This is a genomic window from Sulfuricella sp., assembly GCF_035531155.1.
Lineage (GTDB): Bacteria > Pseudomonadota > Gammaproteobacteria > Burkholderiales > Sulfuricellaceae > Sulfuricella.
Genome location: NZ_DATKTK010000007.1, coordinates 1 through 55,857, shown reverse-complemented (window position 1 = coordinate 55,857; position 55,857 = coordinate 1). Strand labels below are relative to the sequence as shown.

Annotated in this window: 54 protein-coding genes and 2 riboswitches (1 of these 56 only partly in view); of the genes, 23 read left to right on the top strand and 31 right to left on the bottom strand. The window is 59.9% G+C overall.

Annotation, left to right across the window (positions count from 1 at the left end):
• On the top strand, positions 1-1,372 hold the 3' portion of the coding sequence (gene leuA / locus VMV64_RS02850) for a 2-isopropylmalate synthase (protein ID WP_414718819.1). It extends 326 nt beyond the left edge of the window; only the last 1,372 of its 1,698 coding nucleotides appear in the window; its start codon lies off the left edge, out of view; it ends in the stop codon at positions 1,370-1,372.
• A 198-nt stretch (positions 1,373-1,570) separates the two neighbouring features.
• Here the strand turns inward: leuA and gcvPB are convergent, their stop codons facing one another.
• The 13 genes from gcvPB to cutA form a co-directional block, all read right to left on the bottom strand.
• Complete coding sequence (gcvPB, locus tag VMV64_RS02845) at positions 1,571-3,016, bottom strand: aminomethyl-transferring glycine dehydrogenase subunit GcvPB (RefSeq protein WP_325328441.1); 1,446 nt, start codon at positions 3,014-3,016, stop codon at positions 1,571-1,573.
• A gap of 249 nt (positions 3,017-3,265) precedes the next feature.
• Positions 3,266-3,769, bottom strand: coding sequence for a thiol peroxidase (tpx, locus tag VMV64_RS02840; RefSeq protein WP_325328440.1), 504 nt, complete (start codon positions 3,767-3,769; stop codon positions 3,266-3,268).
• 29 nt (positions 3,770-3,798) lie between these two features.
• Positions 3,799-5,208, bottom strand: a complete 1,410-nt coding sequence (gene gcvPA / locus VMV64_RS02835) for an aminomethyl-transferring glycine dehydrogenase subunit GcvPA (protein WP_325328439.1) — start codon at positions 5,206-5,208, stop codon at positions 3,799-3,801.
• Between the two features lie 94 nt (positions 5,209-5,302).
• Positions 5,303-5,692, bottom strand: a complete 390-nt coding sequence (gene gcvH / locus VMV64_RS02830) for a glycine cleavage system protein GcvH (RefSeq protein WP_325328438.1) — start codon at positions 5,690-5,692, stop codon at positions 5,303-5,305.
• A gap of 10 nt (positions 5,693-5,702) precedes the next feature.
• Complete coding sequence (gene gcvT, locus VMV64_RS02825; protein WP_325328437.1) at positions 5,703-6,788, bottom strand: glycine cleavage system aminomethyltransferase GcvT; 1,086 nt, start codon at positions 6,786-6,788, stop codon at positions 5,703-5,705.
• A 56-nt stretch (positions 6,789-6,844) separates the two neighbouring features.
• Positions 6,845-6,946: riboswitch (glycine riboswitch) on the bottom strand.
• A gap of 163 nt (positions 6,947-7,109) precedes the next feature.
• A complete protein-coding gene (locus VMV64_RS02820; protein ID WP_325328436.1) occupies positions 7,110-8,072 on the bottom strand; it encodes a DUF3426 domain-containing protein in 963 nt (320 codons plus the stop codon).
• 4 nt (positions 8,073-8,076) lie between these two features.
• A complete protein-coding gene (prmA, locus tag VMV64_RS02815) occupies positions 8,077-8,967 on the bottom strand; it encodes a 50S ribosomal protein L11 methyltransferase (protein ID WP_325328435.1) in 891 nt (296 codons plus the stop codon).
• 56 nt (positions 8,968-9,023) lie between these two features.
• Positions 9,024-10,382: an acetyl-CoA carboxylase biotin carboxylase subunit gene (accC, locus tag VMV64_RS02810; RefSeq protein ID WP_325328434.1), complete on the bottom strand. Its 1,359-nt coding sequence runs from the start codon at positions 10,380-10,382 to the stop codon at positions 9,024-9,026.
• 89 nt (positions 10,383-10,471) lie between these two features.
• Complete coding sequence (gene accB / locus VMV64_RS02805) at positions 10,472-10,927, bottom strand: acetyl-CoA carboxylase biotin carboxyl carrier protein (protein WP_325328433.1); 456 nt, start codon at positions 10,925-10,927, stop codon at positions 10,472-10,474.
• Between the two features lie 10 nt (positions 10,928-10,937).
• Entirely contained in the window at positions 10,938-11,390 is a 453-nt protein-coding gene (aroQ, locus tag VMV64_RS02800; protein WP_325328432.1) for a type II 3-dehydroquinate dehydratase, read from the bottom strand.
• Between the two features lie 165 nt (positions 11,391-11,555).
• The gene (locus VMV64_RS02795; protein WP_325328431.1) at positions 11,556-12,092 is read right to left on the bottom strand and encodes a TlpA disulfide reductase family protein; all 537 of its coding nucleotides are present in this window, start codon (positions 12,090-12,092) and stop codon (positions 11,556-11,558) included.
• A gap of 23 nt (positions 12,093-12,115) precedes the next feature.
• Complete coding sequence (dsbD, locus tag VMV64_RS02790) at positions 12,116-14,347, bottom strand: protein-disulfide reductase DsbD (protein ID WP_325328430.1); 2,232 nt, start codon at positions 14,345-14,347, stop codon at positions 12,116-12,118.
• A 2-nt stretch (positions 14,348-14,349) separates the two neighbouring features.
• Positions 14,350-14,682, bottom strand: a complete 333-nt coding sequence (gene cutA, locus VMV64_RS02785; RefSeq protein ID WP_325328429.1) for a divalent-cation tolerance protein CutA — start codon at positions 14,680-14,682, stop codon at positions 14,350-14,352.
• 14 nt (positions 14,683-14,696) lie between these two features.
• Here cutA and VMV64_RS02780 point away from each other — a divergent pair, with 14 nt between their 5' ends.
• Positions 14,697-15,095 (top strand): FxsA family protein, encoded by a 399-nt coding sequence (locus VMV64_RS02780; protein WP_325328428.1) that lies wholly within the window; start codon positions 14,697-14,699, stop codon positions 15,093-15,095.
• On the opposite strand, the gene VMV64_RS02775 is transcribed toward VMV64_RS02780, so the two are convergent.
• On the bottom strand, positions 15,092-15,961 hold the full coding sequence (locus VMV64_RS02775) for an SDR family oxidoreductase (protein ID WP_325328427.1): 870 nt from the start codon (positions 15,959-15,961) through the stop codon (positions 15,092-15,094). The two genes, VMV64_RS02780 and VMV64_RS02775, sit on opposite strands and share 4 nt — an antisense overlap.
• Before the next feature lie 263 nt (positions 15,962-16,224).
• On the opposite strand from VMV64_RS02775, the gene VMV64_RS02770 reads away from it, so the two are divergent.
• Positions 16,225-17,250 carry a CDP-6-deoxy-delta-3,4-glucoseen reductase gene (locus tag VMV64_RS02770; RefSeq protein ID WP_325328426.1) on the top strand — a complete coding sequence of 342 codons (1,026 nt, stop codon included), beginning with the start codon at positions 16,225-16,227 and terminating at the stop codon, positions 17,248-17,250.
• 51 nt (positions 17,251-17,301) lie between these two features.
• Here VMV64_RS02770 and VMV64_RS02765 read toward each other — a convergent pair whose 3' ends face one another.
• A complete protein-coding gene (locus VMV64_RS02765; protein WP_325328425.1) occupies positions 17,302-19,674 on the bottom strand; it encodes a bifunctional diguanylate cyclase/phosphodiesterase in 2,373 nt (790 codons plus the stop codon).
• 23 nt (positions 19,675-19,697) lie between these two features.
• On the opposite strand from VMV64_RS02765, the gene VMV64_RS02760 reads away from it, so the two are divergent.
• Positions 19,698-19,865: a hypothetical protein gene (locus VMV64_RS02760; RefSeq protein ID WP_325328424.1), complete on the top strand. Its 168-nt coding sequence runs from the start codon at positions 19,698-19,700 to the stop codon at positions 19,863-19,865.
• Between the two features lie 84 nt (positions 19,866-19,949).
• Here the strand turns inward: VMV64_RS02760 and VMV64_RS02755 are convergent, their stop codons facing one another.
• From VMV64_RS02755 to hemC, 4 genes are read right to left on the bottom strand one after another with little or no spacing between them, the layout of a single operon-like run.
• Positions 19,950-21,170 (bottom strand): heme biosynthesis protein HemY, encoded by a 1,221-nt coding sequence (locus VMV64_RS02755; RefSeq protein ID WP_325328423.1) that lies wholly within the window; start codon positions 21,168-21,170, stop codon positions 19,950-19,952.
• Entirely contained in the window at positions 21,167-22,228 is a 1,062-nt protein-coding gene (locus VMV64_RS02750) for a uroporphyrinogen-III C-methyltransferase (protein WP_325328422.1), read from the bottom strand. The genes VMV64_RS02755 and VMV64_RS02750 overlap by 4 nt, the downstream gene beginning before the upstream one ends.
• A 9-nt stretch (positions 22,229-22,237) precedes the next feature.
• On the bottom strand, positions 22,238-23,005 hold the full coding sequence (locus VMV64_RS02745; protein ID WP_325328421.1) for a uroporphyrinogen-III synthase: 768 nt from the start codon (positions 23,003-23,005) through the stop codon (positions 22,238-22,240).
• Positions 23,002-23,886 carry a hydroxymethylbilane synthase gene (gene hemC / locus VMV64_RS02740; RefSeq protein ID WP_414718820.1) on the bottom strand — a complete coding sequence of 295 codons (885 nt, stop codon included), beginning with the start codon at positions 23,884-23,886 and terminating at the stop codon, positions 23,002-23,004. Before hemC ends, VMV64_RS02745 begins: the two co-directional genes overlap by 4 nt.
• Positions 23,887-23,988: 102 nt before the next feature.
• On the opposite strand from hemC, the gene VMV64_RS02735 reads away from it, so the two are divergent.
• Positions 23,989-24,480: a thioredoxin family protein gene (locus tag VMV64_RS02735; protein WP_325328419.1), complete on the top strand. Its 492-nt coding sequence runs from the start codon at positions 23,989-23,991 to the stop codon at positions 24,478-24,480.
• Here the strand turns inward: VMV64_RS02735 and VMV64_RS02730 are convergent, their stop codons facing one another.
• Together VMV64_RS02730 and VMV64_RS02725 are read right to left on the bottom strand one after the other, a co-directional pair.
• On the bottom strand, positions 24,481-25,248 hold the full coding sequence (locus tag VMV64_RS02730; RefSeq protein WP_325328418.1) for a LytTR family DNA-binding domain-containing protein: 768 nt from the start codon (positions 25,246-25,248) through the stop codon (positions 24,481-24,483).
• A complete protein-coding gene (locus tag VMV64_RS02725) occupies positions 25,241-26,296 on the bottom strand; it encodes a sensor histidine kinase (protein WP_325328417.1) in 1,056 nt (351 codons plus the stop codon). Before VMV64_RS02725 ends, VMV64_RS02730 begins: the two co-directional genes overlap by 8 nt.
• A 29-nt stretch (positions 26,297-26,325) precedes the next feature.
• Here VMV64_RS02725 and argH point away from each other — a divergent pair, with 29 nt between their 5' ends.
• Together argH and VMV64_RS02715 are read left to right on the top strand one after the other, a co-directional pair.
• Complete coding sequence (gene argH, locus VMV64_RS02720) at positions 26,326-27,726, top strand: argininosuccinate lyase (RefSeq protein WP_325328416.1); 1,401 nt, start codon at positions 26,326-26,328, stop codon at positions 27,724-27,726.
• Between the two features lie 14 nt (positions 27,727-27,740).
• Positions 27,741-28,112, top strand: a complete 372-nt coding sequence (locus VMV64_RS02715) for a LexA family protein (protein WP_325328415.1) — start codon at positions 27,741-27,743, stop codon at positions 28,110-28,112.
• A gap of 310 nt (positions 28,113-28,422) precedes the next feature.
• Here the strand turns inward: VMV64_RS02715 and VMV64_RS02710 are convergent, their stop codons facing one another.
• Both VMV64_RS02710 and VMV64_RS02705 read right to left on the bottom strand, forming a co-directional pair.
• The gene (locus tag VMV64_RS02710; RefSeq protein WP_325328414.1) at positions 28,423-29,757 is read right to left on the bottom strand and encodes an IS4 family transposase; all 1,335 of its coding nucleotides are present in this window, start codon (positions 29,755-29,757) and stop codon (positions 28,423-28,425) included.
• 532 nt (positions 29,758-30,289) lie between these two features.
• Positions 30,290-31,321 (bottom strand): P63C domain-containing protein, encoded by a 1,032-nt coding sequence (locus VMV64_RS02705; protein WP_325328413.1) that lies wholly within the window; start codon positions 31,319-31,321, stop codon positions 30,290-30,292.
• 297 nt (positions 31,322-31,618) lie between these two features.
• Here VMV64_RS02705 and VMV64_RS02700 point away from each other — a divergent pair, with 297 nt between their 5' ends.
• From VMV64_RS02700 to metF, 5 genes are all read left to right on the top strand, one after another.
• Positions 31,619-31,921, top strand: a complete 303-nt coding sequence (locus tag VMV64_RS02700) for a type II toxin-antitoxin system RelE/ParE family toxin (protein ID WP_325328412.1) — start codon at positions 31,619-31,621, stop codon at positions 31,919-31,921.
• Complete coding sequence (locus VMV64_RS02695; RefSeq protein ID WP_325328411.1) at positions 31,918-32,205, top strand: addiction module antidote protein; 288 nt, start codon at positions 31,918-31,920, stop codon at positions 32,203-32,205. The genes VMV64_RS02700 and VMV64_RS02695 overlap by 4 nt, the downstream gene beginning before the upstream one ends.
• Before the next feature lie 91 nt (positions 32,206-32,296).
• Positions 32,297-32,644 (top strand): DUF3024 domain-containing protein, encoded by a 348-nt coding sequence (locus tag VMV64_RS02690; RefSeq protein ID WP_325328410.1) that lies wholly within the window; start codon positions 32,297-32,299, stop codon positions 32,642-32,644.
• Between the two features lie 50 nt (positions 32,645-32,694).
• A riboswitch (S-adenosyl-L-homocysteine riboswitch) is annotated at positions 32,695-32,762 on the top strand.
• A 71-nt stretch (positions 32,763-32,833) separates the two neighbouring features.
• Positions 32,834-34,252: an adenosylhomocysteinase gene (ahcY, locus tag VMV64_RS02685; RefSeq protein ID WP_325328409.1), complete on the top strand. Its 1,419-nt coding sequence runs from the start codon at positions 32,834-32,836 to the stop codon at positions 34,250-34,252.
• 89 nt (positions 34,253-34,341) lie between these two features.
• Entirely contained in the window at positions 34,342-35,172 is an 831-nt protein-coding gene (gene metF / locus VMV64_RS02680) for a methylenetetrahydrofolate reductase [NAD(P)H] (protein ID WP_325328408.1), read from the top strand.
• Between the two features lie 30 nt (positions 35,173-35,202).
• Here the strand turns inward: metF and VMV64_RS02675 are convergent, their stop codons facing one another.
• Both VMV64_RS02675 and VMV64_RS02670 read right to left on the bottom strand, forming a co-directional pair.
• Positions 35,203-35,940 (bottom strand): ATP-binding protein, encoded by a 738-nt coding sequence (locus tag VMV64_RS02675; protein WP_325328407.1) that lies wholly within the window; start codon positions 35,938-35,940, stop codon positions 35,203-35,205.
• Positions 35,941-36,061: 121 nt separating this feature from the next.
• Positions 36,062-36,802 (bottom strand): pteridine reductase, encoded by a 741-nt coding sequence (locus VMV64_RS02670; RefSeq protein ID WP_325328406.1) that lies wholly within the window; start codon positions 36,800-36,802, stop codon positions 36,062-36,064.
• Between the two features lie 48 nt (positions 36,803-36,850).
• Between VMV64_RS02670 and VMV64_RS02665 the strand changes: the two genes are divergently transcribed.
• The 4 genes from VMV64_RS02665 (at position 36,851) to VMV64_RS02650 (ending at position 42,417) form a co-directional block, all read left to right on the top strand.
• The gene (locus VMV64_RS02665; RefSeq protein ID WP_325328405.1) at positions 36,851-38,020 is read left to right on the top strand and encodes a class I SAM-dependent methyltransferase; all 1,170 of its coding nucleotides are present in this window, start codon (positions 36,851-36,853) and stop codon (positions 38,018-38,020) included.
• A gap of 166 nt (positions 38,021-38,186) precedes the next feature.
• Positions 38,187-38,837, top strand: coding sequence for an ABC transporter ATP-binding protein (locus VMV64_RS02660; RefSeq protein ID WP_325328404.1), 651 nt, complete (start codon positions 38,187-38,189; stop codon positions 38,835-38,837).
• Positions 38,838-38,839: 2 nt separating this feature from the next.
• Positions 38,840-41,353, top strand: coding sequence for an FtsX-like permease family protein (locus VMV64_RS02655; RefSeq protein WP_325328403.1), 2,514 nt, complete (start codon positions 38,840-38,842; stop codon positions 41,351-41,353).
• Positions 41,353-42,417, top strand: a complete 1,065-nt coding sequence (locus VMV64_RS02650; RefSeq protein WP_325328402.1) for a carotenoid 1,2-hydratase — start codon at positions 41,353-41,355, stop codon at positions 42,415-42,417. Before VMV64_RS02655 ends, VMV64_RS02650 begins: the two co-directional genes overlap by 1 nt.
• Before the next feature lie 79 nt (positions 42,418-42,496).
• On the opposite strand, the gene VMV64_RS02645 is transcribed toward VMV64_RS02650, so the two are convergent.
• Genes VMV64_RS02645 through VMV64_RS02635 form a run of 3 tightly spaced genes read right to left on the bottom strand, consistent with a single transcriptional unit; the run spans position 42,497 to position 44,738 of the window.
• On the bottom strand, positions 42,497-42,706 hold the full coding sequence (locus VMV64_RS02645; RefSeq protein ID WP_325328401.1) for a hypothetical protein: 210 nt from the start codon (positions 42,704-42,706) through the stop codon (positions 42,497-42,499).
• A gap of 26 nt (positions 42,707-42,732) precedes the next feature.
• Positions 42,733-44,031, bottom strand: a complete 1,299-nt coding sequence (locus VMV64_RS02640; protein WP_325328400.1) for an ATP-binding protein — start codon at positions 44,029-44,031, stop codon at positions 42,733-42,735.
• On the bottom strand, positions 44,028-44,738 hold the full coding sequence (locus VMV64_RS02635) for a response regulator (protein ID WP_325328399.1): 711 nt from the start codon (positions 44,736-44,738) through the stop codon (positions 44,028-44,030). The genes VMV64_RS02640 and VMV64_RS02635 overlap by 4 nt, the downstream gene beginning before the upstream one ends.
• Positions 44,739-45,199: 461 nt before the next feature.
• Between VMV64_RS02635 and VMV64_RS02630 the strand changes: the two genes are divergently transcribed.
• The 7 genes from VMV64_RS02630 to VMV64_RS02600 all read left to right on the top strand — a co-directional run bounded on the left by VMV64_RS02630 (position 45,200) and on the right by VMV64_RS02600 (position 51,793).
• On the top strand, positions 45,200-45,604 hold the full coding sequence (locus VMV64_RS02630; RefSeq protein WP_325328398.1) for a hypothetical protein: 405 nt from the start codon (positions 45,200-45,202) through the stop codon (positions 45,602-45,604).
• A gap of 59 nt (positions 45,605-45,663) precedes the next feature.
• Complete coding sequence (locus VMV64_RS02625; protein ID WP_325328397.1) at positions 45,664-46,164, top strand: glycine zipper 2TM domain-containing protein; 501 nt, start codon at positions 45,664-45,666, stop codon at positions 46,162-46,164.
• 30 nt (positions 46,165-46,194) lie between these two features.
• Positions 46,195-46,488 (top strand): hypothetical protein, encoded by a 294-nt coding sequence (locus tag VMV64_RS02620; RefSeq protein WP_325328396.1) that lies wholly within the window; start codon positions 46,195-46,197, stop codon positions 46,486-46,488.
• A 175-nt stretch (positions 46,489-46,663) separates the two neighbouring features.
• Entirely contained in the window at positions 46,664-47,536 is an 873-nt protein-coding gene (locus VMV64_RS02615; RefSeq protein WP_325328395.1) for an alpha/beta fold hydrolase, read from the top strand.
• Positions 47,537-47,539: 3 nt separating this feature from the next.
• A complete protein-coding gene (locus VMV64_RS02610; protein WP_325328394.1) occupies positions 47,540-49,813 on the top strand; it encodes a bifunctional diguanylate cyclase/phosphodiesterase in 2,274 nt (757 codons plus the stop codon).
• Between the two features lie 7 nt (positions 49,814-49,820).
• Positions 49,821-51,173: a TrpB-like pyridoxal phosphate-dependent enzyme gene (locus VMV64_RS02605; protein ID WP_325328393.1), complete on the top strand. Its 1,353-nt coding sequence runs from the start codon at positions 49,821-49,823 to the stop codon at positions 51,171-51,173.
• Between the two features lie 110 nt (positions 51,174-51,283).
• Positions 51,284-51,793, top strand: a complete 510-nt coding sequence (locus VMV64_RS02600; protein WP_325328392.1) for a Slp/YeaY family lipoprotein — start codon at positions 51,284-51,286, stop codon at positions 51,791-51,793.
• A gap of 42 nt (positions 51,794-51,835) precedes the next feature.
• On the opposite strand, the gene VMV64_RS02595 is transcribed toward VMV64_RS02600, so the two are convergent.
• From VMV64_RS02595 to VMV64_RS02585, 3 genes are all read right to left on the bottom strand, one after another.
• Positions 51,836-53,056, bottom strand: a complete 1,221-nt coding sequence (locus tag VMV64_RS02595; protein WP_325328391.1) for a multifunctional CCA addition/repair protein — start codon at positions 53,054-53,056, stop codon at positions 51,836-51,838.
• A complete protein-coding gene (locus VMV64_RS02590; protein WP_325328390.1) occupies positions 53,053-54,000 on the bottom strand; it encodes a complex I NDUFA9 subunit family protein in 948 nt (315 codons plus the stop codon). Before VMV64_RS02590 ends, VMV64_RS02595 begins: the two co-directional genes overlap by 4 nt.
• An 11-nt stretch (positions 54,001-54,011) precedes the next feature.
• Positions 54,012-55,857 (bottom strand): lytic transglycosylase domain-containing protein (locus tag VMV64_RS02585; protein WP_325328389.1); only part of this gene is annotated, 1,846 nt, incomplete at its 5' end.

Below are 55,857 nucleotides of genomic sequence, written 5' to 3'. Positions count from 1 at the left end.
CATCCGCCGCACCATGGAATCCCTTAAGGGCGCGCGCCGGGTCATCGTTCATGTTTATAATGCCACGTCGAAACCCTTCCGCGAGATCGTGTTCGGAATGAGCAAGGCGGAAGTCCTGAATATGGCCGTCTCCGCCGTGCGACTGGTCAAGAATTTAACTGCAGAACGGCCAGAAACCGAATGGGTGCTCGAATACAGCCCCGAAACCTTCTCCGCCACGGAGCTCGATTTTGCGCTTGAAGTCTGCGATGCGATAACTGCCACCTGGAGGGCGATGCCGGATAACCGAGTCATCCTCAATTTGCCGACGACAGTAGAGGTGACGACGCCGAACGTCTACGCCGACCAGATCGAATGGATGCATCGCCATCTCGCCCGCCGCGACAGCGTCATCCTCAGCGTCCATCCTCACAATGACCGGGGCACGGCTGTGGCCGCTGCAGAAATGGCAATAATGGCGGGGGCTGACCGCGTCGAGGGCTGCCTCTTCGGCAACGGGGAGCGCACCGGGAACGTAGATATCGTCACCCTCGCGCTTAACCTCTACACTCAGGGCATCTCTCCGGGCCTCGATTTCTCGGACATCAATTCCGTGGCGCGTACCGCAGAGTACTGCAACCAGTTGCCCATCCACCCGCGCCACCCCTATGTCGGCGACCTCGTCTTCACGGCCTTTTCCGGTTCGCACCAAGATGCGATTAAAAAAGGTTTTACCGCGCAGACGCCCTATGCCCCGTGGAACGTTCCCTATCTTCCAATTGATCCAGTCGATGTCGGGCGCAGCTACGATTCCGTGATTCGAGTAAACAGCCAGTCTGGCAAAGGTGGCATCGCATATTTGCTGGAAACCGAATTCGATGTGATATTGCCCCGCCGCTTGCAGGTCGAGTTTTCCGGCGAGGTGCAGCGTCATACGGATACCCATGGTGGAGAAATGAGCGCCTCCGATATCTGGCAATTGTTCTCCCGGAGCTATCTCACCACCAGTGAACCAGTGTGCTATGTCGAGCATCATCTTTTCGAACTCGGCAGCGTCCAAGGTGTCCGCCTGACCGTAAAGATGAACGGGAACCCCCATTTTCTTGTCGGCGAGGGAAATGGCCCTATTGATGCAGCCGTACATGCACTGCGCACCCTCGGCATCATCGTCCAGGTGCGCAGCTATGAAGAACGTTCCATGGGGAGCAGCGTCGACGGCGGAAATGCCAAGGCTTGTGCCTTCGTGGAGGTAACACGCCCCGGCTGCGGGTGCGAATGCTATGGAGTGGGCGTGGAGGCCAACATTGTTACCGCTTCGATTAAGGCCTTGGTGAGCGGAGTCAATCGACTGGGGGAAAATGCTTTCGTCGAAAGCCAAATTGGGGCCGCTTAATCTAGCCTGAACATTGTACAAACCCTCACCGGCTAATTTCACCGCCCTGCTGGAAAGTTTTTCGATTCAGGCGATACACCCGGCGCGTTCAAAAACCAAGTGCAACATTTTTGGGAGAAAATGTTGCATGGGAAAGCGACGAAACATGGACCGCTCAGGCGGATTTGCAGCCGATTTCCTTTAAGTCCGACAGGACTGCTAAGCCTTCCACACCAGATCCAGCTCGCGCGCCGCCTTGACGTCGTCCAGACGCCGCACCGGCATGGTGTGGGGCGCAGTCTTGACCAGCTCCGGATTAGTATGAGCCTCGTCCAGAATTTCCTTCAATGCCGCGACGAAGGCATCCAGCGTCTGCTTGGATTCGGTTTCGGTCGGCTCGATCAGCAGGCATTCCGGCACCAGCATCGGGAAATAGGTGGTGGGCGCGTGGAAGCCCTTGTCGAGCAGGCGCTTGGCCACATCCATCGCGCACACCCCGGTTTGCTCCTTGAGGCCTTTCAGGGTGACGATGAACTCATGGCTGGCGCGGCGTTGCGGGAAGGCGATATCGAAGCCGGCCTTGCTCAGTTCAGCCATCAGGTAGTTGGCGTTGAGGGTGGCAAAATCCGCCACGCGGCGCATCCCTTCCGCGCCCAGCATGCGCGCGTAGGAATAGGCGCGCAGCAGGATGCCGGTGTTGCCCATGAAGCCGGAAAGGCGCCCGATGCTTTGCGGCAGATCTTTTTCCGTCACCAGGCGGTAGCGCCCGGACTCGAAGGCGATCACCGGTATCGGCAGGAACGGCAGCAGGCGCTCGCTGACGCCCACCGGGCCGGAGCCGGGCCCGCCGCCGCCGTGCGGGGTGGAAAAGGTTTTGTGCAGGTTGACGTGGATCACGTCGAAGCCCATGTCGCCCGGCTTGACGCGGCCCAGGATGGCGTTGAGGTTGGCGCCGTCGTAGTAGGTCAGGCCGCCGGCCTGATGCACGATCTGCTGCATCTCGCCGATATTCTTTTCGAACACCCCGAGGGTGGAGGGGTTGGTCAGCATCAGCCCGGCCGTCTGTGGCCCGACGGCGGCCCTGAGCGCTTCCAGGTCGACGTTGCCGTCGCGGTCGGTGGGGATTTCCCGCACCGTGTAGCCGCACATCACCGCCGAGGCCGGATTGGTGCCGTGCGCTGCGTCCGGCACCAGCATTTCGGTGCGGGCTGCATCATTGCGGGATACGTGATAGGCGCGGATCATCGCCACCCCGGCGAACTCGCCCTGGGCCCCCGCCATCGGCGTGAGCGAAACCCCGGCCATCCCGGTCACATCCTTGAGCATTTCCTGCAGTTCGTGCAGGCAGGCCAGCACGCCCTGCCCGGTAGCCTCCGACGCCAGTGGGTGGCGCGCCAGAAACTGCGGCAACATGGCCTGCTGGTGGGCGCCGCGCGGATTGTATTTCATGGTGCAGGAGCCGAGCGGATAAAAGTGGGTATCGATCGAGAAATTCTTCTGCGACAGCCGGGTGTAATGGCGCACCGCGTCCATCTCGGAAACTTCCGGCAGCAGCGGTTTGTCGCCGCGGCGCAAATGGGCCGGAATATCGTTCGCTTCAGGCTGGGCCACGGGGGCCTGGGCCAGATTTTTGCGTCCCGGACGGGAGAGTTCGAAAATCAGCATACGGCGGATTATCCTAGAAACGGTAGTTGGACGGGGTAGAGTGTGCGGTTTTTGGGGTGCAGGGCAAGGCGCAACGACGCGGAATGGCTGTTCCATTCCAAGGAGTTGCAACGCCGCCATGTGCCCCAAAAACTGTGCAATCTGCCACGTAGCGAACTCACCAAACGGGTGAGCCTATAATTTGCGAAGAAATTTATTTGTAACATAGCGTTAAACATCCAAAGAAGCGGTCAACTGCCGTTTCTAGGATTATCCTTTCACTGCAGCCAGCGCCGCATCGTAATCCGGTTCATCGGTTACCTCCGGCACCAGCTGCGAATAAATGACCCGGTCGCTCTCATCGAGCACGATCACCGCCCGGGCGCACAGGCCGGCAAGCGGGTAGGTCTTGATCAGCACGCCGTAGTCCTTGGAAAAATCGCGTCCGCGCAGGGTGGAGAGCATGATCACGTTGTCCAGCCCCTCCTCGCCGCAGAAGCGCGCCTGGGCAAACGGCAGGTCGGCGGAAATCACCAGCACCACGACATTGTCGAGCCGGCTCGCTTCCTGGTTGAACTGGCGCGTTGAAGTCGCACAAACCGGGGTATCGATGCTCGGCACGATACTCAGGATCTTGCGCTTGCCCTCAAACTGGCTCAGGGAAACATCGTTCAGGTTCTTGTTCACCAGCATGAAGCTATGCACCGATTCCCCCGGCTGCGGGAAATGGCCGAGAACTTCGAGAGGGTTACCTTCCAGCGTTACAGTTGCCATGATCGCGCTCCTTTTTCAGGGTTACACAGTTACCACTTGCTAGTGGCAGTAGGCTTAAGCCTAGTACAGGCAGGGCCGGAACTGCGTCGGGAAACAATGCGTTCCAGGTTTTCCAGGAATTTCCGGATGTCCTCCTGGGTTTTGGTTTCCGTGGCGCAAACCAGCAGGGCGTTGCCCAACTCCGGATACCAGGGCGTCAGGTCCAGCCCGCCCATTATGCCCTGAGCCTCCATGGCACGTAACACGTCAGCGACGGGGAGATCGAAGGTGATCACCACCTCGTGGAAGAAGGGCTCGGAAAACACCCGCTCCACCCCCGCAATCAGGCACGCCTGCTCGGCCAGCTTCCGGGTGTTGGCGTGGCAGGCTGCTGCGACGCGCTCCAGACCCTCCTGGCCGAGCAGCGCGAGATGAACCGTCGCCGCCGTCGCCATCAGCCCCTGATTGGTACAGATGTTGGAGGTCGCCTTGGCGCGGCGGATATGCTGCTCGCGCGCCTGCAGCGTCAGGCAGAAGCCGGGCTTGCCGTCCATGTCCACCGTGCGGCCGACGATGCGCCCCGGCATCTGCCGCGCCAGCGCCTGCTTGCAGCACAGGAAACCGAAATAGGGGCCGCCCGAAGATAGCGGCGCGCCCAGCGGCTGCCCCTCGCCCACGGCGATGTCTGCACCCCTGCTTCCCCATTGGCCAGGCGCCTTGAGCATGCCGAGGGAAATCGGATTGACCGCGCCGATCACCAGCATGCCCTGAGCATGGGCCCAATCGGTCAGTTCGTCCACTTCCTCCAGCACGCCGAAGAAATTCGGCTGCTGAATCACCAGCGCGGCAAAATCCTCGCCTTCGAAGCGCTTCAGCGCTTCGGCCACGGTGTCGCCGCCGCCGGTACTGTAGGGTACTGGAACCAGCTCGATGCCCTGATTCTTCACCAGGGCATCGGTCACCTGGCGCCAGATCGGATGCACCGCTGCCGGCACCAGAACGCGGCGCGCCGACTTGTGTGCGCGCACCGCCATCAGCACTGCTTCGGCCAGCCCGGAAGCGCCGTCGTACAGGCTGGCATTGGAAATGTCCATGCCGGTCAACGAGGCCATCATGGTCTGGAATTCGTACAACAGCTGCAGCGTGCCCTGGCTCGCCTCGGCCTGGTAAGGCGTGTAGGCGGAATAGAATTCGCCGCGGCCGGCGATCTGCCAGACTGCCGCCGGTATGTGGTGCTCGTAGGCACCGGCGCCGATAAAATTCAGGTAGCGCCCATCCTGTTCCGCCCGTTCCTGCATCAAGCGGCCGACGGCCATCTCGTTCAGGGCCGGCGGCACGTTTTCGAGACGGTCGGCGCGCAGCGCAGCCGGGATTTCGTCGAACAAATCTTCGACCGAGGCCGCGCCTATGCTGGCGAGCATGGCCCGGATGTCTTCTTCGGTATGGGGAATGAAGGGCATGGTTATTCTCGGTTAGGCATAAGGGGTGAGCGGTGGGGAGCCAAGACATGAGAGAGCCCTATCGGCACCTCTCCTCACTCCTCACGCACAATAATTAATGTGCTTCGCTCTCCACCAGCGCCTGATAGGCGGCAGCAGCGAGCAGCCCGTCCAGGTCGGCGGGATTGCTCGGCTTGATCTTGAACATCCAGGCCGCATAGGCATCCTGATTGATTTTTTCGGGCGCCTCCACCGCGGCGTCGTTAACGGCAACCACCTCGCCCGCCACCGGTGCATAGACATCGGAGGCGGCCTTGACCGATTCCACCACGGCGCATTCTTCGCCGGCAGCAAGCTGGCGGCCGACAGCGGGGTTTTCCACATACACCATGTCGCCCAGCAATTCCTGGGCATGATGGGTGATGCCGACCGTGACCGTGCCATCGGCCTCGAGCCTGGCCCATTCGTGGGATTTGGTGTATTTCAGATCGCCGGGAATGCTCATGTGTTTCTCCTTAAATGTTTATCAGGCTCTTGCCGTTGCGTGCAAAGGGCAGCTTCACCACTTTTGCGTTGAGTAATTTGTCGCGGATCTCCACCTGCACCACGTCGCCGAGCGCGACTTCCAGCGGCAGGCGGGCGAAGGCGATGGACTGGTTCAGTGTAGGAGAAAAGCTGCCGCTGGTGATCTCGCCTGCGCCATGGGGGGTGACCGCTTTCTGGTGGCCGCGCAGCACGCCCTTGTCGAGCAGCACCAGTCCCAGCATCTGCATCTTCACCGGCTTCGCCAGCAGCGCTTGCTTGCCGATGAAGTCGCGCGGGCTGGCCAGCTCCACTGTCCAGGCCAGTCCGGCTTCGAGCGGGTTAACGTCCTCGTCCATGTCCTGGCCGTAGAGGTTCATCCCGGCTTCCAGGCGCAGCGTGTCGCGCGCACCCAGACCGATCGGCGCGACACCCAGGGCATTCAGGGCCTTCCACAAGCCCGCCGCTTCCGCCACCGGCAGCATGATCTCGAAGCCATCCTCGCCGGTGTAGCCGGTGCGCCCGATGAAATACTGGTCGAACTCGGCTGCCTGGAACGGCTTGAGGGATTCGGTCGCGGCACGGGCGGCGGGGATTGCCTGCCACACCTTCTCCCGTGCCTGCGGACCCTGCACCGCGATCATCGCCAGGTCGCGGCGCGGCCGGAGGGTCAGTTGCGGCGCACGGGCGGCGCGTTGCTGCTCCATCCATGCCACGTCCTTGTCCGCCGTGCCGGCGTTGACCACAATCCGGAACCAGTCCTCGCGCATGAAATACACGATCAGATCGTCGATCACCCCGCCGGCCGGATTCAGCATGCAGGAATAGAGTGCCTTGCCGGGCTCCTTCAGCTTGTCGACGTTGTTGGCGAGCAGATATTGGAGAAATTCGCGGATGCCGCTACCGGTGACGTCCACCACCAGCATGTGACAGACGTCGAACATGCCGGCTGCGCGGCGCACCTGATGGTGTTCCTCGATCTGGGAGCCGTAGTTCACCGGCATGTCCCAGCCGCCGAAATCGACCATGCGGGCACCCATGTCGCGGTGGGTTTGATTGAGTGGCGTTTGTTTCAGCATTATTGTTATGCGCTCCCGGGCCAAAAATGAAAAAAGGGGTGAAGCCGGCTCTCCGGCTTCACCCCTCTGTCCTGTGTACCTGAGAGATTACGATGGTCTTGACCATCGCGTGCCCCTTCGGTGGGCGGTACTAACCGCCTCTCTCCAGAGTTGCCGTATTCTATGCGGTTCCTGATACCTGAGCGGTTACGGGTGATTGCGCCTTCGGCGGTGCGAAAATAATCGCACGCTCTCCCGCATGGGTTTTTGGCAGCGTGAACTATACCTTATCCGCGCTTCCCGTGACAAGGCGACAAATCAACTTGTTGAATAGCCGGTGTTTTATTGCGGATAAAACAGAAAAACCCGATAACCCGCCGCTTTCAGGTCTCCCAGGTCGAGATACAGCTTCACCGTCACCTCCTCATTCGGCGCCATACCGCGGTTGAGGTCGGCGCCCTTCGCGTATTCCCGAGGAGCGAATATCCGCCGTGCAATCATCCGGTCCTGGGTGTCGGTCAGGGTCAGTTCGAGTTGCGGGTATTCCTGGGCAAGCTTGGCGCGATTGCGCAGAATGGCGTTGAGCGCAACCAGATTGGCCTGCTGCGGGTTGGCCTCGAGATTGGAAGTCTCGATGCTGAGCAAATCCGGATTGGCGGGCAGGCGGATGCTGCACTGCAGCACGCCGCAGAACTGCTGCAAAAATGGCTTGAATTCGGGATGCCGGGCAGCCAGGTCGGAGCGGAAAAAATAGAGTCCCTGAGCACCCAGACTCGCCAAAAGCAGGAGGGCGCCGATCAGCCACAGCCACAGCCAGGAAAAACTGCGCTTCTCCTTCGGGGCTTCGACTTCCCCCTCCTCGACTGGGGAAATCGCTTCGACCGGCCTAGCCGGGGCGGGCTCCAATTCGACAGCGGACTCACCGGGTTCGGTGGTAACAGGATCCACCACGGCCGGAAGCGGTTCTTCCGTTTCAGGCAGGGGTTCAGGCTCGACCGCGTCGATCAGCGCCTCATTGATGGGCTCGGCAAGAGACGGCTCAGGCTCCTCGTCGGCCGGAGGCTCCTCTTCCGTGCGAGGGGGTATTATTTCTTCCGCAGTAAAATCTTCGACTTGGGCATCCAGCTCATCTTCCGGCTCGAACGCTTCAGGCTCAAGCGCCTCCGGTTCATGCTCCAGATAGGCGTGCGCATTGAATACCTTGGCACAGCGCCCGCAACGCACGTCCCCGCCATGCGCGTCCATCTGCTCCGAAGTCACCCTGAAACGGGTATGGCAGGCCGGACAGGTGGTGACCATCGCCATGACGTTACCTCTTCATTCCCGCCAGGCACACCCAGCCCTCAACCTCTCCGTCGATGTCGATGTCGAACCATTGCCGGTAGACGGCCATAGTCTCTTCGGCCTGGGGAGCCAGCACCCCCGACAGCACGATCCGCCCGCCCGGACGGACAGCCTGGGCCAGCATCGGCGCCAGTACCTTGAGCGGGTTGGCGAGGATATTGGCGACGACCACGTCGGCCTGGATTTTCGGGGCTTCATCAGGCAGATAGAACTCGGCCGCCGCCTGGTTCTGCTCGGCATTCTGCCTGCTGGCGAGCACCGCCTGAGGGTCGATGTCGACACCCAGCGCTCGCCCGGCGCCCAACTTCAGCGCCGCAATCGCCAGGATGCCCGAGCCGCAGCCGTAATCCAGCACGCACTCGCCGCCGCGGATATTCTGCGCAAGCCACAGCAGGCAGAGGTGGGTAGTGGGGTGGCTGCCGGTACCGAAGGCCAGGCCGGGGTCGAGAATGAGGTTGATCGCAGCGGGGTCGGGCGGGGTATGCCAGGTGGGAATGATCCACAGCCGTGGCGAAATCCGGATCGGGTCGAACTGGGATTGGGTCAGCCTGACCCAGTCCTGCTCGGCGACGGCATCCACACGGTAACGCGGAGTCCCGGCCAGGTGCGCGGCTTCGGTGGCGGCGGCAACGATGGCCGGAATATCGGCATCCTCCGCGAACAATCCGCTGACGATGCTGTTTTGCCACAGGCTGTCGACCGGCTCGCCCGGCTCACCGAAAATCGGCTGCTCCCGGTCGGTTTCGGCGTTGGCGTCCTCGATATCCGCCGCCAGCGCGCCCAGTTCGAGCAGGGCATCGCTCAGCACGCCGGCGGTTTGTTCGTCCGCCTCGATTTTCAGCGACAGCCAGGCCATGCAGATTCCTTAAGAAGTGATTGCTCTTTTTTCGTTACGACATAGCCTGAAGGTCTTTACTGAGGCTTAGCTTTCGCGGCGGCCAGTTTGTGCTCCAGGTAATGAATGCTGGTGCCCCCCTGGACGAAGGCGGCATCGCGCATCAGGTCCTGGTGCAAAGGCACGTTGGTCTTGATGCCCTCGATGACTATTTCGGAAAGGGCGGTTTTCATCCGGGCGATGGCCTGCTCGCGGGTGGCGCCGTAGGCGATCAGCTTGCCGACCATGGAATCATAGTATTGCGGCACCACATAATTCTGGTACACATGGGAATCGACCCGGATACCGGGACCGCCCGGCATGTGGTAGACCGTGATGCGCCCGGGCGAAGGCACGAAGGTGTAAGGATCCTCGGCGTTAATGCGGCACTCGATCGAATGCCCCTTGAGCTGGATGTCTTTCTGCTTGAAGCTCAACTTCAGGCCGGCGGCAATGCGAATCTGCTCCTGCACTATGTCGATGCCGGTGATCATTTCCGTCACCGGGTGCTCGACCTGGACGCGGGTGTTCATTTCAATGAAGAAGAACTCATTGTTCTCATACAGGAACTCGAAGGTGCCGGCCCCGCGGTAACCAATCTTGCGGCAGGCTTCGGCGCAGCGTTCGCCGATTTTGTCGCGCAGCTTGGGGTCGAGGCCCGGTGCCGGGGCTTCCTCGATAATCTTCTGGTGGCGGCGTTGCATCGAGCAGTCGCGCTCGCCCAGGAACGCCGCATTGCCATGCTCGTCGGCCAGAACCTGGATCTCGATGTGGCGCGGATTTTCGAGAAATTTCTCCATGTACACCACGGGATTGCCGAATGCCGTCTGCGCTTCGTTCTTGGTCATGCTGACCGCATTCAGCAGCGCCGCTTCGGTGTGCACCACGCGCATGCCGCGTCCGCCGCCGCCGCCGGCCGCCTTGATGATCACCGGATAACCAACGTCCTTGGCGGCACGGATAATCTCGTCCGAGTCATCCGACAGCGCCCCCTCCGACCCGGGCACGCAGGGCACGCCGGAAGCCTTCATCGCATCCTTGGCGCTGACCTTGTCGCCCATCAGGCGGATCGTCTCCGGGCGCGGGCCGATGAAGACGAAGCCGCTTTGCTCCACGCGCTCGGCGAAATCGGCATTTTCGGACAGAAATCCGTAGCCGGGATGGATTGCCTCTGCATCGGTCACTTCCGCCGCGCTGATAATGGCAGGGATATTGAGGTAGCTCAGGGTGGACTGGGCCGGTCCGATGCACACCGATTCGTCGGCGAGCTTGACATACTTGGCCTCGGCATCGGCCTCGGAATGCACCGCCACGGTCTTGATGCCCATTTCGCGGCAGGCACGCTGGATGCGCAGGGCGATTTCGCCGCGGTTGGCAATGAGAATTTTTTCAAACATTGGAAAACCTTTAGCTAACCGCAGAGGCGCGGAGGCGCAAAGAAAATAATGTGTTTTCTCTGCGCCTCCGCGCCTCTGCGGTGAAGAATTTAACCGATAATAAACAGAGGTTCGCCGTATTCGACGGGCTGGCCATTCTCGACCAGAATCGCCTTGATGACGCCACTCTGATCCGCTTCGATTTCGTTGAGCAGTTTCATCGCTTCGATAATGCAGAGGGTTTCGCCAGCGCTCACGGATTGGCCGACCTCGACAAAGTTTTTCGAGCCCGGCGAGGAAGCACGGTAGAACGTGCCCACCATCGGCGACTTGACGGTATGTCCGTCAGGCTGGGCAGCAACGGCGGGCGCAGCCTCGATGGCTGCGGCGGCAGGTGCGGCAGGAGCAGGCATGAAGGATTGATACGGGGAATACATCATCGCCTGCGGCTGGGCCTGGCCATAGCGGCTGATGCGCACGGTTTCCTCGCCTTCGGTAATTTCCAGTTCGGCAATCCCGGATTCACTGACCAGGTCGATCAGCTTCTTTACTTTTCGCAAATCCATAATTTTGTCCTTAAACTGGGTGTTGCAGAGCGAATTCCAGCGCCAGTTCATAACCTTTCGCACCCAGGCCGCTGATAACGCCAACGGCCAGATCGGAAAAGTAAGAATGGTGGCGGAATGCCTCGCGCGCAAACACGTTGGAAAGATGCACTTCAACAAAGGGGATGGCCACGGCCGCGAGCGCGTCGCGCAATGCAACGCTGGTATGCGTATAGGCCGCGGGATTGATGATGATGAAACCCACGGCCTCGGCTTTTGCCTGCTGCACCCGGTTGATCAGTTCGGTTTCGCTGTTGCTCTGAAAGTCTTCCAGCATCGCGCCGGCATCCTGCGCCATATGCTGCAGACGATCATTGATCTGTGCCAGAGTTGCATGCCCATAGTGGCCCGGCTCACGCATACCCAGCAGATTCAGGTTGGGGCCATGGAGGACGAGAATTCTGGTACTGGCGGCTTGCGTCATGCCTCCGCCCTTTCCCTGATTTTCCGTTTTCATAACGTCAAGTTTGCCGCAAAATAGGTGAACTTGTCCAGTTTTTCCCCGAAGTTGCCAACCCGGATGGCTCATGAACTCGCGTGACAATCGCGCCGGATTTTGATTAATCTAGACAAAACCCACTACTTTCCCCTACAGCAGGGGCAATACGATTTTTTCCAGCCGGGCCAGGGTTAACCCGCCCACTTCGCTGGCAACTATTCTGCCGCTACGGTCAATGACCACGGTAAACGGCAATCCTCCCAAACGATTGCCGATTTTCCTCGCCAGATCCACCGCCTCCATTTCTCCCAGCAGGATCGGGTAATTGATGCCCATCTCGTCGGCAAAGGCCTGCACCTTGATCTTTTCATCCAGCGCCACGCCGACGAACACCAGGCCGCGTTCGCGATGTTTGTCCTGCAAACTGATGAAATCCGGAATTTCCTCGCGGCAAGGCGGGCACCACGGCGCCCAGAAATTCAGCACCACCACCTTGCCGCGCCACTGCTTGAGCGGCTGGAGCTTGTCGTCAAGGTCCCTGAAGCTGGCGGCAAACACCGGTTCGGCAGAAATCTCCTGGGTGGCGACGGCCTGTTCCGGCTGTCGAGGAAGGGCGAAATAGGCTGCGGCTGCGATCAGGGCAACAATGCTCCCTGCGGCAACCAGCCATAATTTGGTTTTGGACATGAGATCAAGTCTTGGGAAATGGGCTAGGGGATTATAGCATCCAGTGAAGCGATAAACTTCTCCGGTGGTTCATAGCCGATCACGCGCACGTCGCTCAATTCCTTGCCGCTTTTATCGAAGAAAACGATGCCCGGAGGCCCGAACAATCCGAATTTCTTGAGCAGCGCCTTGTCATCCTCGCTATTCGCCGTGACATCAGCCTGCAGCAGCACCACGTCGCGCAGCTTTGCCTGCACTTTGGCATCGCCGAAGGTGAAGCGCTCGAACTCCTTGCAGGAAACACACCAGTCGGCGAAGAAATCCAGCATCACGACTTTGCCGTTGGCCTGCTTCATACGGCTCTCCAGTTCCGCCACGCTTTTCACCCGCTCGAACTTGAGCGCCTCCACGCCCGCCGCTTTCGCTTCGGCGCCTTCGGCACGTAGCCCCGACAAGGGCTGCAGCATGTCGCGGTTGCCGGAAAGGACGCCGATCAGCAGTGCCGCGCCGACAATCAGCGCAACGACCCCCACCCCTTTCCAGAACTTGGCGAAGCCGCTGGCCGGGTGCGGCAGAGGGTCGATGGCGCGCAAATACATGGCGGAAACAATCAGCAATCCCGCCCACAACAGCATGTGAACCGCCGGGGAGATCACCGGCGAAACCAGCCAGATTGCCATGCCCAGCAGCAGCACGCCGAAGAAGCTCTTCACCGCCTCCATCCAGGCTCCGGCTCTGGGCAACAACGCGCCGGCGGAAACCCCCACCAGCAAGAGCGGGGCGCCCATGCCCAGCGCCAGGGAGAACAGCGCCGAGCCGCCCAGCACCATATCGCGAGTCTGACTGATATACAGCAATGCCCCAGCCAAAGGTGCCGCCACGCAGGGACCCACGATCACCGCCGAGAGTGCCCCCATGGTGAACACCCCGGCCGTGCTGCCGCCTTTGACGCGGTTGCTGGCCTCGTTGAAGCGGCTCTGGATGAAACTGGGCATCTGCAGTTCGTAGAAACCGAACATCGAGAAGGCCAGCACCACGAAAACCAGGGCAAACCCGCCCAGCACCCAGGGGTTCTGCAGGGCGGAGGAGAGCAGGGTGCCGGACATGCCCGCCGCCACGCCGACCGCCGCATAGGTGAGCGCCATGCCGAGTACATAGGCCAGCGACAGACCAAGGGCACGGGATTTGGTCAGCGCATGCCCCTGCCCGACAATGATGCCGGAAAGAATCGGGATCATGGGAAACACGCAAGGGGTTAGCGCCAGCAGCAGGCCGAAACCGAAGAAGCTCGCCATGATCAGCCAGAAGCTGCCGCCCTTGAGCAAAGCACCGACACGAGAAGACTCATTGCCCTGCGCCTCCACCGGCGTGGAGGACACGGCCATTTCAGCGTCCGGGGCCGCAACGGACTGCCGCGCCGCCTCAACCGGCGCGGCGGCAGCCGTTGGCAAAGCCAGCGCGATGGTCTTCTGCACCGGCGGATAGCAAACTCCTTTTTCGCTGCATCCCTGGTAGGCGGCGACCAGACTGACAGCCTGTTCGCCGCTGCCCTCACGCTTCAGCTTGATGGTTGCCTGGAACGATTGATGGTACACCTCGGTATTGCCGAAATTGGGATCAGTCTTGATCTCGCCCTTGGGCAGGGTCACCGCGTCGATGCTGGCACCGCCGCCCTTCAGGGAGAACTTGATCTTGTCGCGATACAAATAATAGTTATCGGCGATCGTGAAACTGGCCTGCAGGGTATCCTTGTCGACGGCCTTGACCGCCAGCTTGAACGCCTGCTCAGCCGGCAAAAACTCATTCTGACCGCCACCCAGCATCTTGAGGAAAAAAGGTTTCTTTTCAGCCTCCGCCGGAACACCGGGAAGATCGATTTTAACCACCTGGGTTTGCGGCGGGTAGCACACCCCCACATCCGCACACCCCTGCGAGACCGCCTTCAGGGTGATCCGGGATGTGGTGCCGCGGGTATAGGGCAGACGAATCACCAGGTCGTGGCGGTAGGTTTCCACCTTGCCGAAATACTCGTCCTGCTTGACCTTGCCGGCGGGCAGTTGCGGTGTTCCGAGGATAACATCCGAGGGTTCCGCCTGGAATTTGAGTTTTTCCTTGTACAGGTAATACCCTTCGGCGATCTGGTAGCGCACTTCGAGGGTCTGGCCGTCCACGGCACGGGCGGAAAACTTGAATGCCTGCTCGGGTTCTAGCAGATCGCCCTCGCCGGCACTCACCATCGAGGAACACAACAGAAAAAAAGCTATCAAATAACGCATATTCAACCTTGTTGTTCGGGGTTAATCGTTTCAGCCGCCAGCCATTCGAGATAGGCAGGCAAGCCGGCGGTAATTGGGACTGCGATAATTTCGGGAAGTTCGTAAGGGTGACACTGACGTATAGTTTTTTCAACCTTGCCGTAATGCGCCCTCAGTGTTTTAATCAACAGTGTGATCTCCTGCGCGGTTTCGATTTGGCCTTGCCAGCGATAGACCGACTCGCACGGCGCGAGAATGTTGACGCAGGCCGCAAGCCGTTCCTCCACCAGCCGCCCGGCCAGCCGCCGGGCGGCTTCCCGGTCCGGCAAGCTGGTGATCACCAATATTGCTTCCATTTGGGACCCCATACATGCGTACCTTGCTAATTTTGCTTATTCTACTCGGTTTCCCGGCCCTGGAGATTTATGTCCTGGCCAAGCTGGCCGGAACTGTCGGCTGGTGGCTGTTACCCTGGTTGCTGTCGAGCGCGATGGTCGGCGGCTGGCTGGTACGGGAGGCCGGCGCCATGCTGCCGTTGCGCCTGTTCGCCGCCCTGCAGTCGGGCCATTCTCTCAGTTTCTCGCTGTTGATCGGTTTCCGCACCGTGCTGGCAGGACTCCTGCTGATTTTTCCCGGCGTCATCAGCGATTTTCTTGCCCTGATCCTGCTGCTCCTGCCCCACCCCAAAGTAACCATGCCTTCCGCGGCCAACGACGATGCGATCGATGGAGAATGGACGCGGGTCAACGAACACGACAAGCTGCGTTAGGCCGCCCCCAGTCCATCGCGCACGCTCGGGTAGACCAGCCTCACCCCCAGTTCCCGCTTGATGCGCTGGTTGACCAGTCGGCGCGACTCGCCCATGAATGACAACAATCCCGGCGGGATGATCTCCTGCGCCTCTTGCCACGACACGCGCGGTGGCCTGGGCAGGGGAAAAAGGTCCGCCAGAAGGTCGAAATAATCCCCCATCTTCATCGGGTCATCGTCGCTCGCATGATAGACCCGATTCGGCCGGCCTGACCGCAGCGCAGCCAGGGCAACACGTGCAAGATCCTCGGCATGAATATGATTGGAATAGCCGTCATCCGCGTCATGCAGTGCCGGCACGTTGCGTTCGATGCGCGCCATGGGCAGGCGATCTGCAGCGTAAATGCCCGGCACGCGCAAAATGCTGACATGAACGCCACAGCGCAGCCCCCAGTCGCGCAAACGCCTTTCCGCGTCCGCCCGGCGCACCGCCCTGGCAGAATCCGGGCTGATCGGCCGGGTCTCCCGCACGACCGCACCATGACAATCGCCGTAAACCCCGCTGGTACTGATATAGACCAAACGTTGTGGTAACATCGCATTTTTGCCCAGCGCCGCCAGCAGATTCCGGGTGCGCCGGTCAATGCGGCCTTCCTTCGGCGGCGGTGCAAAATGCACGATTGCGTGAGCCAGGCCGGCAATTCGGCTGAGACTTGCCGCGTCATCCAGATCGCCTCGTAACGGAACAATTCCGGCAGCGCGCAGCAAATTGAATCGCTCCGGACTATGGGTCAGGGCATAGACGCGATAACGCGCGCCGAGCAGTCGCACCAGGCGCAGCGCGATATCGCCGCAGCCCACAATCAGTAGTCGTTGTTTCAGCATGGAACAGGTTTATCCTGAATAAAGCATTTGAACCGCAAAGACACTGAGAACGCGAAGGAAATGGGGTTCGCAGGGATGGGCGGATTTATCGCCAAACTCGCAAAAACGATGTGTTATCGGAACCTTCCCAGTCACCCGAGAGGTGAATGCCGGATAGATTTTATGTCCTTGTTTCCTTCGCGCCTTCGCGGTTATGAACTGCGGTTTTTAGGTTTATCAAGTCGGCGAACAAAAAAAGCCACTTTAATCTAGAGGAAGTATGCATGTCACACAAATTGACGATCATGCCGAGCAAGCATTCGGTGACGGTCATGGAAGGCGAGTCAATCCTGGATGCAGCCCTGCGCGAGGGCTACACGCTGCCTTACGGCTGCCGCAACGGCGCCTGCGGCGCATGCAAGGGCAAGATCCTGGAAGGAACGGTCGATTATGGCGACTATCAGGATCATGCCTTGAAGGAATCCGAAAAGCGCGAGGGACTGGCGCTGTTCTGCTGCGCCGAACCTAAAACCGACGTAGTGATAGAAGTGCATGAAGTGGCCGATACACAGGATATCCCGGTCAAAATCATGCCGTGCAAGGTGGAAAAAATCGAGACGCCCGCGCAAGACGTCGCGGTGCTCTACCTCAAGCTGCCGGCCAATGAGCGCCTGCAATTCCTGGCCGGCCAATATATCGACATCCTGCTCAAGGACGGCGCACGCCGCGCATACTCTCTCGCCAACGCACCCCACGACGACAGCTTTTTGCAGTTGCACATCCGCCGCGTACCGGGCGGCAGCTTCAGCGACCTGGTGTTCACGCAAATGCACGAGAAGGCCCTCCTGCGCTTTGAAGGCCCATTGGGCACCTTCTTTTTGCGCGAAAACAGCGACAAGCCGATTCTCCTGCTTGCCAGCGGCACCGGCTTCGCACCGGTCAAAGCCATGCTCGAGCATGCCTTCCACCATGGCATCAAGCGCCCGATCACTTTCTACTGGGGCGCCCACAACCTGGCCCACCTGTATATGCTGGATCTGCCGAAGAAATGGGAACAGGAACACGCCAATTTCAAGTTCGTGCCGGTGCTGTCCGAACCCGCACCGGAAGACCACTGGCAAGGCAGAACCGGCTTCCTGCACCAGACTGTGCTGGAGGATTACGCCGATCTGGAGGGCTATCAGGTCTACGCCTGCGGTTCGCCCGTGATGGTGGAAGCGGCTCACCAGGCCTTTACCACGCAACGCAAGCTGCCGCCCGAAGAGTTTTATTCCGACGCGTTTACCTTCAGCAGCAAGCCCAAGGCTTAAGCGCGCATTCCACTCAAACCGGTCATTCCACATTTGAAAGCAATGCTCGATTTATCCCTGATTTCTGCCCTTTAGCCATTCATCAAATTCTTCCGGTGGCAAGGGTCTGGAGAAGAGGTAGCCTTGTGCATAGTCGCAGCCAGAACGGGTCAGCAGCTCGCACTGCTGTTCAGTTTCCACGCCTTCGGCGATCACCTTCAACCCTAGCTTATGCGCCATGATGATGATCGCCTCACACAACACCATGTCATCGGAGTCGCGCTCCAGATTACGGATGAAAGATTGGTCGATCTTGAGGTAGTCGATGTCGAATTTCTTGAGGTAGGACAGCGACGAATAACCCGTACCAAAATCATCGATTGCCACCTGGATACCGGCATCACGGAGTGCCATCAATTTGTTTGTGATACGTGGGTCCTCATTCAGCAGCAGCCCTTCGGTGATCTCGATGACAAAGCTTTTCCCGGACAGATCATATTCACGCAACAGGGCAAGCAACGTTTCTACGCCATCACTTCTACTTTCCTCCATGAACTCGATGGGGGACTGGTTCACGCTGATTTGGAAACCCTCTGGCCAGACATCATTCCAGCGCTTACACCAGGCTGCCGACTCCTTTCGTACCCATTCACCAATATCGATGATGAGTCTGGTTTCTTCGGCCAGCGCGATGAACTCCAGCGGGCTGACCATGCCACGCACCGGATGCAGCCAACGCAGCAGTGCTTCTGCCTTATGGACGCGCCCAGTCGACAACTCAACAATCGGTTGAAAATAGACCCTGAACTGGTTTGCCGCCAGGGCGCCGCGCAAGTCATTGGTCAGACGCAAGCGCTTCTGCGCTGCTTCCTGTAACGAAATGGTGAAATAGCTGAAGCGGTTGCGGCCATTGTTCTTGGCAACATACATCGCTTGGTCAGCATTTCTTATCAAATCATCAATGTCGGTAGCGTCATTCGGATATAAGGTAATACCAAGGCTGGCTGATACATGGGTGATTTCGCCACGCAGATGAAAGGGTTCTGCCAGCTTGAGGATGAGCTTTTGCGCGATGTCTTCAACGTGACGGGCATCGGCAAGCTGAGGCAGCATAACGGTAAACTCGTCGCCACCCAAGCGTGCCACCGTATCGGATTTGCGTACACAGCTCACAATGCGGCGCGCAGCCTCCTGCAACAGGAGGTCCCCCATGTCATGCCCAAGCGTGTCATTCACCTCCTTGAATTGATCGATGTCGATTAACAGCACTGCCACTGGCAGACCGGTCCGGTCGGATTTTTTGATTTCCTGCGCCAATTGGTCCCGAAGCAAATCGCGGTTGGGCAGCGCAGTAAGCGTATCGAAGTTGGCCTGCTTCCAGAGCAGCGCTTTTGATCTTATGATCGATTGGAAGTAAAGCACCGTGCTGCTAGCGACCAGAATCATCAAACTGCCTAAAGTTCCAAGCAACAAAGCAAACCAGAACCGGTCTTTTCTCAACGAGGGCATTGCGGCAATTTCGCTATCAACATGAACCGTGATGCCATACTCGGGCAGTTCTTTTGCAGCGAAAATATGCGGAATATTTTTGTTTTCCACCCGCAGCAATGAAGCAAATTTATTGTCTCCCCAGGACTCAATTTTCAGCATGGGAAAACTGTTTCTCCGGTAGCGCGCGAACCTGTCCTTCTCGGTTACTCTGGAAATGGAAGCATCAGGAAGCGAATGCATCTCCAGCTCTTTGTTGCGTGCAAGTATGATGACACCATTGGAGTCCGTCACAAAGGCGTCCAGCTGTTTGATCAGAAAAGACAGGTTAGGTACGTCAATCTTGGCAACCACCGCCCCCAGGAATTTGCCATCTATGATCACGGGAGTTGAAAAATAGAGCCCGGGAATATGGGTGGTTTTACCCACCGCATATTGCATACCTCGCTGACCGATTTTATTTTTTTGGAAAAAATCACGGTCAGCAAAATTGGTGCCGACAGTGTTTCCCGTGGTATCCCAATTGCTAGCCGCAATCGCATCACCCGCTGCGTTAACCACATAGATAATGTCAGCATTGAGACTCTTCCCGGCAATAGCCAAATACTGGCTTAAATCTTTTAAGGCCGGGTCGGCTGTCCACTTTTTGATTCGCGTTTCGAGCGGCAGGGTTGAAGGAGCAATGTCTGCACCAAATCGAGAGACTGCCCATTTAACGCGCAATAACTTGGAAAATAGATCAGGTATGCCGTGCAGGTAATTCAGGTTTCTTCGTATGCTATCGGTCAAGTCACTGGTGCGTTGTTGAGCAAGCATGGTTTCCTGCTCAATCAAGACATTGGTTTTGTGCAGGTAATAACGTTCTGCAATGAACCAGGCCGATATATTCCACAACATGATTAAGATCACGGTAAACAGAACGGTTCGGCGCTGACTTATTTTTGCAAAATCGACCATGTCCGAATTATGCTACAAAAATAATGTCGGCTGGCGTTTCTGTTTTGGCGGCTACCGCTTTTTATCTTTCGAAAAGCGGGCATGCCAAGAAATGGCTGGCCGAAACCGGCAGTTCGTCCTTCCCGAAAGCAGGCGTTCAACTTGATGACGGAACGACAGCGGAATCGGTGGCGGATTTGGATTCGGAATAGATATCGGTTTGCGGCGGAATACGCATTTGAGATAATTTAACCGCCGCGCCGAATAATACAAATGTCTGCGGCGCCTGGAGGCGCCTACTTTCGGTAATCGGCAGTTAAAAAGGTTGTTGCAAGATCAGTTGGCTGTTGCAGAATCACCATGCTTTCGCGGTAATGCTTGCCGGCCTCGTCGGCGCGCCCGATTTTCTCCAGCAAGTGCGCCAGCGCCAGGTGCGTCCCGGCATTGGGTTCGATGCTCAGGCTGGCCTCCAGATAGCTCTGCGCCTTACCCCACAGCTCCTGCTTTGCGCATAGCCGGCCCAGCGTCTGCAGCAGCGCGGCATCCTGAGGATGCTGCTTGAGCCAGTTCTCGGCGCGTTCGACCTGCTTCAGCACGTCCTTGCCCAGGCATTCCCCATACAACCTGACCACGTCGCTGTCCCAATGGCTTTCCAGGCTTGCAGTAATGATCTCCATCGCGGTCTGGCACTCGCGGAAGGCCAGAAAAGCTTGCGCTGCGGCCAGCGCGATCTTGCTGTTGGTTTTGTCGGCAGCGGGTATTTTCTGCCAGTATTCGCGCAGGCTCGCCAAATCCTGCTGCTTGCGTTTCAAATTTGCCTGGTGCGCGCTGATTTTCTGCTGTGCGGCCTGAACCGGGTCAATCGCGTCACGTCTTTCCAACTGGGCGACCAACACCAATACCTGATCCCAGTTTTTCGCCTGCGTCTGCGCCTTCAATTCCAGCCGCAATGCCGCGAGATTTTTGCGCGTGGTGGCCTGCAATTCCTTCAGGCACTGCAGCGCCTGCTGGAAATCGCGCTGATCGAGCAACAGCTCGGCCTGGGTCATCAGTCGTGGCTCCGGCCGCTCCCGCCCTATCCCCTCGGCTTGCGCCAGATAACTGTCGCGGCGGTCGTAAGCCTTCAGTTCATGGGCGGCGCGCGCTGCCAGCAAGGCGTTGGCCAGAGGAGCTTCCTGCGATTCCAGCGCGATGGCGGCAAACTTCTCGGCCTTGGCGTAGCGCCCTTCGTAGAAGGCCAGCAACCCGTCGTCCATCGCCTCGCGCGCCTTGTCGCGCCGCCGCTCCTGGCGGAAGGTGCGCACATAGGCAGGCAGGTTCAAGGTATGCACCGCCAGACGCACCGCTCCATAGCCTGCGGCAAAAACCGCCAGCAGCAGAGTCACGAATAAATTGAGAGACAGCTCGATCCGGTACGGGGAATAAACCAGCAGCACGTAGCCGGCGTTGTGCTTGGCGGCCAGCATCAGCGCCACCGCCGCAGCCAGGATAGCCAGAATCCAGAACAGCGTCTTCACTTGACCCCTGACCTTTCGCGCACCAGTTTATAGTTTCGCACCGCATTCAGGCTGGCGGAAATATCCGGCATCTCGATGCTTAGCGGACCGGCGGCAAGCTGCTTGAGAACGCCGAGCGCGGTCTGGGTAGGCTTGGCCTTGACGTCGAAATAACGGCGCAGCCAGGCATCGGCGGCCTTCAGGTCGGCTTTGTAGGTGACCTCGTCGTGCCGCAGCAGGGCGATGCGCGCCGACAAGAACCGCAGCCGCAGGTTTTCCCGCAGGAAATAGGCTTGCGGCGGAGAAAGCAGCGGCGCATCCGGGTTTTCCATGTTCTGGATGCGAACCAGCTGCTTCATGTCCAGCCAGACTTCCCGGCCCAGCCTGGCCAACGGCGGCTCATCGCCGCGCACTTTCTTCTCCCCCCGCTCGGCAGGCAGCTCACTGCCGATCACCAGCGGCAAGTCGTCCACCATGTTGGCCAGGCTGTCGAGGCGCAGGCTGTGACCGACCACATCGATCGCCGGCAGTACCTGGAGGCGCTCGATATCCGCGACGATCGCCTTGCGCAGGCTGATGAACTGCGGCTTGTCGAGCCGCTGCAAGCGGCTGTCGGCGGTTTGCAACGCGATCAGCGCGGCCTTGGGGTTGCCGGCGAGCTGCAGTTGCTGGCTGGCGATCAGCAGAATCTGCTCGATCTCGGCCAACACCCACTCGTCGCGGTTACGCGACAGCTCCTGGTAAAGGGATTCCAGCGCCACCTGCTGGTTCTGCGACTCGGCCAGCTTCTGCTCCAGCATGCCGAGCTTGACCATCGCCTGGCGGGATTCCTCCTGCGCCCGCGCCGCAACGATCTGGCTTTCCTTGTTGCGGCTGTCGAATTCGGCCAGGCGACGGCCCAGGTTCTGCTCGAGGGCATTGCCGTGCTGCCGGCTGTCCAGCCACTGCCAGCCGATCAGAACCAGCGCCACGACTGCCACCGCCAATCCGAGATTGAAACGGGATGCCTTCACCAGTACTGGCCTTGTTTCTGCCAGCACCGGCATTTCCTCTTGCCTGTCCTGTGTATTCTCGCTCATGCCCACTCTCTACTTTTTCCGCCACTCGATCAAACCGCTCAGCAAGCCTTCATCACCCGCAGGGGTGACATAAACCTGCTCGACCCCCAACTCGCGCGCCACCTCGGCAATATTTTCATGGAACACAAACACCGGCGTCTTTTTCAGCCATTGTTGCCCAAGTTTGCCCACCAGATCAAACAGATTGCGCATGCTCTCGCCGCTGGTCACGGTGATGGCGTCTATTTCACCGCGCACCCACTGCTTGAGCAGCAGGCCGACATCCCCGCCGACGGGCTTGCCGCGCCGGTAACACTCGACCATGGCCAGTTCGGCGCCACGCTGGATCAACTCGGCGCCTAGCAGTTCGCGCCCGCCTTCCCCGCGAAAAATCACCACCCGCTTGCCCGCCATATCCTGCAACTCGGGCAATGCCAGCAACGCTTCACTATCGAAACGGCCTTGCGGCACAATGACATCCTCACAACCGAAACGCTCCAGCGCTTTCGCGCTACCCTTGCCCACCGCCGCACAGCGCAAGCCCAGTGGCCAGGTTCGCTTTGCCCGAATCTGGTTCATCGCCTTGTTGACTGCGTTCGGGCTGATGAAAATCGCCAGGTCGAACTGTTCCAGCCGGTCGATCGCCCCGGACAGGGGGATCATGTCCTGCGCGTCGAAAATTTCCAGCGTGGGAAACCGGATCGCCCTGCCGCCGGCGCGCTCGATCAGCTCGGCCAGATGTCCCGCCTGATGCGCCGGCCGGGTCACCACCACGCCGACCCCCTTGAGTGGCATCATCCCTGCTGTTCGAGTTCCGCCAGTATCTTGTCCGCGCCCATGCCGATCAGGCGCTGGGCCAGTTCCTTGCCGATCTGCTCGGCCTCCTCAGGTTTGCCCGACACTTCCGAGCGCACCACGCGCACGCCATCGACGCTGGACACGAAGCCGCGCAACCGGAGCACGCCATCGGAAATTTCGGCAAATCCGCCCAGCGGCACCTGGCAGCTTCCCGCCAGGGCCCGGCTCATCGCCCGCTCCGCCGTGACGCAGGCAGCGGTGTCGGGGTGATTGAGCGGCGCCAGCAGGGCTACCAGATCGTCACGCCCGGCCCGGCACTCGATGCCGATCGCGCCCTGCCCCACTGCGGGCAGGCTCTGCTCGGTGGGCAGCAGCGAGGTGATGCGCTCGCCCAGACCGAGGCGCTTCAGCCCCGCTGCGGCGAGGATGATCGCTGCGTACTGGCCTTCATCCAGCTTGCGCAAGCGGGTTTGCACGTTGCCGCGCAGCGACTCGATTTTCAATGCCGGAAAACGCGCCTGGATCTGGCACTGGCGACGCAGACTGGAAGTGCCGACCACGCTGCCTGGCGGCAGCTCTTCCAGTTTTTTGAACTGGTTGGAAACGAAAGCATCGCGCGGATCTTCGCGCTCGCCGATGGCAGCGAGAATAAATCCCTCCGGCATTACCATCGGCACGTCCTTCAACGAGTGCACCGCGATGTCGGCCCGCCCTTCCTGCATCGCCTGCTCCAGTTCCTTGACGAACAAGCCCTTGCCGCCGATCTTCGACAGGGTCTTGTCGAGAATCTGGTCGCCGGTGGTGGTCATGCCGAGGATTTTTATCTCGATTTGCGGATATAATGCCTGCAGCTGTTGCCTGATATGGTGGGCTTGCCACATCGCCAGCGCGCTTTCGCGCGTTGCAATGGTGACCTGCGTAATACCGGCGTCTGTTTTGTCCGAGTGAGTTTTCAACGAATATCCCAAGGCAAAGATTACATAATGAACGTTAAGTTGGCCAACGGCCTGTTGGCGATTATTTTAGCATGGTTCATCGCCGCCGGCGCGCACGCACAGGACAAGGTCGAAATCCCGCTGGTGCGCGATTTCACGCTCGAGGCGACGAATGCCAGAACAAAAAACGTGCCGATACTGGTGATGTTCAGCAGTCACAATTGCGCCTTCTGCACCCAGCTACTGCAAGAGTTCCTGCTGCCGATGCGGCGCAACGCGGAATACGACGCCAAGGTGATCATGCGCCAGGTCGACGTCGGCAGCTCCGCCCCGCTCCGCACCTTTTCCGGCAAAGTCACCACCCACGCCCGCTTTGCCAGGGAAAACCGGATCAAGCTGACCCCCACCATCAAGCTGTTCGATGCGGAGGGCCGCGAACTGACCGAACCGCTGATCGGCCTCTCCACGCCGGATTACTATGGCGGCTTTCTCGACCAGCGCATCGATGCAGCCCTCGCCAAGATGCGCGCCGGGAAATAGTCAGCTCCGCCCGAATTCCTTGACGATGTACTGCTGCCGCCGGCTGATCGGCAACCTCTCGGCGACCCCGTTCAGCAGCACCGCCCAGCCGGATTGGGCTTCGCCTGAATCATCCTGCGTCTGGCGCTCAAAACCCTCGACATAAGCCCGTGCCACCAGGCAGTTGCGGTGGATGCGCACGAAGCGCTGACCGAACTCCTGCTCCAGGTGGCTCAAGGATTCCTCCACCAGGTACTCGCGTTCCGCCGTTCTGACCGTGACATACTTGAGCTCGGCGCGCAGGTAGGCGATCTTTTCTACCGGCACCAGAACCACCCGGCCACGCTCGTATACGCTCAAATGCACCCTGCCCTGCGGCGCCAGGTCACGCAACGCCTCCACGGCGCCGGCCACCGGCGCCTTCACCTTGAGCAGCGCGGCCAGCAGGCGTTCGGCACGAACCGGCTTGAGCAGGTAATCGATCGCGTTGACCTCGAAAGCCTGGATCGCGTGACTATCGTAAGCGGTGACGAAAATGACGGCGGGCGGCCGGGGCAGGCGCTGCATGTGCTGCGCCGCCTCGATGCCATCCATGCCCGGCATGCGGATGTCGAGCAGCACCACGTCCGCCGAATTCCGCTCCAGTAAGTCCAGCGCCTCATTCCCGTTCGCCGCCTCCCCCACCAGTTCCAGCGGCTGGCTGGCGGCGCAATCCTGCAGCAGATCCCTGAGCCGGCTGCGGGCCGGCGCTTCGTCATCCACGATCAGCACGCGCAGGGCTTCAGGCATTTTTTTCGCTCACGTAAGGTACGACGATGTGGACCTGGTAGCTGCTGTCGTTCACTTTCGTCATCAGCGTGGCTTCCGCGTCGAAATGCAGCGCCAGGCGCTCGCGGATGTTCGCCAGCGCCATCTTGTTGCCGGCATGGTGGCCACCCTCCCGGCGATAGGGATTGACCAGCACCAGATGCACCTGGTTGCGGGCGCGGTAAATGTTGATCACGATTTCACCCGGTTCGATGCAGGGCTCGATGCCGTGATAAACCGCATTCTCCAGCAAGGGCTGCAGCAGCAGCGGCGGAACCAGCGCATCGCCCGGCATTTTTTCCACGTGCCAGGCCACTTTCAGCCGCTCCCCCAGGCGCAGATGCTCCAGCTCCAGGTACTGGCGGCACAACGCCACCTCCTTTTCCAGCGGCGCCAACTGCCGGTTGTCGGCCATCAGCACGCGGAACAGGTCGGCCATGTCTTCCAGCGCCCGCTCGGCCTGTTTCGGGTCGGAACGGATCAGGCTGAGCACCGCGTTGATGCTGTTGAACAGGAAATGCGGGCGAATTCGCGCCTGCAACGCCTGCAGTCTGGCCTCGCTGATCGCCGGCGAGAAGGCCCGGCTGCGCAGGTGAAAGTAGCCCAGCAGCACACCGCTGACCAGCACGGCAAATAGCCAGCGGCGTTCGAGCGCGCCAAGATCGGCATCGAACAGGCGCCGGCTGAAGACATGCACCAGCGTAGTCAGCGCCAGCTCCAGCAACAGCACCGCGGCTACGCCGAAACGATAAGGCAGGCGCGCCAGGGCGCCGCGCCCCAGGCACAGGGCAAGCAGGGACAGCAGCAGCACCGGTTGCACCAGCGCGGAGAGATTCATCAGCGCCCGCCACACTCCGTCGTAGGTGGGCGCTTTCAGCATCGCCGCCACCACGCTCATGCCGTCCACGATAAACAGGATGCGCAGCATGATGCCGAGATTGCAGAAGTTCGGCAGCGCCACCCCGGCCACGCCGGAGGGAGGTGTCGCAGCCCCTGTGGGAGCAGCTGGATTTTGCTTTATACTTGTCATATTCGAATTTTGGTCAAGGCGGCAACGATATGCAACAAAAACCCTCGGCGACGGGCAAGGCCTGGTCGGGCAGATTCAGCGAGCCGGTGGCGGAACTGGTCAAGCGCTATACCGCCTCGGTGGAATTCGACCAGCGCCTGGCGGAATTCGACATCCAGGGCTCGCTCGCCCACGCCGCCATGCTCGAAGCCTGCGGTATCATCGCCGCGGACGACCTGGCGGCAATCCGCACGGGCCTGGCGCAGATCCTGGATGAAATCCGTGCCGGCCAATTCGAATGGCTGCTCGACCTGGAAGACGTCCACCTGAACATCGAAAAACGCCTCACCGCCCTGGTCGGCGAAGCCGGCAAGCGGCTGCACACCGCCCGCTCCCGCAACGACCAGGTCGCCACCGACGTGCGCCTGTGGCTGCGTGCCTCCATCGATGAACTGCTGGCCTTGATCAAGGGCCTGCAGATGGCCCTGCTCGATCTGGCGGAACAGCACGCCGACACCGTGATGCCCGGCTTTACCCATTTGCAGGTCGCCCAGCCGGTGACTTTCGGCCATCATCTCATGGCCTACTTCGAAATGCTCAAGCGCGATGCGGAGAGAATGCGCGACTGTCGCCGGCGCGTCAACCGTCTGCCGCTCGGCGCAGCCGCGCTGGCCGGCACCAGCTTCCCGATCGACCGGGAAAGCGTGGCGCGGGAACTGGGCTTCGACGGGGTGTGCGAGAACTCGCTCGACGCCGTTTCCGACCGCGACTTCGCCATCGAATTTACGGCTGCCGCCGCGCTGATCATGACCCACCTGTCGCGTCTGTCGGAAGAGCTGATCCTGTGGATGAGCCCGCGCGTCGGCTTCATCGATATCGCCGACCGCTTCTGCACCGGCTCCTCGATCATGCCGCAGAAGAAAAACCCGGACGTGCCCGAACTGGTGCGCGGCAAGACCGCCCGCGTCACCGGCCACCTGATGGCGCTGCTGACCCTGATGAAATCCCAGCCGCTGGCCTACAACAAGGACAACCAGGAAGACAAGGAACCGCTGTTCGACACCGTCGACACCCTCACCGCCACCCTGCGCATCTACGCCGACATGATGGGCGGCATCACGGTGAACAAGGAAGCCATGCGCCAAGCTGCATTCCAGGGCTACGCCACCGCCACCGACCTGGCCGACTACCTGGTCAAAAAAGGGCTGCCGTTCCGCGATGCCCACGAAGCCGTCGCCCTCGCCGTGCGCCACGCGGAAGGCAAGCGCTGTGACTTGAGCGAACTTTCCCTGAATGAACTGCTCGAATTCTCACCCTTGATCGCCAATGACGTATTCGCCGTGCTCACCCTGGAAGGCTCGCTGAACAGCCGCAACCACATCGGCGGCACCGCGCCGGTGCAGGTCAGGGCCGCAATCCAGCGTGGCCGGAAATTTATCGAGACTCTCTAAAAATGCAAACTCCCATGGCACAGAAAAAAATCATCCCCATCATCCCCCTCAACGAAGGGCCAGAAATCGCCGATGAAACCAGCGCCTGCTCCAGCGCCGAACCCTACGCGCTGATGGTGCTGGGCGACAGCATGCTACCCGAATTCGAGGAAGGTGAAATCATCATCATCGAACCGGAAGGCCTGGCGCACAACGGCTCCTATGTCGTCGCCTGGCACAAGGATGAATACATCTTCCGTCAGCTGGTTCAACACGACGACCGCTGGTATCTAAAGCCGCTCAACGACCTGTACCCCACCGACAAAGTGCCGGGGCTGGAGGTGGTGAAGGGGGTAATAACGCAGAAGAAAAAACCGGGCAAGCGGAGCTCGATGAAGTCTTATTAGTTTAGTTGGGGTTTGTAGGTTTGTGCGCTTCGCGCTAATGTTTGAATTGCCGGGGCAGCCCGGCGGCTGGTTACCTTTCTTGCTTCGCTGTACACTTCGCCAAGAAAGGTAACCCAAAGAAGGCGACACCCATCCACCGCCCCTGCGGGGTTCCCTGCGTTGCTCGCCAAGCCGGGCTGCTGCGGAACTCGCGCTTTGCGCTCAAACAGTCCTCGCAGAAATCCCCCGGCTTGGCTGCGCTACTCGGCGGCGGACCAAGGGGACCGAAAAGCAAAACAAAACCAACCCAACCCCGCCCTCCCCAGCGGGGCTACCGTATGCACACATCTTTCTCCTCCATTCTTCGAGCCAGAACCCAGCCCTGGCAGATGGATGAGAACGACTGCAGGCCATGGAGCATCGTGATGGGGCCGGGTTTTCGCTCGGAAGCATATCCATTCCATCCACCCAAACGCGCGATGATCCATGCCGCCCAAGCGAGCGTGACGAGGGGATGCGGGTTTTTCTGTTTCTCTGTCTTGCCCTCCAACGTGGGCTGAATATGACGCAAGACCTCGATCTCCTCTGCTACAAACGCATCGGTGGCCGGTCGCCGCGTCTTGCCTTCCCGAGCCAGCGTCAATTGCATCGTGCGTACAGCGGCGGAAACTGCCAGCACCGCGAGCTTCTCCAGTCGATCCCCATCCTCGATCAGGCTCGACTCCAGATTCAGTCCCTGCCGTTTCAGCGTACGGAACATCTGTTCGATATGCCATCGCTGGCAATACCACTCGATGCATTGCCGGGCTTCTGCCAGTGTCGTGACCGCATGGGTCGTCAACAGCCGCCAGTGAATGGGAGGCTCATTTCCCACTACCGTGCTGGCGTCCTCGACCACCTCGATGATGTTCAGCGTCAGGCTTGCCGGGGCTTTCTTGTCCGAGCCACTCTGGAGTTTCTTCAGGACGACTTGTCCAAAGCGCGCCAGAAGCAGCGCTTCATGAGCGCTGCGTTTACCCGCAATGGCGGGCAGCGTGAGCCGATAGCTGCCCGCTACCTTCTGCGCCGCGATCCAGGCGAACAGTCGCTGATCTGACTCTGTGACCAGCGCCCGATCCTGGCCAGCACGGACCAACAGGTCGGTGCGCGTGTCGGGCAGACGAGCCCACAACTCATAGATGTCGGCTTCTCGGTCAGCCACGATGGTCATTCTTGCCGCTTGCGGCAAGCGCTTTCCGGCAGCCTTGGCCGCTTCGATCCAGCGGAAACTTTCCTTGTCCTCAATCGGCAAGCCCCGATGGTTGGGCGCCTTGCCTTCCCGGCGTTGCCATAGGTGCAGGTGCGCCAACCCCAGACAGGCCCCATCGTCGGCATCCACCGCCAGGACAGGATGGAGAAAGAGGCCCAGATCCGTGCCGTTGCCGACCGTGCCCAACCCCTTTACGCGCCCCGCATGCCCCTGGTAGTTGATTTCGCTGGTGTCTTCGATAACCAGGATATGCCGCCCTGCACTGCGCGCACCAATGCCGTCACAAGCTCCATTGACCAGATCGTTCATGGTCACGCGCGGATTGGACAGAAAACGGCCAAAGCGGACTTCTCCCGCCCGTCCGCCACCGAGCCGTCGCAGGCAGACGCTTTGCTTGCCCACCATCCGGGCGTGCAAATGGGCTCCTGTTTTTTTAAGCGCGCATCGCCAAATTCACCAATGGCGTATCTCTCAATTTCTACTTCTAGTCTGTCCATGACATACCCCCACAGAATTATCCTAAGCAGGGCTTCGCATAATTCATGCCAGAGATGTGTGCATACGGTAGCCCGCCGGGGAGGGCATCTAAAAACACGGGCTCCGCCCACAAGACCCAAACTCCCCCTCTGCACCGCCTCGGTTTTCCGAAAAGATCGGGGGCCGTCGGCGAGGACTGTCTGAGCGCAAAGCGCGAGTTCCGCAGCCGCCCGATCTTTTCGGAAAATCGAGGGGAGCCCGAAGGGCCGGTGCGGCGGGGTGCCTTTTTGTTTGGTTACTTGTATTTTGGGCAAGCAAAATAAAGTGACCTGCTGCCGGGCAGCCCCCGGCATCTATCATCTGCGCGAAGCGCACTCAAAACCCGTCACCGCTTACATCTTTTATAGACCGGTGCTGTATGGCACTGTGCTTCATCTTAGAAAGCCGCTAAAGCTCGCTGGAAAGAAAGAAATCAAATCCCCGTATCTGGTTCTACGTCATTAAAGGGTAGCGCCATCGTTTCGTTGTATTTAGGGTGAACCCTGTCAAGAAGCCTCTCAAATTGTTCATAAGTGTCGCTTATTTTCATCAAAGTTATTGACGATACCAAATGTTCTCGTAATTTCGGATGCCCAATATCAGCAGTTAATTTCCTATGGAGTTGATGCTTGTGCCGCCCCTTGTCATCACGTGGCGTTTCTCTTTTTAGCTGTTCAAGAACCTTTGGAGCCAATCTGGCATACACAATATTATTTGTTAAATGTCCAAAGTACATCGGCTTCTTAATACTATCTCGGGGGAAAATAAGGCCTCTTAACCGAAATAAATTCTCATAGTATTCACTAGGAAATGTGTGCACCCAAGGCTGCAATTCTTTTGCGACGAATGCTTCTAGTATTTTTGCTAAGGCATCTTTAGCTCTTTCTTTTTGGTAACCAGTTGCTTCGTCAACTAAGGCAATAATGCCGACCTCTGCAAGCCCTCTCAGTAGCATTTCAGCACGATCCGCTACTAATTTTTGACGCGAGCCTAAAACATTCTCTTTTCTGGCATCCAACCAGATAGAGCAAATTTTTGGAATAATGGATGCTTGAATACCGTGCGCTATTCCTCCAGTCAATGTTTTATATTTTAACGGCCTGACGTGCACATCACCTAAATGTTTGACTACATAAGGCAAAAGATTCTTAAAAGCGAGATAAAGCGGCATTTGCGCACCACCGTCCGCGCTAGATTCACGCCTGACCGAAAGCGCCCCGCTTCGATACATCCCAAGACCAGTCATAAAATCTGTTTCTGTCAAAACTCGCGTTCCATCAGAAAGTACAGCACACGGGAAAGTTAGATCGCCAAGCTTTAACTCTCCAGCAAATTCCGCGACCGGCAATTCTTCATTACTCCATCGTACTTTTGCTGCATTTGAAGCAATTTCCTTTCTTGCCTCTGGCGTCAATGACTTAGCTCTAGCGATACCACCCATTTTTTTACCACTGGCTTTGTTCATAACACCTCCCATGCTTGAATTAATGCTTGCATAATAAGCTTCATTTCAAGACTATGCAAGCATAGTATAAATAATGCTTGCATCTGGAAAATTGGGGCGTAGACCGATTACGCCGTCCACGTTGGCCGCCTCACGAACTACGCGACCAGCGCCAAACTGCTTTCCAAACCCATCGCAAAAGGCTTCCGCCAGCCTTCTGCCCACCCCAGCGGGCAGAAAAAGAAAAAACGGAGATAACGTTTTGCCGCGAAATCAATTTCCCTTGTATTTTCGTATCCATATGGATACACTAAAAACATGTATACCGTCATCCGTTCCAGCGATTTCGATACTTGGCTCGCTGGCCTGAAAGACAGCGTAAGCAAGGCTCGCATCGTGTCGCGAATCGTTTCCGCCGAAATGGGGAACCTGGGCGATTGCGAACCGGTGGGCGACGGGGTGCATGAAATGCGCGTGCATGTCGGCCCCGGCTACCGACTGTATTTCACACAACGCGGGCGACTGGTGATTTTCCTGCTGCTGGGCGGCGACAAATCAACCCAGCGACGCGACATCAAGCGCGCCAAGGCTATTGCCCAACTTATTGAGGAACAACCATGACTACCTTTGCCAAATTCGATGCGGCAGACTATCTGGACAACGAAACGGTGATCGCGGAATACCTCACCGCCGCGCTGGAAGACCCAAACCCGGAAGTACTACTGGCGGCGCTATCCAGCGTGGCCAAGGCGCGCGGCATGTCACAACTGGCGAAAGACACCGGATTGGGACGCGAAAGCCTCTACAAGGCGCTGGCGCCGGGAGCAAAACCGCGCTACGACACGATCATGAAGCTGCTTCATGCGCTCGGGGTCAAGCTGCATGTCGAACCGACGCATGTCTGAATAGAAACCTCGGCATCAGAGTTGCACGCATTTTTGCATGGCCTCCCGCAAAATGGTTGCCCACCAATCCGGCACGGATGTGACTTAAACGATGGCATTCACTGAAATTGAAATGCAGAGATACAAGAATCTGGTCGCCGCCTTCATTGAGAAACGACGGCCACCCCTCCATATTCGACCGAAATTGGATCTGGGCTTCAGAGTAGAAGGGCAGAGTGTCGAGATTTTTGAGATTCGGCCCGTTTGGCGAAACCCGGAAGAAAAAATGGAGCATCCCGTTGCAAAAGCAACCTATGTAAAAACCCAAGATGTTTGGAAGGTTTATTGGATGCGGGCCGACCTGAAGTGGCATGCTTATACTCCATTGCCTGAAGTTGCGAAACTTGAAGAATTTCTGCAACTGGTCGATCAAGATGCCCATGCGTGCTTTTGGGGTTAAGGTAACTCTTACCCAAGCACAAAAAAATCAAAATTCGGTTATAATTCAATCCAACCGAGGAGCGCTGCAACGGATTTCTTCCGTCAGGCTCGGCTTTCGAAAACCGCGCTTACCTGTATTTAACCCGTGCCGGGCACGGGATGCCCAGGTGAGCGACGTCCCACTGCATCCCCCCGGCCACAACGTTATATGGAGTTCGCTGTGGCTGAAACCAAAAACTTTACCGACTGCAAAGTCGCCGACATGTCCCTGGCCGTATGGGGCCGCAAGGAAATTCTGATGGCCGAGGTGGAAATGCCCGGCCTGATGGCGATCCGTGCGGAAAACGCCAAGGCGCAGCCGCTGAAAGGCGCGCGCATCGCCGGCTCGCTGCACATGACCATCCAGACCGCCGTGCTGATCGAAACGCTGACCGCATTGGGCGCGGAAGTGCGCTGGGCATCGTGCAACATCTACTCGACGCAGGATCAGGCCGCCGCCGCCATCGCCGCCGACGGCATCCCGGTGTTCGCCTACAAGGGCGAATCGCTGGAAGAATACTGGGATTACACCCACCGGATTTTCGAATGGCCGGGCGAACCTGCCAACATGATCCTGGACGACGGCGGCGACGCCACCCTGCTGCTGCACCTGGGCACCCGCGCCGAAGCCGATCTTTCCGTGATCGCCAAGCCGACCTGCGAAGAAGAGCGCGTACTGTTCGCCGCCATCAAGAACAAGCTGGCGACCTCGCCCGGCTGGTACTCCTCACGCATCAAGCACATCAAGGGCGTGACCGAGGAAACCACCACCGGCGTGCACCGCCTCTACCAGATGGCCGAGGAAGGCCGCCTGAAGTTCCCGGCGATCAACGTCAACGACTCGGTCACCAAGTCCAAGTTCGACAACCTGTACGGCTGCCGCGAATCCCTGCTCGACGGCATCAAGCGCGCCACCGACGTGATGATCGCCGGCAAGATCTGCGTGGTGCTCGGCTACGGCGACGTGGGCAAGGGCTGCGCCCAGGCCTTCCGCGGCATGGGCGCCACCGTGATGGTGACTGAGATCGACCCGATCTGCGCGCTGCAGGCGGCGATGGAAGGCTACCGCGTGGTGACCATGGACGACGTGGCCAGCCTCGGCGACATTTTCGTCACCTGCACCGGCAACCTCAGCGTGATCAACCACGACCACATGGCGAAGATGAAGAACGAAGCCATCGTCTGCAACATCGGCCACTTCGATTCGGAAATCGACATCGCCTCGCTGGAAAAATACCAGTGGGACGAGATCAAGCCGCAGGTCGACCACGTAATCTTCCCCGACGGCAAGAAGCTGATCGTGCTGGCCAAGGGCCGCCTGGTGAACCTGGGCTGCGCCACCGGCCATCCGTCCTTCGTGATGTCGGCCTCGTTCAGCAACCAGACCATCGCCCAGATCGAGCTGTTCAACCATCCGGAGAACTACGAGAACAAGGTTTACGTTCTGCCCAAGCATCTGGATGAAAAAGTGGCCCGTCTGCACCTGATGAAGATCGGTGTGAATCTGACCGAACTGACCGATGTGCAGGCCGCCTATATCGGCGTGCCGAAGAACGGCCCGTACAAGGCCAACCATTATCGCTACTAAACCCCTTTACCGCAGAGGCGCAAAGGCGCAAAGATTACACAAAGAATTTTGGCATTCCTTTGCGTCTTTGCGCCTTCGCGGTTAGCTTTATGACAAAACCTATACTTAGCTTCGAATTTTTTCCTCCAAAAACCCAGGAGGGGATGGACAAGCTGCACGCGACGCGCAAGCAGCTCGCCCAACTCAACCCGGAGTTCTTTTCGGTCACTTTCGGTGCCGGCGGTTCGACCCGCGACCGCACCCTGGAAACCGTGATCGAGATCCAGCGCGAAGGCCATGAGGCCGCGCCGCACCTGTCCTGCATCGGCTCGACCAGGGAAAGCATCCGGGCGATCCTCGACGAATACAAAAGCCACGGCATCCGCCATATCGTCGCACTGCGCGGCGATATGCCTTCCGGCATGGCCTGTGCGGGAGAGTTCCGCTACGCCAACGAGCTGGTGGAGTTCATCCGCGCCGAGACCGGCGACTGGTTCCGCATCGAAGTGGCCGCTTACCCGGAATTCCATCCGCAAGCCATCTCCGCCCAGGCCGACCTGGCCAATTTCAAGCGCAAGGTGGATGCCGGTGCCGATGCCGCGATCACCCAGTATTTCTACAACGCCGACGCCTATTTCAACTTCGTCGACGAGTGTACGGCCATGGGCATCACTATCCCGATCGTCCCCGGCATCATGCCGATCGGCAACTTTTCCCAGCTGGCGCGCTTTTCCGATGCCTGCGGTGCGGAGATCCCGCGCTGGATGCGGCTCAAGCTGCAGGGCTACGGCGACGACAGCGCCGCCATCCGCGCCTGCGGCCTGGACGTGGTCACCGACTTGTGCGAACGGCTGCTGAAGGGCGGCGCACCGGGGCTGCATTTCTATACGCTCAACCATGCCGGCCTGATTTCGACCATCTGGCAACGCCTCGGGCTCTAACTTTTCCTATGGCCCGGCAGAAATTCGCAATCAGGCTGGCACGCCGGCGCCCAGCAGCGGCTTCAACGCCGTGAGTATGCTGGAGAAAACCTTGGAATTATCCTTCTCCAGCTCGGCCAGCAGAGTCTTCATGTGCATGCGCTCGGTGGGCATGCCGAAACAGGCCGGGCAGTTCTCCGGAATCACCGGCAGTTCCGCGTTCTTCGCGAAAGCCGCAGTCTGGCGCTCGCGCGCGTAGGTGAAGGGGCGGATCACCCGGATGTCGCCCTGGTCGTTGAGGTAATGCGCCTGCATGGTGCGCAGCTTGCCGCCGAAAAAGGTCGACATCAGGAAAGTCTCGGCGGCATCATCCAGGTGCTGCGCCAGCGCCAGCACGTTGTAGCCGTTTTCCCGCGCCGCGCGGTAGAGGATGCCACGCCGCATGCGCGAGCAGAAGGCACAAAAGGAATCGCCGACCATGGCTTTCTCCGCCTGCTCAACGATAGCCTGGCTTTCGTAAAAATAGGGGATACCCAGTTCCGCCATATAGCCTTTCAGCGGCGAGGGATCGAAATCAGGCGATTGCGGATCCACCGTCGCCGCCGCCAGTTCGAAGCGCACCGGCGCCTTCTTTTGCAAAGCGATCAGCACATGCAGCAGGGAAAGGCTGTCCTTGCCGCCGGACACCCCGAGCAGTATCCGGTCGCCCTCGCGGATCATGGAGAAGTCGCCGATCGCGCGGCCGGCGGCACTCATCAGGGATTTTGGCGGTTTGACAGGTTCGATCATAATTTATTGATTTTTAGCCACGGATTAACACGGATTTCCCCCCGAATCAATAGCGCGAAGATTTTATCCGTGTACATCCGTGGTAATCCGTGGATGAATAAAGTTTTTTTCAAAACAAAAATCACAAACTCGCGCTCCGTCCGCCATCCACCGGCAAGATCGTGCCGGTAATGTAGGGGGCATCCTTGACCAGAAACAGCACCGCGCGCGCAATGTCGTCGGGCGAACCCTCGCGCTTCAGCAGGGTATGGTCGACGATGCGACGGCGTTCCTGGTCGTCGAAGGAGGTATCCCCCTCCGGCCACATGATCGGACCCGGCGCCACCGCATTGACCCGCACCTCCGGGCCGAGCTCATGGGCGAGCGACTTGGTCAGCGCCACCAGGCCGGCCTTGGCGATGCTGTATACGAGGTAGCTTTTCATCGGCCGCTCGGCGTGGATGTCGGCGATGTTGACGATGCAACCGTGGCTGTGGCGCAATGGCTCGGCCGCAGCCTGCGACAGGAACAGCGGCGCCTTGAGGTTGGTGCCGAGCAGGTCGTGCCAGTCCTTTTCGCCGATCTCGCCCACTGCGGTGGGATAAAAGCTGGAGGCATTGTTGATCAGCGCGTCGAGCTGGCCGAAGTGCTTCACTGTGGCGGCAACCAGATCCGGCAGCCGCTCCACGTCATGCAAATCAGCCTGCACCAGTGCCGCGGAATTCGGACGGTTACGGTTCAATTCATCGCGCAGCGCCTCCGCTTCCGCCGCCGAGGAACGGTAGTGGATCATCAGGTTCGCCCCTTCCCCATGCAGCCGGCGGCAGATCGCCGCGCCGACCCGCTTCGCGCCACCGGTAATCAATACGACTTTGCCTTGCATGCCGATCTCCACTAAACTCGAATCAGCCCTGAATTTATCACACTTGCCATGTCCCCACTACCCGCACCCGACCCGGCCGCGCTGGAATACAGCGAAAAAACTTCTGCCCTGATCAGGGGTGAAATTGAATCCGCCGGCGGCTGGATTCCCTTCAGCCGCTTCATGGAGCTGGCCCTGTATGCACCCGGCCTCGGCTACTACAGCGCCGGCATGCACAAATTCGGCGCAGCAGGCGATTTTGTCACCGCCCCGGAAATCTCCGCCCTGTTTGGCCAGGCCCTGGCGCAGCAAGCCGCTCAGGTACTCAGGCGCACCGATGGAAACATCTTGGAAATCGGCCCCGGCTCCGGCCGCCTGGCTTTCGACCTGCTCTCGGAACTGGAGCGGTCGGGGCAGTTGCCGGAGCGGTATTTCCTTCTTGAAGTGAGCGCTGACCTGCGCCAGCGCCAGCAACATCTGCTGGCGCGGTTCGCACCGCGAGTCGAGTGGCTGGACAGACTGCCCGCTTCCTTCTCCGGACTGATCATCGGCAACGAAGTGCTCGATGCGATGCCGGTACACCTGGTCGCCTGGGGTGAAGATAGCCTCTTTGAACGCGGCGTGGGCTTGGAGGACGGCCAGTTCTCCTGGAGCGAGCGCAAGCTGACATCGGGAGAACTATTCGACATCGCCGCCAGCCTTGCCCCCACCCTAACCCTCCCCCGCAATGCGGGGGAGGGGGAAAATTACGTCAGCGAAATCGCCCTCGCCGCACGCGGTTTCATTGCCACTCTCGCCAGGTTGCTGGAGAAGGGCGCGATCCTGATGCTGGATTACGGTTTCGGACAAAACGAGTACTACCATCCCCAGCGCAGCTCAGGCACCCTGATGTGCCACTATCGCCACCACGCCCACGACGACCCGTTTTATCTGCCGGGCCTGCAGGACATTACCTCCCATGTGGATTTCACCGCCATCGCCGAGGCCGGCGTCAGGCATGGCCTGAAGCTTCTGGGTTATACCAGCCAGGCCCATTTTTTGATCAACTGCGGCATCACCGACTTGCTGGCACGCCTCTCGCCCGAGCAAGCGAGTGCTTACCTGCCGCTCGCCGCCCAGGCACAGAAGCTGCTCAACCCGGCGGAAATGGGCGAACTGTTCAAGGCGATTGCCTTGGGCAAGGGTGTGGACATGCCCCTGCTCGGGTTTGTGCGCGGCGACAAGAGCCGCATGCTCTGATCATGAAACCTTTGATCAAGACCGCCCTCTAACTTGCGCTGCTTGCTGCAGCCGCCGCAACCGGCTTTTTCGCCTACAGCAAAACCCGCATCACCGTGGCGTTAGAACACACCAACCAGAACTTCGCTTTATGGCGCCAACTAAAACCCCGCCAAAGGGAGCCATCATGCTGGAACTACGCCGTATCACCAAATCGTATGTGAGCGGACGACATGTACTGACAGATTTGTCCTACACGCTCGCAGCGAGCGAATACGTTGCAGTCATGGGCGAGTCGGGCGTCGGCAAATCGACCTTGTTGAATCTCATCGCCGGACTGGATACACCGGATTCGGGAGAAATTATCATCGACGGCGTGCCCATGTCGTCGCTGGATGACGATGCGGCGACGCGGCTGCGACGCACGAAGATGGGCTTCATTTTTCAGGCATTTCATGTGCTGCCACATTTGACGCTGCTGCAAAACGTCGCGCTACCTTTGCTGTTGAATGGAGCAAGCACCCAGAGAGCGGAGGAAATGCTCGCCGCTGTCGGCCTGCACGGGCGCGGCAACGATTTCCCACATCAACTATCGGGCGGCGAAATGCAGCGTGTCGCCATCGCCCGCGCGCTGGTACATCGCCCTACACTGGTGCTGGCCGACGAACCGACCGGTAACCTCGATCCGGACACGGCGCATGGCGTGCTGATGTTACTGCGCGCAGAAATCAAGGCGAATGGTGCTTCCGCCATTATAGTCACGCATTCCGATGCGGCTGCCGCAACGGCGGACCGGGTGCTGGTGCTGACCAGCAATGGGTTGCACCCCGCTTCATGAATATGCGCGTTAATCTCCTTTCCCGCTGGTTGCTGCTTGGCGAATGGCGCGCCTATCCGCTACGCGCGATGGTAGCCATCGGTGCGATTGCGCTGGGCGTGGCCCTAGGCTTTGCGATTCATCTCATCAATGCAGCAGCCTTCAATGAATTTTCCGCTGCGGTAAAAAGCCTGTCGGGCCAGTCAGACATGGAAGTGCGCAGTACGCAAACCACCTTTGACGAGCGGTTCTACCCGCTGCTGGCGCAGCATGAAGGCGTTGCGCTGGCCAGCCCGATTCTGGAGCTGGACGCGGTGGTTCCAGGAGAAAGAAGTCCGTTGAAAATCCTCGGCCTCGACATTTTCCGCGCCGCCTTAATCGCGCCCGATTTCATCGGCATCCCGGCAGAGGACAAACCATTCGACACGCTGGCCGATAACGCCATTTTTCTTTCCCCCGCCGCGATGGAATGGTTGAAGGTAGGACAGGGCGACTTGCTGCCCCTGCGCGCCGGCACGCAAACCATCGCGCTACGGGTCGCAGGCAGCCTGGTGCATGCCCGTGCCGGACAGCGCATTGCAGTGATGGACATTGGCGCGGCGCAGTGGCGCTTCAACCGCATCGGACAACTCTCGCGCATCGAATTGAAATTGACCGAGGGCGTTAATCGCGACGCCTTCAGAGCCGCGCTGGCGCAAGAGATGCAGGGGCAATTAATGGTGACGCAAACCCAGGATCAGGAAGCGCGCACCGCCAAAATGTCACTTGCCTATCGCGTCAATCTGAATGTGCTGGCGTTGGTCGCACTGTTTACCGGCGCATTTCTGGTGTTCTCGACCCAGGCGCTGTCGGTGATTCGCCGCCGCAGCCAGTTTGCACTGCTACGTGTAGTCGGCCTGACCCGCGCGCAACTCCTGCGGCAGGTGCTGCTGGAGGGCGCGGCATTGGGCGTGCTGGGCTCTTTGTGCGGCATCGCTGCAGGCTATGCGATGGCGGCGGTGGCGCTGCATTTTTTCGGAGGGGATTTGGGGGGCGGCTATTTTCCAGGGGTTAAACCCACGGTGCATTTCACGCCGATTGCGGCGGGCGTGTTTTGCCTGCTGGGTTCCGTGGCCGCCTTATTGGGCTGCGCCGCCCCAGCCTGGGAGGCGGCGCGCGCCCAGCCGGCGCAAGCGCTTAAATCCGGCAGTGAAGAAGGCGCGCTGGCGAAACTCGCCAACCCTTGGCCGGCAGTAGCCGCGCTGGCGTTAGGCGCGCTATTGACGCAAAGCCCGCCGGTAGGCGGTTTGCCGATTTTTGGTTATGCCGCGGTCGCACTGTTGCTGATCGGCGCCATTGCGCTCATGCCGCGTCTGTCGGCCAGTATTTTCAGGCTCGCCAATCTCAAACCCATGTCCAATCCCGTCGCCGCCCTGACGCTGGCCAGACTGGCAAACGTGCCGAACCAGGCTTCCATCGCGCTGGGCGGCGTGCTTTCCAGCTTTAGCCTGATGGTGGCAATGGCAATCATGGTTGCCAGCTTCAGAGTGTCGGTGGATGAATGGCTGACGCATGTGTTGCCTGCCGATTTGTATGTCCGCTCAGCGCTGAGCGGCAATACTGGTTCGCTCGACACCGAGGCGCAAACAGCCATTGCAACAGCGCCTGGTATTGCCCGTGCCGACTTTTTGCGCCAATCGCAATTGACGCTCGATCCAGGCCGACCCGGCGTGGCGCTGATTGCGCGACCGATTGATGTGCGCGACCCCGGTAAAATCCTGCCGCTGGTAAGCCGGGCCCTCGTGCCGCAGAACGCGCTGCCGATCTGGGTGTCGGAAGCAATGGTGGATTTGTACGGCTATTCCGTCGGCATGCACGTGCGCCTGCCCATATACGGGCAGGTACGCGATGCCGTCGTTGCTGGCGTGTGGCGCGACTATGCGCGGCAATTCGGCGCGATCCAGATGCGGCTGGCGGATTATCAAGCTCTGTCGGGTGACAAGGAAATCAACGATGCGGCGCTCTGGCTGCAGCCGGGTGTGACGCCGGCGCAAGCCATCGCCACATTGAAAAAATTGCCTTTCGGCACTGCGCTGGAATTCGCCGAGCCGGGCGATATCCGTGCCACCAGCCTGAAAATTTTCGATCGCAGTTTCGTGGTGACTTATTTGCTGGAAGCCATTGCGATTGTCATCGGCCTGTTTGGCGTGGCCGCGACTTTTTCGGCGCAGACCCTGGCGCGGGCAAAAGAGTTCGGCATGTTGCGCCACATCGGGGTGACGCGCCGGCAAATTATCGCCATCCTGGCGCTGGAGGGCTGCCTGTTGACCGTAATCGGCATCACGGTGGGATTCGTGCTGGGCTGGGTCATCAGTCTGATTCTGGTATTTATCGTCAATCCGCAGTCATTCCACTGGACCATGCAGCTGCATCTGCCGTGGGGATTGCTGGCGTCTGTGGCGGCGGCCTTGCTGGTGTCCGCCGCCCTGACTGCGCTGGTGTCGGGGCGCTATGCGCTGTCGGGCAATGCGATTCGCGCGGTGAGCGAGGATTGGTGATGCGGCTTTTATGCTTTCTATCTTTGCTGCTGGTGCAGTTTTCTGTCGCCGCGCCGCCGCAATTTTCCCGGGTGACACCTGATCAAACCCTCAGTTTCCCGGCTGATTTCGGTGCGCATCCCAACTTTCGCACCGAGTGGTGGTATGCGACCGGGTGGCTGGAAACGGCAGATAAAAAGCCGCTTGGCTTCCAGATTACCTTCTTTCGCTTTGCCACCGAGTTTGATGCGGCCAACCCCAGCCAATTCGCACCGAAGCAAGTCATCATCGCTCATGCCGCCTTGTCCGACCCGGCCCTTGGCAAGCTCTTGCACGACCAGAAAAGTGCGCGTCAAGGGTTTGGTCTGGTCTATGCAAAACCCGGCAATACCGATGTCAAGCTGGATGGCTGGCGTATTTTCCGTGATGAAAACGGCCAGTATCAAGTGAGCGTAAAGGCGCGCGACTTCACCCAAAATTTATTGCTCATCCCGTCGCAAGCCCCGATGTTGCAAGGCGATCACGGCTTTTCCCGTAAAGGCCCCAAACCGGAGCAAGCCAGCCACTATTACAGCGAGCCGCAACTGCGCGTTGCAGGCAGCATAACCCGCAATGGCAAACCCACTGCCGTCACAGGCTCCGCCTGGCTCGATCACGAATGGTCCACCAGCGTACTGGATGCGAACGCGGTCGGTTGGGATTGGGTCGGGGCCAATCTGGATGACGGCGGTGCGCTGATGGCCTTCCAAATTCGCGATAAAACCGGCGCGCAGGTCTGGGCGCATGCGGCGTTGCGCGACGCTACCGGCAAGATCACGCAATTCAAGGCAGAGGCCATGCACTTTATGCCGCAGCGCCGCTGGCGCTCCCCCCGCACTGGGGCAACCTATCCGGTAGCAATGCAGATTCATACCGGCTCAACTGTGTGGCAGTTAACACCATTGCAAGACGACCAGGAGCTCGATTCGCGCCGGTCAACGGGAGCAGTCTACTGGGAGGGTGCCGTTAGCCTCAGCCGTGACGGCAAACCTGCAGGCCGTGGTTACCTTGAAATGACCGGGTACGTTAAACCCCTAAGATTTTGATTCATCCGGGTTTTCTGTGGGCAAAGCCGAAACCATGCGCTGCACCTCCCTATCCCTTGAAGGGAGAGGGTGAGCACATTCACCAAAAATCGGCAGCAGGGCGAGTACGGACAGACGCTCGACAGGCGTTCCGCCATTCCTGGCGGATGAGCCGACCGGCAACCTGGACACCCGAAACGGCCAGATCGAATTCGACATCTTCCGGAGGCTGGCCGAGGAAAAGGGCCAGGCCGTCATCACCGTGACCCACGACGGGCAGTTGTCCGCCCTGACCTAGCGTCAAATTCATCTGGTGGATAGGAAAATCACTAGAATTTAAACCGGGATCGTCAGGCGCGCCTCCGTGCCGCCGCCTTCCCGAGCCAGCAATTCTATTTTCCAGCCATTGGCGTCCGCCAGCTGGCGGGCAATGGCAAGACCCAGACCGCTGCCCCCGGTCGCGCTGCTACGCGATGACTCCAAACGGTAAAACGGCCGGAACACTTTTTCCGCCTGATCGGGCGGAATCCCCGGCCCGCGGTCGAATACGCTGATTCTGGCCCATTCTTCCGCACAATCGCAGGCAATGCTGACCGGTTTGCCGCCGCCGTAGCGCAACGCATTTTCGATCAGATTGGAAAGAATACGGCGTAACGCCACCGGTGCCACCTCCCGGATACAGGGTGGCTGCGCCCGCCATTCAAGCGCCGTGCCTTGCGCCAGATCGCCGAGCAGCGCCGCCAGATCCACCGACCGCTTTTCCTCCTGACCCAGGCCCTGGGCAAGTTCCAGAAATCCCCCGATCAGCCGGTTCATTTCCTCCATGTCGCGCTCCATGCGAGCGATTAGCGCCGGATTGGCATTTTCCGGCATCATCTCAAGGCCAAGGCGGAGGCGCGCCAGGGGGGTGCGCAAATCGTGGGAAATTCCCGCCAGCAGGGTGGTACGGTTGTCCATCAGCGCCTTTACCTGGCGGGCCATGCGGTTGAAGGTCGCAGCCAGGGCAGCCAGCTCGGTCGGCCCGGACTCCGGCAGCAGTTCCGGGGTCAGGCCCTCCCCGACACTTGCCGCTGCATCGGCAAGCCGCGCCAACGGGCGCGCGATGCGCCGCGCCAGCACCAGAGCGGTCAACGGCACGAGAATCACCCCCGCCACCATCACCAGTACCAGCGCCAGCATGGGATGAATGCCGAGCCGATCGAGGGTGAAGCCGATCCGGATCATCTGCCCGCCAATCGGAATTTCCGCCCACATCCACTGCTTTTCCCAATGGGTGACCTTGACGTGAATCGGCACCCCGACACGCTCCGTCAACGCGCTCTCCAGCAAATGCAGATAGGGCAGAAATTGCCCCTTATCCGGTAGCGGGGTATATACCTTGAATAGCCACAGGTCGTGGCTCTTGGCCAGTTCGTCCTCGAAGTCCCGGCGCGTCTCGGGGGGCAACTCGACCCAGGTCTGGGCGGAGAGCACCATCAGCGCCGCCAGATCGTCAGCGGAACGCCTGGCCATCGGCAGGAATACAGTCGCCACCGCCACCACCAGCACGACCAGCTGGAACGCCAGCAGGACCGCCGTCAGTGTGGCGGCGGTCCTGCCGAACAGGGTCGCCGGGCGACCCGGCCAGAGTTTCATGCCGCGCCCCCCTCCGGTGAAAACAGATAACCTTGCCCCCATACGGTGCGGATATAGCGCGGCTCTGCCGGGTCAGCCTCGATCTTGCGGCGCAACCGTGTCACACGCACGTCGATGCTGCGGTCGAAGGGATTACGCTCAAAGCCCTTGATCAGGTCCATCAGATGGTCACGCGACAGCACCCGGTTGGAATGTTCAACGAAGATGCGCAGCAGCGCGAATTCGCCACTGGTCAAGGCGACCGCTTCACCACCCCTGACCAGTCGACGGCGTTCAGGGTCGAACTGGAAAGGCCCGAAACAGTAGCTCACCGGCTGCACCGATTCCTTCGCCTCCCCGCGCCGGCGCAGTACTGCCCGGATCCGAGCCAGCAGTTCGCGGGGATTGAATGGCTTGGCCAGGTAATCGTCGGCACCCACCTCCAGCCCAACGATCCGGTCGATCTCCTCGCCACGGGCCGACAACATGATAATCGGCAAATTGCCGCGCACCCGCAGCCGGCGCGCCAGACTCAAACCGTCCTCGCCGGGCAGCATCAGATCGAGAATCACCAGATCGGTAGACTGCTCCGCCAGGTAAGCCTCCATCTCCGCCCCGTCCGCCACCGCACCGACCGCGTAGCCCTGCCCGGTCAGATAGTCGGTAAGCAGTTCCCGCAAACCGGCATCGTCATCCACCACCAGAATGTGCACTTTGTGTTCGTTCATCCTAGAAACCTCAGTTGGGCGGGGTGGAGTGTGCGGTTTTTGCGAGTTTTCGCCTGACGGCGAAATACCTGCTTACCCCAATTGGGGTGCAGGGCAACGCACAACGAAGCGGAATGGTCGTTCCATTCCAAGGAGTTGCACCCGTAAAGGGCGTCCCCGCCGGGAGTGGCAGCAAAGCTGCTCGCTCCGGCGAGATAACGCCGCCATGCGCCGCAAAAACCGTGCAATCCACCCCGTAGCGGACTCACCAACCGGGTGAAACGGTAAATCATGAAGAAGTTTATTGGAAGCACAGTATTAAATGTCCAGTCGAGCGGTCAACTGAGGTTTCTAGGATCATGGCCCCAATATACAAAACAACCCGGCCTGCCGCCATGCTTCGGCGCAATTCGTAACACATTGTTACATTTTGCCAGCGTCCGGAAATGCTTCTGAAACGTCTAAGGGGGATGATGCACACCATGGATTCAACCGACAACACAAGCCAGCCGCCATCGGAGCGCGCCATTAATAACCCAGGCTTCATCGCCGCACCCCTGCTCGTTATGGCACTACTGGTCAGTGCTGGCGCAGAGGCAAATGAGGTTCCACCCCAGGATCTCCCGCAACAACTGGCGCAAAACATGAGCGCTGAAGACCGTGCCGCCCTGCGCGAGCAACTGGGCAGCCGGATGCGTGAAACCAGCCCGGCGGAACAGGCATTGATGCGCGATTCCGCCTATGACGGCAGAACACGCATGGAAAATGGCGAAACGGCCAGGCCGGAGCGGCGCAGCGGCAGGAACGAAGGCGGCTACGGCCGCGGTCACGAATCTCGCCAGGGCGGCGGCAGTGGCATGGGAGGCGGACGGGGGCTTAGCCACTAAATCATCCAGCGCAATGACCTGAACCAAGAGAGCAGAAAATCAAACAAGGGGCATCAAAAATGCGCAAATTACTCACTTTCGCCATTGCTGCAACAACCGGACTGACCGGCCTTTCCACAGCAGCGGACTTCACCGAATCCGCACCGGTCATCTCCAGCACTCCGATTTACCGCCAGATCTCCGAGCCTCGCCAGGAATGCTGGACGGAAACGGTTAGCTCCGGCCCGATGCGCCAGGAAAGATCCTATGGCGGCGCCGTCATCGGCGGCCTGGCGGGCGCACTGCTGGGCAGCCAGGTCGGACAGGGGAACGGACGCACGGCTGCCGCCGCGGCGGGCGCAGCCACCGGAGCGCTGGTCGGCGACCGAATGGACAACTCGGCGCAGGAGTATGCGCCCAGACAGGTTCAGCGCTGCCGTCAGATCGAAACATCGCGCCAGGAGGTATCCGCCTACAACGTAGTGTACCGCTTCCACGGCAGGGACATCACCACCACCCTACCCTACAACCCGGGTAGTTATGTCCGGCTCGGCGTCAACGTCCTCGGCGCCGGCAGCTAAGATTTTTATCATCCTGCAAAAGGAGAAAACATGCGTAAATCCACATTAATCGTCGTACTGGCTACCATGGCTCTGGGCATTTCCACCGTTACCTTCGCCCGTGGTGGCGGAGGAGGAGGAATGGGCGGCGGGACGGGTCAGATGGGCAACCGGGATTCCGCCAATCCAGGCGCTGCCGAGAACACCCAGCGCAAGCAGGAACGCATGCAACAGCACGAGGAGGAGCGTACCCAAGAGCACACCCAGGATCAAAACCAGGAACAGACCAGGACGCGCACCCGCGAACACCAGCCGCAAACGGGTACGGCCGTGGCACCTCAATAACCGACTGAAATCAGCCCCGTTCGCGCCACGTTCAGGGCTGGCGCATCCTTCCTCCCCTTTGCCCGGCTTCGCGCCGGGCTTTTTTTGTCCGGCGCGATCGCAACGCCATCTCTTGCAAGTTGTTGCGTAATTACATAAAGTGAGCCCCTCAAGAACATCCACGGAAAAGCTCAAGATGGGCAGTCTGCGGTATCACGCAAGATGGTTTGTTGCGCTGTTCGCTCTGCTGCTTCCGTTTCAGAGCGCGACTGCGGAAACAGTCGAGGCAAAGCTCCCCACCGGCATCATCGCCACCGCCGACTTCCGCGCCGGCCAGCCAGCGCGTCCCGCCGTCCTGCTGCTGCATGGCTTCCTCCAGACCCACCACGCACCGCCGACAAGTTCCCTGGCGAACACCCTGGCCAACCAAGGCTACACCGTGCTGACCCCCACCCTTTCTCTCGGCATCAACCAGCGCTCCCAAAGCCTGGCATGCGAGGCAGTGCATGCTCATACCATGGACGGGGATGTCGCAGAAATCGGCTTCTGGGTGAACTGGCTGGCCCACAAAGGGTACAACAGCATCGCGCTGATCGGCCACAGTGCCGGGAGCTCACAGATTCTTCAGTACCTCGCGCAAAAACCCAGTCCGGCGGTAAAGAAAGCCATTCTCACCAGCCTGACCGCCTTTCACAGCGAAAGCGCCGAGCGCCAGACCGCCGTCGAACGGATGAAAACCCTGCTGCCGGCAGACGAGAAAGACCTGGGGCGCTTCACGCTGTCCTATTGCAAAAAGAATTATGTCGCCCCCCCGCGTGCCTTCCTGTCCTACGCCGCCTATGACGCTGACAAGACTCTCAAGCTCCTCGGCAAAACCAGGGCATTGGTGGAAGTCGTCATGGGCGGCACCGACACCACCATGAATGCGGACTGGCTTGGAAAAATCAGGCGCTGCGGCGTGCCGGTCACCGTCATCGAGAAAACCGGACATTTCTTCGATGGCGAGCAAGAGCTGGACTTGGCGGACAAGACCGAATCCGTGCTGAAAGCTTTGCCGGTGATGAGATAGGCCATGCCGATCCAACGAAAACTCCGGCAGCGTTTCTGGCCCTTCACGATCAAAGCCTATGCCCTGGGATTCATCATTTTGATCTCTCTCGTTTTCGGCGTCTTGGGTTGGGCCCTGCAGGCCAAGCTGGACGCTATCCGCAGCGAGTCGCAAAAACACGACATGAGCGCAGCCCGCGCGGAACTTGCGCGAGTCACCGCCCGCATCATCGATGAAGTGAAACAGCGCACCAAGAATCTTGCCGGCCAGGACGAAACCCGTCAGCAACTGGCCGACCCGGCCTATTACGGGTACTGGCGCGATAACCGGGCCCTTCGCGGCGGGGTGCTGCCGGACTACACGGAGGCGGTCGAAATCTATACCCGGCAGGGCACCGCCCTCGCAAAACATCCGATCAACAACATGCCGCAAACCATCACCAAACGGGATCTGACCAGCTTTCTTGCCGACGAAAGCGGCCGTGTTTATCTCTACGTTTTTCTACCTATTCTCGCTCACGACGACCACGCCATCTCGGAGCTGGGCCACATCGGCATCAAGCTCGACTTCCTTCGCTCCATCAAGGAAGAGCAGCGATTCAGCCATGTCGATGCGGACAGCGTGCAGGCCCGGATCAACGGCAGGGAACGGCTGCAGACCGAGCAGATTGGCGAGCGGCTGACGTTCAAACTCATACCCAACGCGGAGAACGCGGCAATCGTCAACACCGTTATCCAGTTCAAGCAAGGCATCATTTTTGCGCTGCTCATTCTGTCTCTGGCTTTTTTCTTCCTCCTGAATTCCCTGCTGGCAGCACCGCTGCGCCGCCTGTCGCTGCATATCGACGCCCGGCGCGAAGGGCATGGCGGGCTGCTGGCGGAGAGCTTTACCCGCAGCCTGCCGGTGGCCGAACTGGAAAATGTGCGCGCCTCCCTGAACGACTACCAGAGCAGGCTGGAACAGATGAACCGCAGCCTGGACGAAAAAAACGATGAGCTTTCGCTACTGGCGCATCACGACCCCTTGACCGGCATCTATAACCGGCGCGGCTTCGAAGAGGATTGGGTGCGCGTGATCTCGGTGGCGGCCGGCCATCGGCTCGGCGTGTCCCTCGTCCTGTTCGATTGCGATCATTTCAAGGCAATCAACGACACCTACGGCCATCAAACCGGCGACCAAGTCATCCAGGCGATCACCCAGGCTTTGCAAAAAACGCTGCGCCATGGCGACCGCCTTTACCGCCTGGGCGGCGACGAATTCGCGACCCTGTTTCTGGACATCGGACCCGGTCTCGCCCTGCAGACCGCGGAGCGGTGCATCGAAGCCGTCAGTCAGCATGACTTTTTCAGCCTGGGCATCAAGGAACCGGTGCGCATCAGCGTCGGCATTGCCCATGCGGAAGGCAACAACAAGGATGCCCTCGCCACCCTGCCGAAGCAGGCCGACACCGCCATGTATCACGCCAAGCGGCCAGGCAGGAACAAGATCGCGGTTTACGATAACAGCATGACCAACGACGCCGACATCCTGTACTCGACCGGGGTGAACAACGCGGTTTTCGAGGCAATCGCGACAGGCGAATTGATCGAAATGCACTACCAGCCGGTAGTTAACCTGGCCAACGGCGAGGTGGACTACTATGAGGCCCTGGTGCGCATCCGCGACGGCCTTGGACTGATCATGCCCTCCTCGATCTTCCCTATCATCGAGGCACGCCGGCTTGAAGCGGAACTCGACCTCGCCGTCATCGGCTGCATCGAAAAAGATCTCGAGCAGGGCAAGATTCCACCCCGGACCGGCATCTCGTTCAACGTTTCCGGCCCCGGCGTGATCAACCCGAAAATTATCGGGAAGCTCCTGGCACTGGGCCGCTACCTGGATCGCTACCATCTGATCATAGAAGTCACTGAAACGGCGTTAATCACCCAGCTCCATCGGGCCTCCGCCAACCTCAACAAACTGCGGCAGGATGGTTTCAAGATCGCTCTCGACGACTTCGGCAGCGGCTATTCATCACTCGGTTATCTGGCCAACATGCCGGTCGACATCATCAAGTTCGACATCTCCATGGTTCGCCATCTCGATGCCGGCGGCCGGCAAGGCCTCATCGTCGAGAACCTGGCCGCCATGATCATCAAGGCAGGCTATCACCTGGTCGCCGAGGGCATCGAAACCGAAAAAACCTTGCAAAAAATCGTGGGGAGCGGCTTTTCGCGTGGGCAGGGCTATCTGTTCGGACGCCCGGAAAATACCTGCCGGGACGCCGCCAAATTTTCATTCTTCAACAAAACCGAGTGAGATCACCATGTCGCAAACCAAAATCCTGCTGGACGAAGCCGAAATCCCAACCCACTGGTACAACGTCGTCGCCGACATGCCCAATCCACCCGCTCCGCCGCTAGGGCCGGACGGCAAGCCGATCGGGCCGGAAGCCCTCACCGCCATCTTTCCGATGAGCCTGATCGAGCAAGAAATGTCCGCCCAGCGCTGGATCGAAATTCCCGAAAAGGTGCGCGAAATTTATCAGTTATGGCGGCCCTCGCCGATGTTTCGCGCCCACCGGCTTGAAGCGGCGCTCGGCACCCCGGCGAAGATTTATTACAAGTACGAAGGCGTTTCCCCTGCCGGATCGCACAAACCCAACACCGCCGTGGCCCAGGCCTATTACAACGCGGAAGCCGGCATCAAGCGCATCGCCACCGAAACCGGCGCCGGGCAGTGGGGCTGCTCGATGGCGCTGGCGGGGCAGATGTTCGGGCTCGAGGTCCGGGTCTACATGGTCAAGGTCAGCTACGGACAGAAGCCCTACCGCCGTTCGATGATGCAGACCTGGGGGGCGGAAGTGTTCGCCAGCCCGAGCATGGAAACCCACACCGGACGTGCCGCGCTGGCCGCCGACCCCGACAACCAGGGCTCGCTCGGCCTGGCGATCTCGGAAGCGGTGGAGGATGCCGCCTCTCGCGCCGATACCAACTATGCGCTGGGTTCGGTGCTCAATCACGTGCTGCTGCACCAGACCGTGATCGGCCTGGAAGCCAAAAAACAGTTCGAAAAGGTCGGCGATTACCCGGACATGATCTTCGCCCCCTGCGGCGGCGGCTCCAACTTCGGCGGCGCAGCCTTCCCCTTCTTCGCCGACAAGGCTGCCGGCAAAAACGTGCGACTGGTGGCGGTGGAACCCACCTCCTGCCCGACGCTGACCCGCGGCCATTATGCCTACGACTTCGGCGACACCGCCAAGCTTACGCCGATGATGCTGATGTACACCCTCGGCCACGACTTCATGCCGCCCGGCATCCACGCCGGCGGCCTGCGTTACCATGGCGACTCGGCCCTGGTGTCGCAGCTCTACCACGAGAAACTGATCGAGGCGGTGGCGGTGCCGCAGCTGGCCACCTTCCAGGCCGGCGTCACGTTCGCCCGCGCCGAGGGCATCATCCCTGCGCCGGAATCCAACCATGCCATCGCGGCCTGCATCGACGAGGCATTGCGCTGCAAGGAAAGCGGCGAGGCGAAGACGCTGTTCTTCAACCTCTCCGGCCACGGCCACTTCGACATGGGCGCCTACGACAGCTACTTCAGCGGCAAGCTGGAGGACTTCGCCTATCCCGAGGAGGCGATCAAGGCCGCGCTGGAACGGCTGCCGAAAGTCGGATAAGAAGTATTTTGCGGAGAACCGTGCGCTTAGCCTGAATTCGCATAGGAAAGTACTGGAACTACGAAGCGGGATGCGAATCTAATTTTTTATTAGCCAGTTTGGAGGCTGCCATGATTCGCGTCCTTCTCGCCACCACGCTCCTGCTCCTGCTCACCGCCTGTGCCACCACGCCCGCGCCCATTGCCCGAGGTCCGTTTGCGCCTGTTTCATTGAAACAGGCACTGTCCAATGACGCGGTGGGAAGCCGCGTGCGCTGGGGAGGAATGATTATCAGCGTAGCCCCACTCAAAACCGAATCCTGCTTTGAAGTATTGAGTCGCCCGCTGGACAGCGATGGAGCGCCCAAGCAAACCGACCAGACGGAGGGACGGTTTATCGCCTGCGGTGCAGGATTTTACGATCCCGCCGCTTACCCGGCCGGCAGGGAAATCACCTTTATCGGCAGCGTGCAGGCGCCTGCACAATGCAAAATCGGCACCTATGAGTTCAGCTGCCCGCGGCTTGCGATCGAATCGCTATATCTGTGGCCGAGACTGGAACCCCGCCATGATTACTACCCTTATTATTACGACCCGTTCTGGGGGCCGTGGCCCTATCGGTATCCCTACTGGCGGTACTGAAGCTGGCCACTTGCTTGAGTATCGCTGTGCCAGCCCGCCGGTTTAACCTGTCCAATTTTCGCGCCAGGATTTGATTGCCGCCAGCCGCGCCTCGTACACCCGGTCGCGGATTTGCGCCGGGTCGGCGCACTGCCGGGCTACTGCGCCGGCATCAACCGCCTGAGCGGTCTTGAGTGCCTCGCGCAGGAAATCGGCCGGCTCGAATACCGCGTCCTGGTAGCCGAGCCGGCCGCAACAATCGGCGGTGCAGGCCAGAAGAAAGGCTTCGAAGCGCCCTGGCTGGCGCAGCGCATCGGTTTCCAGCAGCAGCTTGAGCAAGGTCTCGGGACGCAGCTCGAAAGCACGCAGCGGAACGCCGTGAAAGCGCGCCACCACCAGCGCCAGTTCGCGGCAATCGTTAGGCACCCGCAGACGCTGGCACAGGATCTTCACCAGCTCGAAGCTGCGCGCTTCATGGTCGATGTGGCGCGGCCACTCCGCGTGCGGCGTGGCGCCCTTGCCGAGGTCGTGGGTGAGCGCTGCGAAGCGCACCGGCAATTCGTAGTTCTGGGCGGCGGCGTAATCCACCACCATCATCACGTGCACCCCGGTATCGATCTCGGGGTGGTATTGCTCGGTCTGCGGCACGCCGAACAGGGCGTCCAGCTCCGGCAGGACGCGGGCCAGCGCGCCGCACTCGCGCAGCGCAAGGAACATGCGTGACGGGATCCTTTCCATCAGGCCGCGTGACAGCTCCTGCCACACCCGCTCCGGCACCAGCGCATCGACTTCGCCGTTGGCGGCCATTTCCCGCATCAGAGCGAGGGTTTCCGGCGCGATGGCGAAGCCGAAACGCGCTGCGAAACGCGCCACCCGCAACACCCGCACCGGGTCCTCGACGAAAGCCGGGCTGACGTGACGCAGGATGCCGGCCTTGAGATCGGCCGTGCCGCCATAGGGATCGATGAACAGACCGGCTTCATCCTTGGCGATGGCGTTGATGGTGAGGTCGCGCCGCGCAAGATCCTCCTCCAGCGTCACCTCGGGCGTGGCAAAAACCTGGAAGCCCTTGTAGCCGCGCGCAGTCTTGCGCTCGGTGCGGGCCAGGGCATACTCCTCGTGAGTCTGTGGATGAAGGAATACCGGAAAATCCTTGCCCACCGGTCTGAACCCCTGGGCCACCATTTCCTCCGGCGTCGCGCCGACCACCACGTAGTCGCGGTCGGCAACCGGCAATCCGAGCAACTCGTCGCGCACCGCACCACCGACGGCGTAGATTCTCAATGCTTGTTCTCGTCGATAAACCGCTTGAAGCGCGGTAGCGCGGGTGCGGCCAGGTATTGTGGTGCCACCGCCTCCAGAGCGGCTGGCTGGATTCCAAACACTTCGGGGAATGGGCAGCCGCACACCGCGTCGGTTTTCAGCGTCAGGTAGTTGTCATGGGTCAGCATCTTTACCGGCATCAGACCCAGCAGAATGGCCTGCAGCGAGGACATCTCATCGGACAGCGGAATGACCGTACGTTTGAGACCCTTGACCCTGGCGACGAACTCGACCAGTTCCTGCAAGGTATAAACCGTCGGACCGCACAGTTCGTAGCGCTGGCCGAAGGTAGCCGGGTTGTTCAGGCTGGCGACATACGCATGGGCCACATCGCCGACATACACCGGCTGGAATTTGGCATTCGGGCTGCCGAGAGGGAAAATCGGCGCCCAATAAAGCAGGCGGGCGAACAGGTTGAGAAAGCTGTCCTCCGGGCCGAAAATCACCGACGGACGGAATACCGTCACCGCCAGATACTCGCCGTGGGCCGCCAGCACCAGCGCCTCGCCTTCCCCCTTGCTGCGCTGGTAGCGGCTCAAGCCGTCCGGATCGCCACCGAGGGCACTCATGTGCAGCAACCGCTTCACCCCTGTCGCCCGGCAGGCTTCCACCACCTTGCGCGGCAACTCCACATGCGCGCGCTGGAAGGCGCCGCGCTTGTGCTCATGGAGAATGCCGACCAGGTTGATCACCGCATCCACGCCCTGAAACAGCCCCTTGAGCACATCCGGATCGTGGACATCCGCCTCGACCAGCGTCACCGTCGGCAGCACGCTCAGATGCTTGGCGTGGTTGATGTTGCGGTAGGGCACGTACACTTCGTACCCCTGCTCGCACAGCCGGCTGACCACATGCCGGCCGACAAAACCACCTCCACCAAGCACACAAACTTTCTTGATTTCCATTGTTTTTCTCCTTATTCACAAGCCGGTGCGCGCTCGTCATCGCCGCCGCATTCAATTTTTCCGCTTCCTGACGTAATCGTACCCAGCCGCTGCTTCAATGACTGCAGTTGCTGGCCGAAACGGTTGCCATAGTAGACGGCGTTGCTCATGACTTTCTGCACATAGCCACGAGTTTCCGTAAACGGGATGGTTTCGGCATAGATCGCGCCTTCCATCGGGGTGGCGCTGCGCCAGTTGATGGCGCGGCGCGGGCCGGCATTATAGGCGGCGGTCGCCAGCAGCGGCTGGCCGTCGAGCTTGTCGAGCACATACTTGAGATAATAGGTGCCGAGCGCCACGTTGGTATCCAGCTGGTTGACCAGCGACTGGCTGAAGTTCTTCATCCCGATGCGCTTCGCTACCCAACGCGCTGTTCCCGGCATCAGCTGCATCAACCCCGATGCGCCGACGCCTGAACGCGCCTGCTGGACAAAGCGGCTTTCCTGGCGAATCAGGCCATATACCCAGGCCTCGTCCAGGCCCACCTGTCGCGCTTGCTCCTGCATCACGTCGCGGTGGGGCGAGGGAAAGCGCAGACTGAAATCATGCAGCTGCTGGGTCTTGTCCGCGGTGCTGATGGCCCGGTCATACCAGCCGTGGCGCTGCGCCACTTCCGCAGCAGCCAGCAGGCGCCGGTCGTCGAACCCGCGCACCGCCCACATCCACTCGCGGTTGGCCTCGTAGCGCAGGTTCATCTCGTACAGCGCCAGCGCACGCTGGATTGCAGGCAGCTTCTCCATCGCCTTTATCTCGTCGTTTCCTGCCTTGAAGCTCTCAACAGGGGAACTTGCCACCACGCCCAGCTCCCCAGCCGCAAGCTGGCCGTAATAATTAAATTCCTTCGATAGCGGCGCCAGGATCGCATTGCCTTGGACCAACTTGCCCTGCGCCCTGAGGACACGCGCCTTCCAATAGCGCCAGGAGCCCTGGTTCTGCTCCGCTTCCGACATGGCGGCGATGGCGGCCTGCACCTCCGGCCAATTCTGCTCACGCAAGGCCGCGCGCACCTTCCAGGCGAGCTGCAAATCGGAAAGACGAGTCCCGGCTGCCTTGCCGAACCAGGCCAGCGCGGCCGGATCGTGCTTGCGCGCGGCGTGGAATGCCAGCTGACCCCAGCCATAAGCCTGTTCTTCCGCGCTGAACCTGACGTACAGCGAATTCCAGTAAGGCAACGCCTGCTGCGGCTGGCTGCGCGCCACGCGGGACAGGGCGAACAGGGTCAGCTCCCGGCCGGCACGGGTCTTCAGGTCAACCGGCAGCTTGTCGAGAAAGGCGAGCGGATTTTCCGCCGCCCGCTCCAGCTCGCGCAGGGGAATCTCCTGCTGGCCTGGGAAGTAGCGCGCAACATGCTTCGCCACGCTGACATTACCCGCCTCCAGGGTAAGCCTCAAACGCGCCCACACATCCTCCACGGTGAGCAGGCCGTTGGTCGCCAAGGCATCGGACAGCGGCAGGCAGCTCGCCGGCTGCTCTTCGGCGTTGAACCAGTAGGGCTTCGCCTCCGCCAGCGCGGCGCTGTCTCCCAATGCGAGTCGCGCCTGCAAGTCATAGCAGAGCAGATCCGAGTCCTTGGTGATCAGCGCGGGGTACTCGCTCATGAACAGTTCCCAGCGCTGGTTTTTTGCCAGCATCCGCAGCCATTCGGCGAGCAGCCGGTCAGCCAGGAAACTGTCCCCATTGCGCTGGATAAAGCCTTTGATCTCGTCCGGGCTCGCCTCCTTGAGGTGCAACATGAGTTGCATATAAGCGACGAAGGGCTCCAGCACATGGCCTTGCAAGCGTGCGGCCATGGTATCGAAACGGGAAATATTGCCCGAC

Bases quoted from the DNA above. Each gene is read 5' to 3' on its own strand.
- VMV64_RS02665 (WP_325328405.1), top strand. From the start codon at position 36,851: ATGTCCCCACTACCCGCACCCGACCCGGCCGCGCTGGAATACAGCGAA.
- gcvT (WP_325328437.1), bottom strand. From the start codon at position 6,788: ATGCTGAAACAAACGCCACTCAATCAAACCCACCGCGACATGGGTGCC.
- VMV64_RS02760 (WP_325328424.1), top strand. From the start codon at position 19,698: ATGTCGGCTGGCGTTTCTGTTTTGGCGGCTACCGCTTTTTATCTTTCG.
- VMV64_RS02600 (WP_325328392.1), top strand. From the start codon at position 51,284: ATGATTCGCGTCCTTCTCGCCACCACGCTCCTGCTCCTGCTCACCGCC.
- accC (WP_325328434.1), bottom strand. From the start codon at position 10,382: ATGTTTGAAAAAATTCTCATTGCCAACCGCGGCGAAATCGCCCTGCGC.
- VMV64_RS02635 (WP_325328399.1), bottom strand. From the start codon at position 44,738: ATGAACGAACACAAAGTGCACATTCTGGTGGTGGATGACGATGCCGGT.
- hemC (WP_414718820.1), bottom strand. From the start codon at position 23,886: ATGTGGCAAGCCCACCATATCAGGCAACAGCTGCAGGCATTATATCCG.
- VMV64_RS02715 (WP_325328415.1), top strand. From the start codon at position 27,741: ATGGCACAGAAAAAAATCATCCCCATCATCCCCCTCAACGAAGGGCCA.
- VMV64_RS02725 (WP_325328417.1), bottom strand. From the start codon at position 26,296: ATGACAAGTATAAAGCAAAATCCAGCTGCTCCCACAGGGGCTGCGACA.
- gcvH (WP_325328438.1), bottom strand. From the start codon at position 5,692: ATGAGCATTCCCGGCGATCTGAAATACACCAAATCCCACGAATGGGCC.
- VMV64_RS02705 (WP_325328413.1), bottom strand. From the start codon at position 31,321: ATGAACAAAGCCAGTGGTAAAAAAATGGGTGGTATCGCTAGAGCTAAG.
- VMV64_RS02730 (WP_325328418.1), bottom strand. From the start codon at position 25,248: ATGCCTGAAGCCCTGCGCGTGCTGATCGTGGATGACGAAGCGCCGGCC.
- VMV64_RS02625 (WP_325328397.1), top strand. From the start codon at position 45,664: ATGCGCAAATTACTCACTTTCGCCATTGCTGCAACAACCGGACTGACC.
- VMV64_RS02675 (WP_325328407.1), bottom strand. From the start codon at position 35,940: ATGATCGAACCTGTCAAACCGCCAAAATCCCTGATGAGTGCCGCCGGC.
- VMV64_RS02670 (WP_325328406.1), bottom strand. From the start codon at position 36,802: ATGCAAGGCAAAGTCGTATTGATTACCGGTGGCGCGAAGCGGGTCGGC.
- argH (WP_325328416.1), top strand. From the start codon at position 26,326: ATGCAACAAAAACCCTCGGCGACGGGCAAGGCCTGGTCGGGCAGATTC.
- VMV64_RS02605 (WP_325328393.1), top strand. From the start codon at position 49,821: ATGTCGCAAACCAAAATCCTGCTGGACGAAGCCGAAATCCCAACCCAC.
- VMV64_RS02650 (WP_325328402.1), top strand. From the start codon at position 41,353: ATGCGGCTTTTATGCTTTCTATCTTTGCTGCTGGTGCAGTTTTCTGTC.
- metF (WP_325328408.1), top strand. From the start codon at position 34,342: ATGACAAAACCTATACTTAGCTTCGAATTTTTTCCTCCAAAAACCCAG.
- VMV64_RS02655 (WP_325328403.1), top strand. From the start codon at position 38,840: ATGCGCGTTAATCTCCTTTCCCGCTGGTTGCTGCTTGGCGAATGGCGC.
- VMV64_RS02620 (WP_325328396.1), top strand. From the start codon at position 46,195: ATGCGTAAATCCACATTAATCGTCGTACTGGCTACCATGGCTCTGGGC.
- VMV64_RS02615 (WP_325328395.1), top strand. From the start codon at position 46,664: ATGGGCAGTCTGCGGTATCACGCAAGATGGTTTGTTGCGCTGTTCGCT.
- VMV64_RS02780 (WP_325328428.1), top strand. From the start codon at position 14,697: ATGCGTACCTTGCTAATTTTGCTTATTCTACTCGGTTTCCCGGCCCTG.
- ahcY (WP_325328409.1), top strand. From the start codon at position 32,834: ATGGAGTTCGCTGTGGCTGAAACCAAAAACTTTACCGACTGCAAAGTC.
- VMV64_RS02795 (WP_325328431.1), bottom strand. From the start codon at position 12,092: ATGTCCAAAACCAAATTATGGCTGGTTGCCGCAGGGAGCATTGTTGCC.
- VMV64_RS02645 (WP_325328401.1), bottom strand. From the start codon at position 42,706: ATGAATTTGACGCTAGGTCAGGGCGGACAACTGCCCGTCGTGGGTCAC.
- VMV64_RS02775 (WP_325328427.1), bottom strand. From the start codon at position 15,961: ATGCTGAAACAACGACTACTGATTGTGGGCTGCGGCGATATCGCGCTG.
- gcvPB (WP_325328441.1), bottom strand. From the start codon at position 3,016: ATGCTGATTTTCGAACTCTCCCGTCCGGGACGCAAAAATCTGGCCCAG.
- VMV64_RS02630 (WP_325328398.1), top strand. From the start codon at position 45,200: ATGGATTCAACCGACAACACAAGCCAGCCGCCATCGGAGCGCGCCATT.
- VMV64_RS02750 (WP_325328422.1), bottom strand. From the start codon at position 22,228: ATGAGCGAGAATACACAGGACAGGCAAGAGGAAATGCCGGTGCTGGCA.
- VMV64_RS02640 (WP_325328400.1), bottom strand. From the start codon at position 44,031: ATGAAACTCTGGCCGGGTCGCCCGGCGACCCTGTTCGGCAGGACCGCC.
- dsbD (WP_325328430.1), bottom strand. From the start codon at position 14,347: ATGCGTTATTTGATAGCTTTTTTTCTGTTGTGTTCCTCGATGGTGAGT.
- VMV64_RS02590 (WP_325328390.1), bottom strand. From the start codon at position 54,000: ATGGAAATCAAGAAAGTTTGTGTGCTTGGTGGAGGTGGTTTTGTCGGC.
- VMV64_RS02700 (WP_325328412.1), top strand. From the start codon at position 31,619: ATGTATACCGTCATCCGTTCCAGCGATTTCGATACTTGGCTCGCTGGC.
- VMV64_RS02770 (WP_325328426.1), top strand. From the start codon at position 16,225: ATGTCACACAAATTGACGATCATGCCGAGCAAGCATTCGGTGACGGTC.
- VMV64_RS02765 (WP_325328425.1), bottom strand. From the start codon at position 19,674: ATGGTCGATTTTGCAAAAATAAGTCAGCGCCGAACCGTTCTGTTTACC.
- VMV64_RS02690 (WP_325328410.1), top strand. From the start codon at position 32,297: ATGGCATTCACTGAAATTGAAATGCAGAGATACAAGAATCTGGTCGCC.
- VMV64_RS02735 (WP_325328419.1), top strand. From the start codon at position 23,989: ATGAACGTTAAGTTGGCCAACGGCCTGTTGGCGATTATTTTAGCATGG.
- accB (WP_325328433.1), bottom strand. From the start codon at position 10,927: ATGGATTTGCGAAAAGTAAAGAAGCTGATCGACCTGGTCAGTGAATCC.
- VMV64_RS02695 (WP_325328411.1), top strand. From the start codon at position 31,918: ATGACTACCTTTGCCAAATTCGATGCGGCAGACTATCTGGACAACGAA.
- VMV64_RS02660 (WP_325328404.1), top strand. From the start codon at position 38,187: ATGCTGGAACTACGCCGTATCACCAAATCGTATGTGAGCGGACGACAT.
- gcvPA (WP_325328439.1), bottom strand. From the start codon at position 5,208: ATGCCCTTCATTCCCCATACCGAAGAAGACATCCGGGCCATGCTCGCC.
- prmA (WP_325328435.1), bottom strand. From the start codon at position 8,967: ATGGCCTGGCTGTCGCTGAAAATCGAGGCGGACGAACAAACCGCCGGC.
- VMV64_RS02820 (WP_325328436.1), bottom strand. From the start codon at position 8,072: ATGGCGATGGTCACCACCTGTCCGGCCTGCCATACCCGTTTCAGGGTG.
- VMV64_RS02745 (WP_325328421.1), bottom strand. From the start codon at position 23,005: ATGATGCCACTCAAGGGGGTCGGCGTGGTGGTGACCCGGCCGGCGCAT.
- aroQ (WP_325328432.1), bottom strand. From the start codon at position 11,390: ATGACGCAAGCCGCCAGTACCAGAATTCTCGTCCTCCATGGCCCCAAC.
- cutA (WP_325328429.1), bottom strand. From the start codon at position 14,682: ATGGAAGCAATATTGGTGATCACCAGCTTGCCGGACCGGGAAGCCGCC.
- tpx (WP_325328440.1), bottom strand. From the start codon at position 3,769: ATGGCAACTGTAACGCTGGAAGGTAACCCTCTCGAAGTTCTCGGCCAT.
- VMV64_RS02610 (WP_325328394.1), top strand. From the start codon at position 47,540: ATGCCGATCCAACGAAAACTCCGGCAGCGTTTCTGGCCCTTCACGATC.